The organism is Candidatus Baltobacteraceae bacterium, assembly GCA_036488875.1.
Taxonomy (GTDB): Bacteria; Vulcanimicrobiota; Vulcanimicrobiia; order Vulcanimicrobiales; family Vulcanimicrobiaceae; genus JAFAHZ01.
Genome location: DASXGW010000010.1, coordinates 1 through 57,671, shown reverse-complemented (window position 1 = coordinate 57,671; position 57,671 = coordinate 1). Strand labels below are relative to the sequence as shown.

The following is a 57,671-nucleotide window of genomic DNA, read 5'->3' as shown; positions in this document are numbered from 1 at the left end:
CGAGATTCAAGAATCGATCATGAAGGTGCGCATGGTGCCGATCGGACAGGTCTTCGACCGGTTCCCGCGCCTCGTGCGCGACGTAGCCAAAGCGCGCGGAAAAGAAGTACAGCTCGTAATTTCGGGTGCGGAGACCGATCTGGACAAGACGATCGTCGACGAAGTCGGTGAGCCGCTCATGCACTTGCTGCGCAACAGCGTCGACCACGGCATCGAACCGCCCGACGTCCGTCAACAGCGCGGCAAGCAGCGCGCGGGAACCATCGCGCTCAACGCCTATCACGAAGGCAATCAGATCATCATTGAAGTGACCGACGACGGCGGCGGCATCGATCTCGAAAAGGTTCGCGCGCGCGGCATCAAGCAAGGTTTGATCTCCTCCGAAGATCGTTTGAGCGATCGTGAGCTCATCGAGCTCATTTTTACGCCGGGATTTTCGACCGCCGAAGTCATCTCGGACGTCAGCGGCCGCGGCGTCGGCATGGACGTCGTGAAGAAGAACATCACGAGCCTCAAGGGAATTTTCGACGTCGACAGCGTTGCCGGCCAAGGAACGCGCTTCACGATCAAGCTTCCGTTGACGCTCGCGATCATCCAAGCGCTGCTCATCCGCGTGGTTGACGAGCTCTACGCGATTCCCCTCGACTCCGTCATCGAATCGCAGCGTGTCGAAATGCCCGACGTCCGGACCGTGCACGGCAACGAAGTCATCACGTTGCGCGGACAGGTCGTGCCGCTCGTGCGCGTTGCGGACTTCTTCCAGCTAGGCGGTCAGCGCGACCCCGAAAAAGTCATGATCGTTATCGTCGGCTTGCAGGGCAAGCAAGTGGGCCTCGTCGTCGATTCGTTCGAAGGCGAACAGGAGATCGTGATCAAGCCGCTATCCGACGTCGTCGGAAGGATTCCCGGCATTTCGGGCGCGACGATCCTCGGTAACGGCTCGATCTCGCTCATCATCGACGTTCACTCGCTCGTCAGCGAAGCGCACCTCAGCGGCAAAGCGGCGCGAGCCGAATTCTCCGGAGTATAATCGAACCCATGGCCGACACCAGAGAGCAAACCCAGCAACTATCCGGCGAAGTCGTTCAAGTCGTCTCGTTCCGCCTGGGCGGTGAAGAGTACGGCGTCGACATCGCGCAGGTACAAGAAATCATTCGCATGGTCGAGATCACGCACGTGCCGCGCGCGCCGCGTTTCATGGAAGGCGTGATCAATCTGCGCGGTCAGCTGATTCCGATCATCGACCTGCGCACGCGCTTTGGCATGTCGCGGATCAACCCGACCAAGAGCACCCGGATCGTGGTGACTGAAATCGGCAACAAGCGCGTCGGCATTGTCGTCGACAGCGTCTCCGAAGTGCTCAATATTCCCATCGAAAACGTCGAGGACGCCCCCGAAATGGTGGCCGGCGTCGGCACCGAGTACATCCAAGGGGTCGGCAAGCTGGGCGAGCGTCTCATCATCATGCTCGACCTCACCATGGTCATCTCCACCGAAGAGAAGCAAGCGCTCGAGACCGTCGAGGGAACTCCGTCCTAAACGAACGTCGAACTACGGATGAAGCGGTGGGATGAACGAAACGATCGTTCCGCCGTGACTCTGGATCACGATGACTCCGCCCGGACACGTATACTTTACCGCCCCCGACGCGCTCATTCGGCTGCACGATCTTGGGAGGTTTGCTCGATACCACCGATCGACGGCATCCACGCTATCGTTGGTCGTTTGCTGGTAGGGAACACCTTGGGCCAATGCGTTTGCCGGGATATCGCCCATCCCGAGCGCCGGTGCGCCGTGCGGATAGAGCGGCAGAGTTCCATCGTGGCCGGCCGCGACGGCCAGAAGTAATGCGGCGAGCGCGATATATTTCATGCCGGTCACCGGTCTACGACTTCGACGATGGTTTTGGTGCCGGTTGCATAAATCGACACGCTGCCTCGCGCGTGCTCGACATCTACGGAGAAGTCGCCCGCCGCTAGATGCGGGTGAACGTAGCTCCAGTCCGTTATGTCGGCAGGCCCGCTGGGATCGCTGCTGACCCAGTTGCCCCCCATGTCGCTCGGGATGTGCGACTTGTACCACGCGACTACGGCGGGCGCGGAGTCGGACGTCTGAAACTGGTATATGCCGGGTTCTAATCCCGGCGTTGCGGCGCTCGTTACGTTGCTCGAGTAGAGCGGGACCCGGTACTTGACCCCATCGAGAGCGCCCGACGACGGTGACGTCGCGGACGATTGCGATGTCGCACTCGATGGCGGGGACGAATGCGCGCATGCCGATGCAAGCGCAAGCGCGGCCAGCGCGGCTCCCAGTCGAAGAATCATGGGTGGGTCTCCTTCGGAAACGGGTGATCTCGGGGCAGCGTAACCCGCTGCCGTGCAGCGACCGTGCGAAAGAGCTGGGCTGCTCCGGGTAGCCCCTTAAGGAATTAGTTGACAGCCGGGCTTAAAGGCTGTAGGATACAACTAATTTCTTAGGAGGTATCCCGTTTTGGCTCGGAAACGATCGACAACCCTTACGGAAGCGGAGCTGCGGCTCATGGACGTGCTCTGGCAAAAAGGGCAAGCGACGGTCGCGGAAGTGACGGCCGCGCTGCCGCCCCCGCCGATCGCCTACAACAGCGTTCTGACGACCATGCGCATTCTGGAGCAGAAGGGTTACGTCGCGCACGAAGAGGCCGGCCGGGCGTTCATCTATCGTCCGCTAGTCGAACGGGAAGCCGCGGCTCAAAACGCCGTGGGCCACGTCCTTTCAAGGTTTTTTGACAACAGCGCGGGCGAGCTCGCGCTACGCTTGATCGAGAACGAGAAGCCTTCGCGCGACGAACTAACTCGTCTGAAGGCGCTCATCGAGCAGTACGAGGAGGGCCAATAATGCTTGCCGCTCTCGTCGACACGTTCAACGCGATCGCCTCGCCGATCGCCGCCGTCGTTCTGAACGCCTTGTGGGAAGGGCCGTTGCTGGTGGTGGCCGTCTGGCTGCTGGTTCGCACGTGGCCGCAGATCAACGCGTCGACGCGTTACGCGATCTGGTGCACCACATTGGCGGCGGTCGTGATCGTTCCGATCGCCACGACGCTTCCGTTCTTCACGCTTACGACCCCGAGCACGCCCTCGACGGCAACCGCCTCGACGGCGACTACCTCGTCCTCGCCGAAAACCACGGCGAAGGCGCTGCGGGTGGGGAGGGCGCCCAAGGTGACGCACGCCCTCACCACCCGATTGGAGCCCGCTTCAACGCCGGCGCAAAGCACCGCGCAGCTGGCCGCGCTACCGCCTCGTTTCCGCGTGACGTTCCCCCTCCCCCTCGCCATCGGTGTGTTCGCGCTCTGGGCCGTTCTGGCACTCGTCGCGTTGGTGCGCCTGGCGATCGGTCTGGTGCGGCTCGAGCAACTCAAACGCGACGCCTTACCGCTTCCCTTAGAGTACCGCGACGCGATGGACCGCTGGGCGCGCGCGAATAAAGGCTCGCGCGAAGTGCGCCTGTGCGTGAGCGACGAGACCGACGTTCCGGTTGCGGTCGGCCTGTTCGATGCGATGATCCTGATACCGCGTTCGCTGCTCGAGCTGTTGTCCGCAACGGAAGTCGATCAAATCAGCCTGCACGAGCTCGCGCATCTGCGCCGCGGCGACGACTGGACGAACGGTTTCCAGCGCATCGCGCTGGCGCTGCTGGCCTGGAATCCCGCCGCGCTGTTCGTTTCGCAGCAGCTCGATCTCGAACGCGAAGTAGCGTGCGACGATTGGGTGCTCTCGCTGACCGGAACGGTGCGTCCCTACGCGATGTGCTTGACCAAGATGGCCGAAACGTCGGCGTGGCCGCGCCAGCCGATTCCGGCGCCCGGCGTCTTCGCGACGCGCAAGCATATCTCGCTGCGCATCGAGCGCCTCCTCGGCGCGGGCCGTAACATCGCCACGACGCTGGCGATCGGTCCGGCTGCCATCGCGATCGCGATCGTCGCAACGCTGTCGCTTGCCATCGCGGCGGTCGCGCCGTCGGTTGCAGCACCGTGTCTGCAGGCGTTATCGATTCCGCCGCCGGTCGTGGCGGTTTCGGTGCCGGCTCCGAAGATCCAGAAGATCATCGTCTTCCGCAGCGCTCCGCCGTTGCCGGCCATGCCCGCGACCAACGTTCGCGTTCCCGCGACCAACGTTCGCGTTCCCGCGACCAACGTTCACGTTCCCGCGACTAACGTTCACGTGCCCGAGACCAACGTTCGCGTGCCCGAGATCGACGTTCGCGTTCCGGCCGCCAACGTTCACGTACCGGCGATGAACTTTGCGATTCCGCACGTCGACGTGGACTCGATCGTGAAAAGCACGCTCAAGGGCATGCCCTTGCATCGCATGGTTGCGCAGAGCGCGCTTGGGGAGTGCAGCGGGTGCGATTACTCCGGCGCCAACTGGGCCGGCAAGGACGTGCGCAACCGGAACTTCACGGGCGTCGATTTGAGCAACTCGAATCTGCAGGGAGCCGACTTCTCGTCGAGTCACCTCAGCGGCGTCGATTTCACTCACGCGAACCTTCGCGGTGCCAAGTTCCACGACGCGCAGCTCGTGGGGTGCGATTTCTCCGGTGCCAATCTGGTCGATACCGACTTCAGCGGTGCCAAGCTCTCGGGTTGCCAGTTCACCGGAGCGCAGATGACCTCGTCGGAAATCCGTGCCATCCTCAACACCTGCACCGGATGCGACTTCAGCAAGGCCAACCTAAGCGGCATCGACCTTTCCGGCGTAAGAACGAGCGGCATCGATTTTAGTGGTGCGAACCTGAGCGGCGCAAACTTGAGCGGCTCGGAGTTCGTCGGCGACGACTTCAGCGGCGCCAAATTCGACGGCGCTCGGCTCGACGGAACGACGTTCAACGGTTGCGACCTCAGCGGCGTCGATCTGAGCCGGGTCGATCTCTCGAAAACGAAAATGATCGGTACGGATTTTTCGGTTCGCCGAAGCCCGGAACCTTAGACCCCGCTACTCGGTACCTTAACTGCCTGAAATTGGAGCCTCGCGCAGAGGCTTGGTTCCCCGCGTCCCTCTCGATCGCCAAAAGGAGCCTAACGTGATCTCCATCCTCGCCGTAGTCCTCGCTCTGGTTACGGGTTTGCCGTCGAACTGCGTGGGATGTTCGTTTGCGAACCGCGATCTGCGCGGCGCGGATCTCTCGAACACGAAATACGTCGGCGCGAGCTTCGCCCATACCGATCTTCGTAACGCGAGCTTCCGCGACGCCGATCTGGCCGGCGCGAGCTTCCACGACGCCGATCTGCGAGGCGCGGACTTTAGCGGCGCGCATCTCGCAGGGATCAGCCTGCGTAACGCGCGCATTGCGGGCGCGCGTTTCGAAACGGCCGAGCTCGCGGGCGTCGACTTACGCGAGGTTCTCGACGGCGCCTCCGACGCAGACGTCCGCGGACTGCTGCACGCATGCGCGGGGTGCGATATGAGCGACGCAAATCTTTCCGGTCGCAATCTCGACGGGATTGGGATCCCCGGCGGCAATCTGCGCGGCGCGCGTGCAAGCGGCGCTCGGTTGGAAGGCGCCGATCTCGAAGGCGTCAACTTCCGCGGCGCCGACCTTCGTAATGCCGACCTGCGCAACGCGCGGCTGTGCAACTACAATACCGACGTCGTCGGCGGCGTTACGGTAAATCGCCAAGTGGGTTGCGCTTCGTTTGAGAGTGCCGACGTGCACGGCGCCGACCTGCGCGGCGCTCTGCTCTGCGAGCATAAGCAGTGCACGCCGGTCGATGCCGCAACCCTACGCGCGCACGCGCACTCCGATTTAGCGGGAGCCATTCTTCCGTGAAGCGATCGATCGCTCTAGCCGCGCTGCTGGCTGCGTATACGGCAAGCGGCGCGCTGGCGGCCACGTATCCGCAAATCGCCGTCACCGAGCTCGCTGCCCCGGCGACTGCCGGAGGCGGTTCGTCGCAGTGGGATAAGGCCACGAACGTCAAGCTGACGTGGGACGTCGGGCACGCGCAGCCGGCGCGAGACGCCACCGACGTTCTCGTGACGACCGACGGCAAGTTTCTCTACGTCCGGTTCGAGGCCAAGCAGTCCGAGCCGATCGTCGACAATCAGCACAGCAACGACACGGTTACCGGCGGCGCCAACATCGGCGGCGGCATCGCCTGGAGCGACGACGCCGTCTGGGTCGACCTCTGGCCGACCGGCGCCGCAGGGTTTCAGTACCAGTTCGAATCGAACCCGATCGGCGCGCACAACGAGTACTCCAGCGAGAACACCGCGTTTTCGCCGCAGTGGGAGACGCACGGCACGCGCACGGCCGGCGGTTACACCGTGACGATGGCGATTCCGATGAGGGTCGTTCACGGCGCTAAAGTGGGAACGTGGCGGATGCAGTTCGTGCGCTACGTTCGGTCCAGCGGCGAGCTCAACGTGTGGTCGTACGATTCGGCTCAGACCAATCCGGACGATCCAATGCGCGCGGGTTACGTAAACGTGCCCATCGTCGCGCGCGCGCCGCTTCCCAAGCCTCGCGTCGGTATCTACGGCTTGGGTTCGATAGCGAGTTCGTCGGCGGGCGGATCGACGTCGCGCGTCGGTGCCGATTGGTCGGTGCCGGTGGCGCAGACGGCCGCCTTCTTTGGAACGTTCCACCCGGATTACTCCGACGTGGAGATCGATCAGCAGTCGATTTCTCCGACCGTCTTTCCTCGCGTCTTTAGCGAAGTACGGCCGTTCTTCACGCAATCGGCACCCTACTATAACCAGTTCAACTGCAACGTCTGCAACGGTTTTCGCACGACGCTGTACACGCCGGCGATTCCGACGCCGGCGCAGGGCTACGCCTTCGAAGGGCGTCAGGGCGAGTTTGGACTCGCAGCCTTCGATGCGATCGGCGACGGACGAACCGACGCCGCCAGCGCGCTCAACTATACGTCCCCGAACACGCAGTGGAACGGGGCGCTCCAGCACGTCGTGGCGGACGTTCCCGGAGTCGTCGACGTCACCAACCAAGTCGGTGTGAATTGGTTCAACGGCAAGTACTATAGCGCGTACGTAAACTATGCCAACGAAACCGGAACCTTGGTAACCAATCCGGGTCAGGCGACCTGGTGGGACGCGGGTACCGGCTGGGGCAATCAGCACTTCGCGCTCTTTGGATCGATGCGCAGCGTCGGTTCGCAGTTCAATCCCGTCGACGGCTTCGACTCGCATCCCGGCATCGCGGGATACGCGCTGTACAGCGCGCGCGTCTGGACGTTAGCACCCCAAGACTTTCTCTCGTCGGTCGGCGTTTCGGGATTCATGGATCGTTACCAAGGTCCGCAGTACGGTATCGCGCAGAGCGACAATCAAGCGCTGATCGACATCCTGACGAAAAATACCATCGATCTGCAGCTATTTTCCGGATCGGACTACTGGCGATTCGGAACGCTCTTAGAGCCGCTATCGCAAAATGCGGGATTCTCGCTGACCTTTCACAGCGGCATGCAGAACAACATGAATAACTTCCCGACCCACGGATCGTCGGCGACGCCGACCCAGATTCAATACTATACCGGAAACTACGGGCTCAACGGGCGCCTCGACACGTGGTTCCGCAACTCGACGATTCGGGTCGGAAGCCGCGGCGCACTGACGTTCACGCTCGACAATACCGCTCAGTATTTCTCGCACGGCAGCGACAACCGGCAATGGTTCGAGGGCGTCTCGTACTCGTATCAAGTGTCGTCGGATTCCTCGTTCGCCGTGGGCGTTCGCCGCGTCGTCGGCTATCCGCCGGATCCCAACGGCGGCGGTAACTGCATGGGAACCTGCTCCAACGTATCGATAGCCTATCACCTCCGTTTGCGTAACGAAGAGCTGTACGTCGCGTACGGCAATCCAAATACGCTCGTAACCGTCCCCCAAGCTCTCGTAAAAGTGATCTTCTACGCCGGTGCCGAGAAGGGAACGTGATTGACGTCGCGCTGTGTCACCGCGCTGGCATCGTGAAACACCGCCATCGAACCCTCGTACATGTCGCGATCGATCGAAAGACATGTGCCAACTAAACGACACTCATCGACAAAGGAGATCGTACCATCGTGAAACGTTCCATTCTCGCTCTTGCCGGCGCATTGAGTATAACGATGAGCGCAGCACCGGCGTTTGCAGCGACCTCACTCGACGTTCCAATAGTTGCCTCAGCACCGTCGCTCGATCCGCACGCGCCGTCGGCATTTGGTAAGGCCGGCAGCGCAACGCTCGCGTTCGACTCGTCCGGCGGTCGCGTCGCCGAGCCCGCTGACGTTCACGTCGTGCGCGATAACTCGGCGCTCTACGTGCGCTTCGACGTTCCGCAAAGCGAACAACTCGTCGGTCTGCCCGGCGGCGATTCGGTCGCCATCGACCTTTGGCCCGGCGGAAGCACGGGCCAGCGATATCACCTGGGCGTCGGTCTCGACGGCAAACACACCGACGACAGCACCGCCAATACTGCCGGGTGGGACACCGCGGCCGCATCGTACAGCGGCGGCTATACGGTGACGATGAAGATTCCGCTCGACGTGCTCGGATCGTCGTCACGCGTACAGTTCTCGCGGTGGCTCTCGTCGACCGGCGAACTGCAACTTTGGTCGCACGACGGCGGCCAGACGGCCGACGACTTGGCTCAGGCCGGCACGCTCTCGCTCGCCAGCGCGGTTGGCAAAAACTAACCAAAGCTCAGGCGTAACAAGCAGGCCTCCACAGCCGTTGGGGGAGTAGAATGGCAGGGATGTACAAGGCTCTCCCCGCGGTGCTGATCGTAGCGCTCGCCACGATCGCTCCCGCTTCCCCGACGGCCGCGGCGGCGGCTCCCACTCCCGCGCCCGCTGCTACGCGGACGCCTCCTCCGCAGATCTATCACATCATTACTCGGCCGTTGTGCAGCGAACTGCACAAGCACATAGCCCCGGCCTTGAGCATGATGCTGCAAAGCGATCGCACCATTGGCAAGAGCCCCGACCTCTTCAAGCGTTATAATCAAGCCGGCCTCTACGGCGTCGACAACAGCACGAGCGCGAACGCCGGTTACAATCCAGGGTCTCCCTCGACCGGTGGTGCTGCCCAGACTCTCCTCAACCCGTCGCAAAACATGGCGTTGCTCGGAATGGAAAACTTGATCGGTCCGATCGCCAACAACGCGATCGCCATTGAGAAGATTCTCGATTCTCCGGAGCTGACGCACGGCTCGGGAACTCCCGAAGACGACGCGCATCTTGCCGACATTCGCGCGAAACTGCTCAAAGCGCTGGCGACTCAGCAGGCCTCGCTCGATATCATCAGCGGCTTCGTCGATACGCAACAGATGGCCGATCTCCAGCACTCGGGCCAAGAGTACATCGAGTCGGTCAATCAGCACAGCGATTTCACGAGTTCGCACCAGTACGGGACTCCGTCGCCAAACCCACTGTACGGTAATCCGAATCAAGCCGGACTTCCGCAAAATCCCTATAGCATCGATCTCGCGAACGTTCCGGGTTTGACGCTGGGCTACAATCCGGTCACGCGCCTGCTCGAGGGATTGAACTGGACGATCGGCGAGACGCAAAAGCGCGAAAACGATGCGGCGAAATCGGTGCTCGATAGCGCCGCGCTGTGCTCCAACTCGCCGGTGAGCACCAAAAAGACGAACTAGCGGCGCCGCCCTTGACTATCGAACATATGTTCGATACCATGGTTTCCCATGGCGATGCCGAGTCAGCTTTCCCCCTCCCGCCATACCGCCTTTGCCGCCCTAAAAGCGGACCTCGATAACGCTGCGTTCGCCGCCCCCCGCCCTCGGGTCGAGTCGTTAATTCCCTCGGCCGTTCCGGCCCTCGACCGGGTCTTGGGCGGCGGTTTCCCCAGGGGCTCGCTCGTCACGCTCGAAGGGCCGGCAGGCCGTTGGAGCATTGCCGCCAGCCTCGTGGCCTCGGTGACCCGCCGGTCCGCTGCCGCAATCGTCGACGACGGCGCGTTATACCCGCCGGACTTGGCGCGCTCGGGCGCGCGATTGGAACGCGTCCTCATCGTTCCCGCGCAGTCGCCGCTGAGCGTCGCGCGAGCGGCCGACGTCCTGATTCGCTCCAAGGCGTGCCGTTTGGTACTCGTGCCCGTTCCCGAGTTGCGCGCTGCGGTTTGGATGCGTTTGGCCGGACTGGCACATCGCACCGGCATCTTGCTCGTTGCCGTTGCGCCCCCGCACGCTGCAGCTGCGCGACTCGCGCCGCTTGCGGCGGCTGCCGCCGTGCGGCTCTACTGTACCCGCGGCCGGCTGGAGATCGTAGGAAAGCGCGGCGTGTGGTGCACGATTGCCGGCTACGACGTTTGCGCCGAGGTTCGCAAACATCGAACCGCGGCTTTCGAAAAGCGGGCGGTGGCACGTGCTGCTGTGTGTTAGCGCCAGTGCGGAGCTCCCGTCGTGGGAAGAGCTGCTCGACGCGCTCGATGCCGTCTCGCCGCTGATCGACGACGCGCGCCCCGGGTTGGCGTTTGTCGATATGCACGGCAGTCCGGGAACTCCGGTCGAATGGATGCGGCGTACGCGCGAAGCGATCGCGCCGTTCGTTCTCGACGCACGGCTGGGAATCGGAAGCAATAAAACGTGCGCGCGTGCCGCGGCATCCGTTGGCAACGGCACGATTTGCCCCGCCGGCGAAGAGCGCGGCTTTCTCGCGCCGCTTTCGCTCGAGCTGCTGGACATCGACCCCAAAATAGTGCAGCGTTTGCGTCTTTTGGGAATCGAGCGGATCGGCGATCTCGCGCGAATGCCTCACGGACCGTTCGTTCGCCGTTTCGGACCGGAAGCGGCGAGATGGCACGCTTGCGCGTGCGGCCGGGATCCGGCACCATTGGTTCCTCGCGCCCACTCCGTTGCGATCGAAGCGACGATGTTCGGCGAGGGAAGAGCCGACGACGAGGCCCAGGTGATCTTTGCGCTGCGCGTGCTGCTCTCTCGAATTTGCTCGGATTTAGAACGGTGCGGAAAGCGCGCCGGTTCGCTGCAGCTCGACGTCGAGCTCGAAGACGCGGCTACCCGGTGCTTCGACGTGCTGCTGGCATCGCCGACGATTCGAGAACGCGACATGCTCGACGTCGTGCGCGCAAAGCTCGACGGGGTACGTTTCGAGGCGCCCATCGTCGGGCTGCGCTTACGCGCGGTGCGGCTCGAAGAAGGCGGCGAGAAGGTTGCGCTCTTCGCCGACGGCGATTTCGATCCGCAAGCGATCGCCGTGGCGATTTCCCGATTGGAAGCGATGCTCGGCGAGCCGGTACGGCGAGCTCGCACGCGCAGCGCGCACGTGCTCGAAGAGCGCTTCGCCTACGACCCATACGTCGCGCCCAAGCGCGAGCCGATGAACGACAAGCGTTCGCAGCTTGCGTGCGAAACGCTGGTTCCGCAGTTGCGATTACTAGCCGTTACCGAAATCGACGTTCGCGTGCGCAACGGCGAACCCGCCGCCGTTGGATTGGATGCCAAGCCGCCGCGCGCCGTCGTCGAGTGCTCGGGCCCGTGGCGGGTTGAGATCGGGTGGTTCTCCGATGCGTACGTCGTTCGCGACGAGTACGACGTATTATTGGACGACGGCGAACTCTATCGCATTTATCGCCAGGGAACGCAGTGGTATCTGCGAGGCAACTACGATTGAGCCCGCTTACGCAGAGTTACACTGCTGGTCCAACTTTAGCTTCCTAGAAGGCGGATCGCACCCCGAAGAACTCGTCGATCGTGCCGCCGCTTTAGGTTTGGCAGCCGTCGCGCTGACCGATCGCGACGGTTTGTACGGTGCCGTACGATTCGCGTCGCGCGCGCGCATGCGCGGCATCGGCGCCATCGTGGGAAGCGAGCTCACGGTTACCGGCGGCGCGCGCATCGTGCTGCTGGTCGAAGACGAACGCGGCTACGCCAACCTTTGCGAGCTCGTTTCGATCGCCCAGCTTCGCGGCAGCAAGGGCAACGCACGCTTGGAACTCGCCGACTTGACCGGACGAAGCGACGGTTTGATCGCGCTCTCTCAAACGGTGGATGAAGAAGAAGTGCGGCGATCGATCGCGATTTTCGGCGATCGTTTCCATCTCGAGCTGCAGCAGCACCTGACGATTGCCGAAGCGCAGCGGAACGAACGGCTGGTGCGTCTTGGGCGCGAGCTGCACGTACCGCTCGTGGCGACCAACGGTGTGGCGTACGCGTATAAAGACGACGCCGCCGTCGCCGACGTGCTGACTTGCGTGAAACTCGGCACGACGCTCGAGCGCGCCCGCGCCGACCACCATCTGCGTCCCAATGCCGAATACCATTTGAAGTCGCCCGATACGATGCGGCGCCTTTTCGAGCCGTATCCCGAAGCGATCGAACGAACGATCGCCATCGCGCAGCGCTGTCGTTTCAGGCTCGAACGTTTGGTGGGACAGTTTCCGCTCTTCGCCGTTCCCGACGGCTACACGCGCCAGTCGTATCTGCGGGAGCTCGTCTATCGCGGCGCTGCCGAACGCTACGCCACGCCTTTTTCGTCCGACGTTGAGCGCCAGCTCGATTACGAGCTCGGCATCATCGCCAAAATGGATCTCGCCGGATATTTTTTGATCGTCTGGGATATCGTGCGTAAAGCTGAGGATCTGGGCGTGCTGTGCCAGGGCCGCGGCTCGGCGGCAAACTCGGCGGTCTGTTACGCGCTGGGAATTACCGCCGTCGATCCGATCGGCATGAAGCTGCTCTTCGAACGCTTCATGTCGGAAGAACGTAAGGAAATTCCCGATATCGATATCGATTTCGCGCATCAGGACCGCGAAAAGGTCATTCAGTATATTTACGAGCGCTACGGCCGCGCCAACGCGGCAATGGCTGCCGAAGTGATCACTTATCGAACGCGCTCGGCACTGCGCGACGTCGCCAAAGCGCTCGGCTTGAGCGTAGAGGAAGTCGACGTGCTGGCGCGCGAGCTCGACGCGCGCGAGTCGCTCGAAGAAGCTGCGGCGACGTTGCAGCCGCGCATCGGCGAGAATCTGGCGTGGCTTTGCAAGCGTATCGACGGTTTCCCCCGCCACATGGGCATCCACTCCGGCGGCATGGTGATCACGCGCGATCCGTTGATCCGCGTCGCTCCGGTCGAATGGGCGACGATGCGCGACCGCACGATCGTTCAATGGGATAAAGACGACCTTCAAGAGCTCGGTCTGATCAAGATCGATCTCCTCGGCCTGGGCATGCTCTCACTGCTGCGCGAAGCGTTCGGCATCCACGAGCGGGTTCACCAGAAACCGTTAGCCCTGCACACGATCCCTCCGGACGACAAACCCACTTACGCGATGATTCAGAAGGCCGACACGATCGGCGTCTTTCAGATCGAATCGCGCGCGCAGCAATCGATGCTGCCACGAATGAAACCGGAATGTTTCTACGACATCGTGATGCAGGTGGCGATCATTCGGCCAGGTCCCATTCAGGGCCAGATGATCCACCCGTTCTTGCGGCGCCGGGCCGGGCTCGAACCGGTGACGTATCCGCATCCCAAACTCAAGAACGTGCTGGAACGAACGCTGGGCGTTCCGCTCTTTCAGGAACAGGGAATGCGCATGGCGATCGAGGCGGCCGGCTTTACGCCGGGAGAGGCCGACCAGCTGCGCCGCGCGATGGGGCACAAGCGCTCGCACGAACGCATGAACGAGATCTATCCGCGCCTGGTCGAGGGCATGGTCAATAACGGCATCGATCGCGCGGCCGCCGAGCAGCTCTTCCACATGCTCGAAGGATTTGCCGATTACGGATTCCCCGAATCGCACGCCGCGAGCTTTGCGCTGCTGGCGTACGCGTCGGCGTACGTGAAATGCCACCATCCGGCAATCTTTGCGGCGGCGATTCTCAACGTGCAGCCGATGGGGTTTTATTCGACCGAAGTGCTCGTCAACGACGCGCGGCGGCACGGCGTTGCGGTCAAGCCGGTCGAGGTTAATGCCAGCGAGTATTGGTCGCACGTCGACGGCGAAGGTGCACTGCGTTTGGGATTCCATCTGGTGCGCGGATTAGGAGACGTGCAGCGTACGCGTTTGGAGGCGGCGCTTGCCGGCGGTGCGTTTCGCGACATTCTCGACTTCGCGCAGCGCACGCAGCTCGAGAAAGAGGCGATCGAGAATCTTGCCGTCGCCGGTGCGTTCGTTCCCTGGTTTGCGTCGCGCCGCGACGCTATGTGGGCGCTGCGTGCTCTCGACGAGCGTGAGGCCCGCGGCGAACTCGGCAAACTAATGGACGTCGACGAACCGCCGGTGCGATTTGCGCCGGTTACCGCGAAGCAAGCGACCGCGTTCGATCTTTGGTCGACCGGCGTGACGCCCAACGAGCACGCGATCGCGCACTTTCGTGCGCAGCTCGACGCGCGCCGCGTCATTCCGGCCGCGCGGTTGAGCGATCAGCCGCGCAATCTCGTCTGCCGCGTCGGCGGCATGGTGATCACGCGTCAACGGCCGGGAACCGCTAAAGGCTTCGTCTTTTTAACGCTCGAGGACGAGACCGGTATCGTCAACGTGATCGTGCGTCCCGACGTCTACGAAAAGTATCGCCGCGTCATTCGCACGTCGCCGGTACTCGTGATCGAAGGGAAGCTTCAAAAGGAGGGCGGCTGCATCGATCTGCTCGCTCAGCGCTTTTGGAGTTTCGACTCGGAGGGCATCACTCGCGGCGTCGCCTCGCACAACTTTCACTAAGACAGCTCAGAGTGAAACTTTCCCTATGACATCCCCTCGCGCGTACCATAGCGTGTTACCGGGTCCGGCCGCCAGCGCAGCGGGCAGAGCGAGCGAAGCATTGGGCGCAGCGCACGTCCGGGCAAATTGCACGAATGCAACGTCTCCGCGAGTCGTCGAACGCCCGAGCACGCATGGAACGTCGAAAAGGCCTGCCGAAGGATACCATAGCGCGCCGTCGGGACCAAGCGTAACCGTTGGGCTGAACGGCGGGATCTGGTCAGAAAGCGCGATGTTGAGATTAGGCGGAAACTCGTGAAACAAACCCGCCGGGGTTATACGCTCGAAAAACCTCTTGCTGGATAGCGTGCTCGTAGCTACCGTGTAGAAAGCCCCCGCTGCCCACGTGAGCGTCGCTACCGTCGCGTCACAGCACGGCTTTATCGTACCGGGCAGCCACAACATCGTGGAGGCGCCACTCGCCGTCATCTTGGCGATGAACGGAACCGGCGAAGCGCCGGGAAAGCGAACCGCCGATCCGTCGAACCAGAAATTCCCGTCCGGCCCCACGATGAGATCGTCTAAGCCGACTTGCTGAAGCGACCCCAAGGGAAAATCGGCGACTACACCGGACGGCGTCACGCGGCGCAGCAGGCCTGTGGTCGTTGAGGCGGGCATCCAGAAGTTGCCGTCGGGACCGAGCACCAGCGGTCCCGAACTCCAATCGGTAAGCGGATACTCCGTAAGACTGCCGTCCGAATTTATACGCGCCAGGGCTTGACTGCTGTTGGAAGTTTGGTCGTTGACGAGCGCCCAAAAGTTGCCGTCCGGGCCTCTTACAATATCGAAGGGGTACGCAGACAGTTTCGTTTCCGAGATCGATCCGTCGGCAGTAATATGCCCGATGCCTTGATTTTCGAGAAACGTCATGGAACCGTCGGCGTTGGGAATGATGCGTCCAAAGCCGGCATTGGTCGCGGTGCCGTCGTGCGAAGGCAGCTCGTACTCCTCGTCGTGCACGAAAGGCAGCATCATTTGTCGCCGCGCTCGCGGAATCGCCAACCCGACTTCCGGATTGACGAAGGACTTGCCGTCATAGTTGAGGACCACCTGGGTTGCCGGCGACGTCACCTTCGTCGTGGACAGCGAGGTGGCTCCGGTTTTATCGGTATCCACGAGTGGAATCGGAGTCGTGAATCCTTGCGGACCGATGACGGTCTCGGTCTCGGCCCCTCGTTTTTCTTGATAATACGCGGTCACGTCGATGGGGATTCGAAGGGGAGCTCCCATGATCGGATTGCTGAACTTGACCGTTGCCGACGTCCATTGATTGACGATAATGAACTTGAGGCCATTGCCGTAGTTGGGGCCGACTGTGTCCGAGCGTCGGAACGTCACTAGTCCTTTACTATCGAGAAACGATATGTCGTAGGTGACGTCGTCACGAGCGAGCTTGACGTAGAAGCCGCAAAGAAGCCCCTGTTCCCACTTGTGACACGTACTGTTTCCCCGCACCAGTTTGATAATCGATCGATAGTCGCGTTTGCCTTGTTTGAGCGAGACGCGTATCGTCTTTACGATTTTAGGGTCCGGGGACGGCACGCGAAAGCTGACGCCCATGGTCTTTAAATCTGGAGTTTTCGTTGCAACGGCTCCGCTCGTGCGTGGAACGAATGACGTGGGACCGCTGCCGCCACAGCCGGTTGAGATTGCAACGGTAGAGAAACAGAAGACAAGCATTTTTACGGAGCGTGACATAGGTTAGAGCTCCTTCGGATCGACGGCGATGATGCTTCCGCCGGCCCTATGCGCGGCGCGGTAGGTATTCGCGAGATAAAGACGATCCGCGAGCGCATCGAAAACGACGCTCGTCGGCTCGTCAATGCCCAAAACGTACGTGGGATATTCGTTGACCGTGCCGCGCTTCGTAAAGGCAATGAGCCCGCTGCCGCCATGCTCCGAACCGTCCGCGCCCTCGTCGGCGGCGTACAGCTCACCTTTGCCGTCGATGGCATAATCCACGATGTTGGGACCCTTGAGCACGGGCGACCACGCGGCTGCAGGGTAAGGGATGTCGATGCGGTCGGTGATTTGGCCCGACGTCGTGAACTTCAGCAGCGTTTTGCTGCCGTAAGGATACGGTGCCCAGAATTTTCCATCCGGCCCTACCGCGAAGCTAAAGTAACCGTTGTACTGATTGAAACAGCACAGCGCGTACGTTTTCAAACCCGTAGCGGTCAGCGTACCGACGTAAACGTGCCTTCCGTAAGGTGCCGTGACGGGCTTCAACAGAAACCACAGATTGCCGTCGGAGCCCCAAGTAAGATTGGTGATGTTGCTGGGCGCGGTTGCTAATATTTTGAGGGCGCCGTTCATGCCGAAACTGGCGATCTCTCCGCCCTTATACCAAGTCAGCGCCAAAACGAGGTCGTCGCTTTTGCCCGCAACCATCGCGTTAACTTCGTAAGCGGCCGACGGGAATGGAAACGCCGTGAAGGTGCCGTCGGGAGCAACTCTGTCCATGCCGCCTGGGCCATATTGGCTAGCGTAGGGTATCCACACATTGCCGTCGGGCCCACGCACCGTTTGAAGGAGGGGCGCCGAGCGAGTCGGATCCGGATCGCTAAAAATTGTGGTTTCGCCGTTGAGCGCGATGCGCGCTACGTCGACTCCGGTAAAAAGACGGAGTGGGCCCCAGAGGTTCCCGTCACTCCCGAGGCGCAGCCACGCGGGGACGATTTGCAATGAAGCCGTGCTCAATCCAATGTCTTTCGGCAAGTTCGTCCAGAGCGCAAGAACTTGGATTCGGCTTTTAAAGCGGATACGTATTTTGAAGTTATCGCCGTGCCCGTCCCACGAAACGTGGGGCGTTACCGTCGTGTCCCAAATCGCGTTACAGCTCAGACGGACGTGGCCGAGCCGATCTTCGAGCGTAACGAGGATCGGCGCTTTGAGGGGTCCCGAAAACCGGCGCCCCGAGCGATCTTCTGAAGTGAGCTCGAGCGGAAAAGTCGACGGGTTGCCGATGATAAACCTGCCCGTAAACGCCGCCTCGAACGAACCAAGGCGAGTGCCGCCGGTTACCGGCTTGGAGCAGTCGCGTTCGGAGAATGGCATTTTGTCCTGAGCGGAACCGAGTGCCGCCGTCGGCAAACCGTTCGACGGAGAACAGCCGGAAAGAAAAAACGCGAGAGCTAAGGCGGAGTAAAGTCCGTCAGCAGGAGTTCGCATCCACAATAATCCTTGTTAGGGAAGAACGCGCCAATGGCGGCCCCTGTTTTTCCCGTCGGTCGGCTGCTTCCTGGCGACAGCCGGCGGCGGCTAGTACGATAGTCCCGATTCAGATTTTCTTCACCCAGCGGCGTTAGCTTCGGGGTATGAAGAAGCTCATCAAGCGAGCGGCCTTCCTGGAACGAGCGGCCCTGCTGCCGGTCCTCGCGGTCGTCCTGGATCGCGCGGCCGAAGCGCAAGGCGCGAAATCGTCCAAGGATGCCATGCACTATCAGACGTCGCCCAACAACGGCATGCAGTGCTCGGGATGCAAATTCTTCACGCCAGGCAACGACCCCAACGGCGACGGTTCGTGTGCGATCGTCGACGGCAACATCTCTCCGCACGGCTACTGCATCGCGTACTCTGCGAAATCGTAGCCAATAAATAGTAGCCAATAAAAAGTAGCCGCTACGCTCGGCACTGAGTGCAAAACGCACTTATGTGGCAATGGACTACAGGTGCAAACGGCGCTAGACGGGGGTCTCCTCTTTACGTAGTCTTGACTAGATCCCAAGACCCATACATTCGTTGCTTTGGCTTTGAGGAGACACATGCGAAGACTATCGCGCGTAGCGGCGGCCTTGCTCGGCCTGTCGTTAACGCTTTCAGCGTGTAGCGGTGGGCAGAACAACGGCTCGCTGCTTCCCGCGCCGGGATCCGGCGCGGGCGATCAAGGTTCGCTGTCGAGCGTTCCGATGAAATCGGATCTGTCGACGGCCCCCATGAAATCCGATCTGTCGGCATCGCCGATGATGACGGTTCCCCGCACTTTCGGAAAGTTAGCTTTTACCGACGCGGGTCGCCGCAATGGTAAAGCAGCGGTGAGCGTCGTGCTCACGCTGCGCTACAACCACCAGCAAGAACTCGACCGTTTCGTCGCGGAGCTCGGACAAGGACGGCATCACGCGTTGACGCCGGCGCAGTTCAACGAGCGTTTTGCGCCGACGCGCGAACAAGAAGCAACCGTCGTGCGCGAGCTGCGTCACGCCGGTTTCACGATCACCCATCGTTTTTCGAATCGTACCATCGTCGATGCGAAGGCTCCGGCCGCCGTCGTCGAGCGTTTTTTTCATACCGAAATCCACAACGTTCGCCAAGGTAAGTACGGCGAGCGCTTCACGAACGTCCGGCCCGGCATCGTCCCCAACTCGATCGCGTCGATCGTGCGCGACGTATCGCTGTCGAACGTCGTCGTCGCGCGTACGGGCGTCGAACAAAGCGGCGGCGTAACGCATCCGTTCCCGGATGCCTCGAAGATCCCGGCGGTCAAGCCGGCGGGTTCGGCGAGCCAAGAGTCGCCGTTTGCGATGCTGCATCCGATGGCCGGCTGCACCGGTCAGCTGCTGCTCAACCCCGGTTTTGAATCGGGCAACGTCAACTGGACGGCGAGCTCCGGCGTGATCACCAACGACTACTACCTGTCGTATCAAGGTAACTGGGAAGCGTGGCTGGACGGCTACAGCTCGCCGGAAACCGACACGCTCGCGCAGACCGCGTCGATTCCGGCCGGCTGCACCGCCACCTTGACGTACTACCTGTGGGTGTACACCGGTGACGGCACGACCACCACGAAAGACACGCTTAATCTTACGGTCAACGGAGCGACCTTGCAGTCGTTCAGCAACCGCACGAACACGGGCGGCGGCTACGTCAAAGAAACCGTCAATCTGTCTTCGTACGCCGGCGGCAGCGCGGCCATCAAGTGGACGTCGAACCAAACCGGAACGCGTGCGACCGACTTCTTCATCGATTCGACCGCACTAACGCTCAGCGGCGGCACCAGCACGCCGACACCGCCGCCCACGCCGACACCGGCGCCGACGGCAACGCCGACTGCGTCGCCGACGCATTCGCCGACGCCGTCGCCGACGGCAACTCCGACCGGCTCGCCGACGCATTCGCCGACTCCGTCGCCGACGGCAACGCCGACCGCGGTTCCGACCGCTACGCCGACGCCGAGCGGCGCCTGTAGCGGCACCAAACTCAGCGGCCCGTTGACCAACTCGTCCGGAACGCTCGCGACGGGCGTCGCCGATCCGTTCGACTTCCCGGTACAGCACGGGTGCAACGGTTCGGGTTACACCGCTGCGATCGCCATCGACGATCCGGTGACGTCCAGCTACACCAACGCCTATCTCTCGGCTGCCGGCGTCACGCACACCGGCACGATCACCAATGAGGCCGTTGACGGCGGCGGCAGCGGCGACGAGGCCGAGGTCGACCTCGACGTGCAAACGATCGCAGGTTTGGCGCCGGCGGCGAACATCATCGTCTACGACATGGGTTCGCTTACGGATCAAGCGATCGAAGATACGTATAACCAAGTCCTGAGCGACGGTAAAGCGGCTGCCGTGAACTCGTCGTTCGGCGGCTGCGAATCGCAAGATACGCCGTTTGCCGATTCGACCAACTCGATCGCGCAGCAAGGTGCTGCCGAAGGCGTCGAATTCTCGGCGTCGTCGGGCGACACCGGCAGCAACGAGTGCGGAAGCAGCAAGGGCGTCAGCGCTCCGGCCGGCGGTCCGTACTTCCTGTCGGTCGGCGGCGTGAACTTCACCGAACAATCGACGCCGCTAACCTCGGTAACGATGGGCAGCGCGTCGGGTGACTCGGGCGGCGGCGGCGTCTCGACCGTGTTCGCCGAGCCGAGCTACCAGAGCGGTGTCACGGGCATGATCACGACGGGCCGCAATCAACCCGACATCTCGCTTCCGTTCGACCCGGTTGCGGTCTACACGGGCGGATCGTGGGGCGAGTATCTCGGAACGTCGTGGTCGTCGCCCGCTTCAGTAGCGCTCGTACTCGAGGCCGATCAGTATCACGGAGCCAAGCTCGGCTTCCTCAACTCGACGATCTACAGTCTGTTCACTGCGCACGGCTACGGGACGTACTTCATCCCGTGCACGTCGGGCAGCAACGGAGCGTACTCGTGCACGTCGAGTCACTACAACCAGGCTGCGGGCATCGGCTCGCCACTTGGTTGGGCACTCGCTCAGGCACTCTGATGCGCTGAGTCTTCGGACTCGTAATCAGAGCACTCACATCACCCTCGCTTGGGTGCAAGCGGGGGTGATGTGTTTATTTCCAGACTTTCTCAGCCAGGCGCAGGAAGTTTTCTCCTAAGACGCAGCGGACGGTGTCGTCGCTATGGCCGCGTTGCGAAAGTAGTTCGGCCACTTCGCGCAGTTGCCAAGGGCGGGCACAGGTCACGCCGTCGACGGCGTAGCCGCGCTCGGGCGGCCAGAAGTGCGGATTGGCGCGAACCACCGCATCGACGTCTTCGCTCCCAACCGGAAACACGTAATCGAGTCCGATACCGACGTGCTGCGGGCCGGCCAATGCGATCGTGTACTCGACGTGATCGGCGAAGCTGCTCGACGACGCGGCCGGATCGCCGAGGAAGAGGCTGATCCCGTTGATCCCGATCACGCCGCCGTTACGAGCGCAGGCCACGATCTGTTCGTCGCGGATGTTGCGTTCGTGATCGCATAATGCGCGAGCGTTCGAGTGAGAGAAGATCACGGGTTGTTTGGAGTACTCGATCGCTTCCATGCTGGTGCGATAGCTGCAGTGGCTGACGTCGACGAACATTCCCAGCCGGTTCATCTCGTCGATGATACCGCGCCCGAAATCCGTTAGTCCCGAATCGTCGTCGTGGCATCCGCCCCCCGCCGCGTTGTTCCGGTTATAGGCGAATAGCATTTGCCGAACCCCGAGCAGGTAGTAGACTTCCACCATGTCGATGCGGCCGTCGAGCGCGTTGGTGCCTTCTAAGTCGAAGGCCACGGCCAGTTTATTCTCGGCTTTCGCGCGCCGTACGTCGTCGGCTGACGCGGCGAGCGCGTAGTCGCCGGGATGCGATAATATCCACCGCCGAAAGGCGGCGATCGTCTTCATGGCGTTGTGCCACGGCAGCGCGTCGAAGCCGACGTTGATGGAGAGATAGTCGACGCCCGCATCGCGCCACTGTTGCAGGTTCGACAGATCCGCCGCGGGATCGGGAGAAAAACCGGCGTGCGTGTCCCAAACGAGCATTACGACCTCCGATCGTAGATCGACTTTAAGAGTGGCGTGAGATAGGTTCCCGCCGGCAAGACGTAATCGCGCTGCGGCAGCGGAATCGGCAGATCGTGCGGATACGGCGGGTAGGCCATCGCGTCGTTGCTTGCGGGATAGCAGACCGGCCAGGGTATGACGCCGTCCTCGCTGCCGCCCGAGGTGAACTGGGCGATATACCGCACGTAGTAGCAGCTCATATCGCTCCGGCGCCAGTGACGCAGCGGAAGAAGCAGCGCCTCTACCTGTTCCCGGTGGCTGTGCCCGGGCACGTCGAAGTACGTTCGCCGATACGTTGAAGCCGGCGGCTCGTGCGGTGCCGCGATGCTCAGCGGGTTGTTTTGCTCGTGAAGCCGGGCTACTTCCTGAGAGAAGGCCTGCTGCTGGCGCTGGAGCCGGCTTTCGAGTGAGGGCTCCGCGGTTTTCTCCGGACGCTTCTCGGGCTGGGGCGGTGCCGTTGGGGCGGCTCGAGCGATCTCTCGGCGCGGAGCCGCCGGTCGAACCGGCTGCGGCCGAACCTGGGGCCGCGGCGGAACCGGCCGCGGTTGGGGCGGCATCGGTTGCGGCTGCGGCCGGGTGGGCATGCTGCGCCGCTGGGGCACGGTACGATGCTCGATCCGAACCGCCGTCGAGCTGATCACCCATTCGCGCTTCGGCGGCTGCTGCGAGAGCCGCACGCTGTGGGCCCATGAAGAAAAGGCCACGGGGATCAGGAGCGCGTGGATGAGGATCGATGCGAGAAAGGCCCACAGCAGATTCCTAGCACCGCGCTCTTTGTCGCGCTCCTCTGAGATCATAATAACTACCGTGGGTATTCTACATCGCCGGGTAAAGCTAGACCCGTCCGAGAAAGCACGTCTATCGCCTCGAGGAGGAACCAGGTGCAACCGTCCGACCACAACGTCAATCACGCTGAACGCGGCGATCGCGAAGATCGCCGGGTCGCCCGAGCCTTTTTGTGGATCGGTATCGGGATCGGCACCGTTGCCGTCGGTGCCGCGGTCGCTTACGCGATCGTGCAAGCTGTAGCTCGTGCGAATCGTCCGCCGGACGATCCGACGAGCCAGCGCATTCAGCAGCTAATCGACGAAGCGAATTCGCTGCTCAAGACGCTTGACGAGCAGAGACACAGCGCCTAAACGAACCTCTTCGCTTCGCCCCGGAGCGGAGCTCGAGGTTACCTTCACCGATCTGCTTTCAAACGGGCAAGCCGTCGGTCGCGCCGGCGGGATGGCCGTTTTCTGTTTCGGTCCGCTTCCGCGCGAGACCGCACGCGTCGCGATCGCGACGGTGAAACAAAAGTATGCCGTCGCCGATCTCATCCGGTTGATTTCGGGCTCGCCGTACCGCGTGCAGCCGTTTTGTTCGGTGTTCGGCGTGTGCGGTGGCTGCCAAGTGCAGCACCTCAGCTACCCCGCACAGTTGGCGTGGAAACGCGACGTCGTACAAAACGCGCTCCAGCGCATCGGCGGATTCGCAGACGTCGCGGTGCGGGACACGATCGGCATGAACGCGCCGCGCAACTATCGCAACAAGATGTCGCTGGTCGTCGAGCACCGCTCGCAGCTTCCGTCGATCGGCTTTTACAAGCAGCGCTCGCACGAGGTCGTTCCGATCGACGCGTGCCCGATCGTGATGCCGCAGCTCAGCGACTACGTCGGTCGTCTCAACGCCGGCCGTCTGGACGAAGAAATCGCAGGCGCGCTCGAACCCGCGCGTCACGTCGTAGCGCGTGCCGCGCGCGCGACCGGACAAGCCGTGTTTACCGTCACGACCGATCGCGCATCCGACGCCGTCGAACGCGGCGCCACGGCGCTGCAAGCGCGTCTCCCCGGTGTCGTCGGCGTCACCAACTCGTACGACCTCACCAGCGAGAACGCCATCCTGGGGCGCCGGCAGCGGGTATTGGCCGGAACGCCCGAGATCGAAGAGACGATCCACGGAATCCGTTACCGTGTTTCCGCCGCGTCGTTCTTTCAAGTCAACGTGGAGATCGTCGGCCGCATCTTCGAGTTCATGAAACCAGGTTTGACTGTACCTCGCCGTGTGGTCGATCTCTATTGCGGAGCCGGCACGTTCGCGCTCTTTTTTGCCAAACACGGCTGCGACGTTTTCGGCGTCGAGGAGAATGCGAGCGCCGTCGCGGAGGCCGTCGAGAATGCCGAGCTCAACGGGCTGCAGGACCGCGTGCGAGTCTGTAGCGGACGCGTCGAGGAGGTTCTCCGCCGCTCCGAAGGGCGTGACGTGATGCGCCGCGCGCAAATCGTCTTCTTGGACCCGCCGCGCAAAGGCTCGGACGAGGCGACGCTCGGTGCGGTTGCTGCAGCGGGCGTTCCAAACATCTGGTACCTGTCGTGCGATCCGGCGACCTTGGCCCGGGATTTAAAGTTCCTAACGGCCAAAGGGTATCGCTTCGGCGTCGTGCAGCCGTTCGACATGTTCCCGCAGACGGGGCACGTCGAGACCCTGGTCACGCTCTACAACGAGGCCGGGGCGGCGCGGATAACCGTCGAGGACGCTTTCGAAGGGGCTCCTCCGCCGGCAGCGTGGCCTGCCGACGACCGATTCGCATACGACCGCCCGGAGTATCCTGATTTTGTCATCCGAAAAGATTGACGTCCGCTACGTTGCAAAACTCGCGCGCATCGCGTTGACCGACGAAGAGGTCGACCGGTTCGGCGCGCAGCTCGCCGATTTGCTCGAGCACGTCAACCGGCTCGGCGAACTCGACACGAACGCCGTGCCGGCAACCGCTCAAGTCGTGGAGTCGCGTAACGTCGAGCGCGAGGACACCGTGCAGCCGTGTCTCGACCGCGAGACGGTACTCGCAGGTGCGCCGCAACGCCAAGGCGCGTTCTTCCGCGTGCCGCGGATCATCGCGGAGCAGTGACGATGTCGACCGAGATCGTCGAGCGTTCCGCCGCGCAGATCGCGCGCGAGGTCAACGGGGGTTCGCTCTCCGCGCGCGAAGCAGCCGGCGCCGCGTTGGCACAGATCGATCGCGTCGAGAGCCGTGTCGGCGCGTTCCTGACGCCGCTGCACGGCGACGCTCGCGCGCAGGCCGATCTCGTCGACGCGCGCGTGCGCGCCGGCGAACGTCTGCCGCTGGCCGGCGTCAGTCTCGCCGTCAAGGACAACATGTGCTTGACCGGTACGCGCACGACGTGCGGCAGCAAGATTCTCGAACGATGGATCGCTCCGTACACCGCGACGGCGGTGCAGCGGCTCGTCAATGCCGGCGCGATCGTCGTCGGCAAGGCTAATATGGACGAGTTCGCGATGGGCAGTTCGTGCGAGAACTCCGCGCTCGGCGTCACGCGCAACCCGTACGATCTCGACCGCGTTCCGGGCGGATCGAGCGGCGGTTCGGCTGCCGCGGTAGGGGCATACGAAGCGGCCATCGCACTCGGCAGCGACACCGGCGGATCGATTCGCGAGCCGGGTGCGTTCTGTAACCTGATCGGATTCAAGCCGACGTACGGCCGCGTGTCGCGGTACGGTCTCATCGCCTTTGCCTCGAGTCTGGATCAGATCGGCCCGCTTACGCGTACCGTGGAAGACGCGGCGCTCGTCTACGACGCCATAGCCGGTCACGATCCCATGGATTCCACGTCGATCGATCGCCCGGTGGAGCCAACGGCCAACGGCTTGCTCGAATCGTTGAGCGGTCTGAAGATCGGCATCGTGCGGCAGTTCGACACGCGCGAGCTCGGCGACGATATCGACGAAGTCTACGACCGCGCGTATCACGACCTGGAAGCGCTCGGCGCCGAGCTGCACGACGTCTCGCTGCCGACCGCCGACTACGGCTTGGCGACGTACTATCTGATTGCGCCGGCGGAGTGCTCGTCGAATCTAGCGCGCTTCGACGGCGTGCGTTACGGGCTGCGCGTCGAGGCCCAGGACGTGCAGGCGATGTACGAGCAGACGCGAGCGGCCGGGTTCGGTCCGGAAGTCAAGCGCCGGATCTTGATCGGTACGTACGCGCTGTCGAGCGGCTACTACGACGCGTATTACGTCAGGGCGCAGAAGGCACGTACGCTCGTCGCCCGCGACTTCGAAAAGGCGTTCGAAGACGTCGACCTCATCGCGTGTCCCGCGGCCAGCTCGCCGGCGTTCGCGTTCAACGCCAAGAGCGATCCGTACAGCATGTACATGATGGACTACTACACGATCCCGATGTCGCTCGCCGGTCTCCCGGCGCTTTCGGTTCCGTGCGGATGGGTGACGCCGCCCGGCGGAACGCGTCCGTTGCCGATGGGTTTGCAGTTGTGCGCGCCGATTTTTAGCGAGAAGCTGCTGCTCGGTGCCGCGCACGCCTACGAGCGGGCGACGCAGCACGCGCTCAAGCACAAACCGCAGGTAAGCGAGGTGTAAAGGCGTGAGTCAGACGTTGCTAGAGCGCAAATACCAGGCCGTTATTGGGATCGAGTGTCACGTCGAGCTCAAGACGGCGACGAAGATGTTCTGCGGCTGCGCCAACGAGTTCGGCGGGGAGCCGAACACGAAGGTTTGCCCGGTCTGTCTCGGGATGCCGGGTTCGCTTCCCGTCGCTAACGGCGTTGCGATCGAGCACGTCATTCGCTCGGGGCTGGCATTCGGCGCGCAGATTCCCGCCTTCTCGAAGTTCGACCGGAAGAACTACTTCTATCCGGACATGCCCAAAGACTATCAGATTTCCCAGTACGACATGCCGCTGACGTTGGGCGGCGAGGTGAAGTTCTGGCGCGAGGACGGCACGATGAACGCTTGCCGTCTCGTGCGCATTCACCTCGAAGAGGATACCGGAAAATCGACGCATGCCGGTTCGGGCGACGGCCGCATCGCCGGCAGTGCGTATTCGCTCGTCGATTTCAACCGTGCGGGCGTGCCCCTCATGGAGTGCGTTTCGGAGCCCGAGATTTACGGCGCGCAAGACGCGGTCGCGTATCTCGAAGCGCTGCGCCGCACGCTGCTCGCACTGGGCGTAAGCGACGTCAAAATGGAAGAAGGCTCGCTGCGCTGCGATGCCAACGTATCGATTCGTCCCGTCGGATCGAGCGAGCTCGGCACCAAGACCGAGATCAAGAACATGAACTCGTTTCGCTCGGTTCATCGCGCGATCGAAAGCGAGATCGCGCGTCAGATCGAGATCGTCGAATCGGGCGGCCGCATCGTTCAGGAGACGCGCGGCTGGGACGAAGTCAACGGCGTAACCCATTCTATGCGCAGCAAAGAGCTCGCGCACGATTATCGGTACTTTCCCGATCCCGACCTGGTACCGATGGAAATCGTCCCCGAGACGGTGGAGAAGATTCGCGCGTCACTCCCGGAACTGCCCTGGAAACGTTTCGAGCGTTACACCGCGGAGTACGGACTCGAACCCAAGCAGGCGACGCAGCTCATCGACAACGTGCCGCTTGCGGAGTACTTCGAGCGCGTCGTCACCGCGAGCAATCATCCTCAGCAGGCCAAGAACTTCGTTCTCGGCGAGCTCTCGCGTTTGGCGAACGAAACGCAAACGCCGGTCGCCGAGTCGAAAGTATCGCCCGAACACCTCGCCGAGCTCATCGTGCTCGTCGAAGGGAAGTCGATTAATTCGAAGATCGCCAAAGAGCTGCTCGCGCGCATGTGGGAAGGCGCCGGCTCGCCGAAGTCGATCGTCCAGGCGGAAGGGCTCGCGCAGACCAGCGATCCGGCGGCCATCGAGAAATTCGTTGACGACGTGATCGCGGCAAACGAAAAAGTCGTGGCCGATTATAAAGCGGGCAAGACCAACGTCGGCGGATTCCTCGTCGGCCAAGTGATGAAAGCGTCGCGCGGTAAAGCCGATCCGGCGCTCGTCAATGAGCTCTTACGAAGAAAGCTCGGGTAGTTTAACCGACCGGCGTACCCTCGACGCGCTCGATTTTGCGAGCGTGCGCGAGCGGGTCGTCGCCGCGACGCGAACCCAGCGAGGGCGCGGGTTTGCCGAGGCGCTCGCGCCGTTCGAGAGTTTCCAAGCGGTACGCGAGGCGCAAGCGCAAACCGCCGCGACGCGCGAGCTCGTCGCCGGTGCCGATCTGCACGTCATGCCGGCGATCGATACGGCCGAACTCACGCAAGGCGCCGCCCTCGGACGTACGTTGGCGCCGAGCGATCTTCGCGGCATCGGCGATGCGATCGCCGCGGCTGCCGCCGCGCATGTAGCCGTGCGCGAAAGCACCGAACTCGCCGCCGTCGTGGCGGGGTACGCGCCGCTTCGCGATCTGCAGCGCGCGATTCTCGACGCGATCGACGAACGCGGTGCGATCCTCGACCGTGCCTCGCCGGCGCTCGCGCGCATTCGCAAGTCCATCGTGCAGGCGCAAAACGAAGCGCGCGAACGCGTCGGCGCGATTCTCAAATCCGCGAAGTACGCCAAGGCCATTCAAGACAGCGTCGTGACGATTCGCGAAGGCCGCTTCGTCGTTCCGGTCAAGGCGGAGTTTTCCGGCATGCTGCCCGGTATCGTGCACGACACGAGTTCGAGCGGTCAGACGCTGTTCGTCGAGCCGCTGGCCGCGCTCGAGACGAACAATCGCGTGCGAACCCTGCGCATCGAAGAAGAACGCGAAGTTCAACGGATCCTCGAAGATCTTTCGAACCGTACCGGCGCGGCGTCGGGCGCGATCGAGACGAACGTCGAGATGCTCGCCGCCGTCGATTTGCTCGTTGCCAAGGCGCGCGTCGCGCAATCGATGGATGCGTCGGCCCCGGTGCTCAGCGACGATCCCACGATCGTCGTCGTGCGAGGAAGACATCCGCTCTTGGGCGACCGAGCCGTACCGCAATCGCTCTCGCTCGACGGATCGACGCGGCTGCTGGTCATCAGCGGACCCAACATGGGCGGCAAGAGCGTCGCGCTCAAGATGGTCGGACTGCTGGTCATCATGACGTATTGCGGCATGCAGGTGCCGGCCTCGCAGGGCAGCGAGATCGGGCGGTTCGAGTGCCTGATCGCCGATATCGGCGACGAGCAGTCGATCGCGGCCAACGCCTCGACGTTCTCGGCCCATCTGCAGCGAATGCGTGAAATGCTCGAGCGCGCCGGCGGACGCACGCTCGTAATGATCGACGAAATCGGCGGAGGAACGGAGCCGACCGCCGGAGCCGCGCTCGCGGTCGCGATGCTCGAGCGGCTGCTGGAACGCGGCGCGCGCGGAATCGTGACCACGCACGCAACGGAGCTCAAGTTGTTCGCGCACGCGACGCCGGGTGTCGCCAATGCGAGCGTGCGGTTCGATCCGCAATCGTTTCGTCCGACGTTCCATCTCGACGTGGGCGCGCCGGGTCAATCGCTGGCGTTTCCCTTAGCGAGCGCATTGGGTATCGGCGACGCGATCGTCGAACGCGCGCAGCGCTTACTCGATACGCGCGAGCGCGACTACGAATCCGCGCTGGCCGAGCTATCGACGCAAAACGCGGCGCTGCAAGCGGAGCGCGAGCGGCTGGAGAGCGAGCGCGAAGCCGAGCGGCGGGAGCGCGAACGGTTGCGGCGCGATCGCGAGGAGTTCGACGTGCAGCGCCGCGCCTTCGCGGAGAAGGCCGACGAGCGCGTTGCGCAGGCATTACGGGAGTTTGTGCGCGAGCTCGAGCGTCGCGCCGAGGAATCGGGCGGGCGCGGACGCGCGAAGGTGACCCCGTCGCAGTCGACCCTGCTCGCACAGACGCTCGATGCGATCCATCGCGATCTCGGTATCGAGCCGGAAGCCGGCCCCGAGGGCGACGCCGGAAGCTTTGCACCCGGTGACCGCGTGCGGGTCGGCTCGTTGGGCCAAAGCGGCAGCGTCGCCGAGGATTACGGCGACACGCTGCTGGTGGCGATTGGGCCGATGAAAACGGTCGTCAAAAAGAGCGACGTAAGACGCGAAGGAGGAGGAGCTCGGCCGAAACCCGAGCGAGCGGCGGGGGCACAGGCGGCCCGCATGGAAGCGGCAAGTCGAGCGCTCGCCGAATTAGACGTGCGTGGAAAACGCTTCGTGGAGGCCGAGCCTCTCGTGGAGCGGTGGATCGACGAAGCCGTGTTGGCCGGGAACTCGCCGCTGCGATTGATCCATGGAAAGGGAACCGGGATGCTCGGGCGAGGCTTGCAGGAGTATTTGCGCGCGCATCCGTCGGTAAAGAGCGTTCGTTACGGTAACGAAAACGAGGGATCCCATGGAGTCACGATCGTCGACCTTTCGTAAGCTCCTTACGTGAAAGTCATCGAGGGCAATCCGGAACGCGAACGCTTATACCAAGCGCGGACCGGCATTGCAGATTGGCGCTTCTGGGGACCGTATCTCAGCGACCGCCAATGGGGCACGGTGCGCGAAGATTACAGCGCCGGACAGACCGCCTGGGAATCCTTTCCGTTCGATCAAGCGCGCTTGCGCGCGTATCGATGGGGCGAAGACGGCATCGCCGGAGTCTCCGACGACCGCCAGTATCTCTGCTTTGCGTTTGCGTTTTGGAACGGCGCCGATCCGTTTTTGAAAGAGCGCTATTTCGGCCTCACGAACGCCGAGGGCAATCACGGCGAAGACGTCAAGGAATACTACTTCTACCTCGACAATTTGCCGACGCACGCCTACATGAAGGCGCTCTACAAATATCCGCAAGCGGAGTTCCCCTACGCGCGCCTGCGCGCCGAAAACGCGCGCCGGACCCGCAAGGAGCCCGAGTTCGAGTTGATCGACACCGGCATTTTCGATCGCGACGAATATTTCGACATCTTCATGGAATACGCGAAGGCGGCGCCCGACGACATGCTCATCCGTTTGACGGTGGTCAACCGGGGATCGGCGCCGGCGGAGCTGCACGCGTTGCCGACGTGGTGGTTTAGAAATATGTGGGCCTGGGTCGGCGGGAGCCATCCGAAGAAGCCTTCGATTTTACTGGACGACGGGCGCGACGAAATGCTGGTCTTTCGCGCCCTCGATAAGAAGCTCGGTAACCGGTACCTCTACTGCGAAGCCGGCGCCACGCCGCTGTTTACGGAGAACGATACCAACTTCGAGGCCCTTTGGGGCGTGCCGAACGCAACGCCGTTCACAAAAGACGGGTTCGACGCTTACGTCGTTCACGGCGATCAGGGGGCAGTCAATCCGGAGCGAACGGGGACGAAGGCTGCGGCATATTATCGTCTCGTGCTCGGGCCCGGCGAAAAGCGCGTGCTGCGTATGCGCATGTGCAATGCCGTTGACGCCGATCCGCTCGGTGCTGGGTTCGACGGCGTCTTTGACGAGCGCGTTGCCGAAGCCGATCGCTTTTACGCGGGACTCGGAACGCCGTCGACGTCGCGCGAACTGCTCGCGGTGCAGCGTCAAGCGTTTGCCGGAATGCTATGGTCGAAACAACTCTACCGCTACTCGGTCTTCGAGTGGCTCAGCGGCGATCCGGCCGGCCCCGCACCGCCGGATTCGCGCTGGCACGGCCGCAATCACGAATGGATTCATCTCTACAACCACGACGTGATCTCGATGCCCGACAAGTGGGAGTACCCGTGGTACGCGTCGTGGGATCTCGGCTTTCACGCGATAACTCTGGCATTAATCGATCCCGACTTTGCCAAAAATCAGCTCGAGCTGCTGACCATGGAATGGTACATGCATCCCAACGGGCAGATTCCGGCTTACGAGTGGGCCTTTAGCGACGTCAATCCGCCGGTGCTGGCGATGGCGGCGCTGCGCGTCTATAACGTCGAGCGGCGTCTCTACGGAGCGGGCGACCGCGACTTTCTCAAACGCATGTTCAAGAAGCTCGCGTTGAACTTTACGTGGTGGGTCAATCGTAAGGACGCCGAAGGCAACAACGTATTCCAAGGCGGATTCCTGGGACTCGACAACATCGGGGCGGTCGATCGCGGAGCGTTGCCGCCCGGCTATCGCCTCGACCAATCCGACGGAACGAGCTGGATGGCGATGTTCTGCGCCTCCATGATGGAAATGGCCGGCGAGCTCGCCGAGCAAGACGCGACGTATCTGGACATGTTCGCGAAGTTCTTGACGCACTTCATCTACATTTACTCGGCGATCCATTCGTACGGGGGCGGCCTGTGGTGCGAAGAAGACGGGTTCTACTACGATTACATGCAGTTCCCGAACGGCGAACGCGAGCCGATGCGGATCCGGTCGGTCGTGGGGTTGATCCCGCTCTTTGCGATTATCGTCGGCGAACGCGATGGTACCGGACCGCTGCTTCGCGTGAGGGACCGTTTGATTTGGACGCTCGACCGGCGTCCCGACTTAGCCGACTTCGCGAAGACGTTCGAAGTCGTTGGACCGCAGAACCGGCAGATGGCGGCCGTCGTCGACTCCAAGCGTTTAGAAAGCATCCTCGCGCGGCTGCTCGACGAGGACGAGTTTCTGAGCCCCTACGGCATCCGCGCGCTCTCCAAGATTCATCGCGAGCAGCCCTTCGGGCTTTCGGCCGACGGTATGGCGTTTCGCGTGGGTTACGAGCCCGCCGAATCGGAAACGGAACTGTTTGGAAGCAACTCCAACTGGCGCGGTCCGATTTGGTTTCCCATCAACTTCCTGATCATCCGTTCGTTGCGAATGTATCACCAGTATCTGGGCAAGGAGTTCACCGTCGAGTTCCCGACTCGTTCGGGCCGGCGGATATCGCTGGACGAAGTAGCCGACGAGCTGAGACGGCGCTTGGTCTCTATTTTTACGAAGGATGCCGGCGGCCGGCGTCCCTTCGCGGGTGCCCACCGAAAGCTGCAAGAGGATCCGCATTGGCGGGAGTATGCACTCTTCTACGAGTATTTCAACGGCGACACGGGCGCCGGATTAGGCGCGTCGCACCAGACCGGATGGACCGGTCTCGTTGCCAATCTCATCGCGGAAATGGAGTCTCCGGAACTGAAAGCGCCGCCGCATCCTCTCGCTCATGACCGCAACGCCTGAGGAGCTGCTCGACGGTTTCGAACACGTCGAAACGGTGGAAGATTTCCGCGCGCGACTCGCGCTCGGACGCCCATTGCGTGTCAAGCTCGGCATCGATCCGACGAGCCCCGACCTCCATCTGGGTTTCATGGTCGTGCTGCACAAGCTGCAGCGCTTCGCCGAGGCCGGTCACCAGGTGACGCTCATTATCGGCGATGGGACCGCTCGTATCGGCGATCCAAGCGGGAAGAACGTTACGCGTCCGCAGCTTTCCGCCGAAGAAATCGAAGCAAACATGGAGACGTACCGGGCGCAAGCGGGCAAGGTGCTCGATCTCGAACGCATCTCGATTCGCTACAACTCCGAGTGGCTCGACCGCCTGTCGCTGGGCGATCTCATCAAGCTGCTGTCGAAGACGACCGTCGCGCAGATGCTCGAGCGCAACGACTTCCACAACCGCTACTCGGCCGGCACGCCGATCGCGCTGCACGAATTTCTGTATCCCGTCGCGCAGGCGTACGACTCGATCGCGATCGAGGCCGACGTCGAGCTCGGCGGCAGCGACCAGCTTTTCAATCTCTTACTCGGCCGGCACTATCAGCGCGAGTCGGGACAAATGCCGCAAATCTGTGCGACGGTCCCGCTGCTCGTCGGGCTCGACGGTCAGAAGAAGATGAGCAAGTCGCTGGGCAACTACGTCGGCATCACCGAGCCGGCTACCGAGCAGTTCGGCAAGCTGATGAAGATCGGCGACGAGCTGATTCCGACGTACGCTCGGCTAGCCGCGTTTCGATCCAAGGCCGAGTGCGATCGTCTTGCGGCCGCGTTGCAATCGGGCGACGTCAAAGCGATGGATGCCAAGAAGGACGTGGCCTCCGACATCGTCGCGCGCTACCATGGTGCGCAAGCCGCGCGCGAGGCGTGCGAGCATTTCGAGCGCACCGTTCAGCGCAAAGAGCTGCCCTCGGGCGAGCTTCGGGAGTTGGCGGCCGGCGACGCCGTTCGCATCGTCGATCTGCTCGTCCAAGCCGGTTTCGCCGAAAGCCGTCGCGCCGCCGAGCGACTAATCTCGGGGAACGGCGTCAAGGTCGATGGTATAGTCGTGAACGACCCCAAGGCGGTCTGGACCGCCTCCGAGCCGGCCGTGCTTTCGGTGGGCTCGCGCAAGTTCGTCCGCATTCGTCGGGAGAAAGACTAACGATGGCGCAATCGTCCGCGATAACGTACACCTCGTCCACAAAGCCGATAGAAGGCAAAGCGTTCGTGTGTAAACGCTGCCGGCGCGAGTACAACTATCCCGCGCCCGGCGAACGGCCGATTCGTTGCGAGTGCGGTTGGTGGTATCTCAACGAAGGGGGCCGGATTCGCGAGAGCTATTGGCAGCGAATCGAGCCTTACCGCGAACCTGAGAACGTAGAAAAGATCTTCCGCTAGAGCCGTCCTGCCAATGCGAGTATTTCTTCGCGTGTGAACGTGTACGGCTTTTTGCAGAACTCGCAGACGGCTTCGGTTTCATCGCGCGCGGACGCCATCTCGCGAAGCTCGTGGGCGCCAAGTCCCAACAGCATCGACTCCACCTTTTGCGACGTGCACAGACACGCGAAGCGTACGTCGACCTCGCGCTGAGCCCGTAAGTCAACGTCGCCTCCGAGCGAGTGGAGCAGCTCCGCCGCATCCGCGCCTTCGGCAATGAGCTTGGTCAGCGGCGGCATAGCGAGTGCGCGCTCCTCGAGTGCCTTCACGGCGCGTTCGTCGGCGCCGGGGAGCACTTGTGCGAGAACTCCGCCCGCCGCGATGACGCCGCCGGGATTCGCAAGCACGCCGAGCGCCACAACGCTGGGAATCTGCTGCGACTGCGCGAGATACACCGCGAGATCTTCGGCAACTTCGCCCGTCTCGAGCGGCACGACCCCCACGTAGGGGTGGCCGACTTCGAAGGAGCGCGCGACCTGCAGCGAGCCCCGTCCGACGGCTCCGCCCACGTCGAACTTTCCCCGGGCGTCGATCGGCAGGTCGACGTGGGGGCGGCGGGTGTAGGCGCGAGCTCCCACAGTGTTTTCGTCGAGGAGCCACGCGTCGGCGGTCAGCGACTCCAGCGGACCGTCGCCGGTGATCTGCAGCGATATGCGCTCCCGCCCTTTGAGAGCGGCACCGAAGAGCACCGCGCCGGTCGCCAGCCGTCCAACGGCAGCCGCGGCTGTCGGCCAGAGGCCGTGACGTGCCTGGATCTCACGAACGAGGCCGGTCGTAATCGTTGCAACGATTGAGATGCCGGTATCCTGCGCGGTGGCGCTAAGCAAAAGGTCTGGCATGGGATGACAATTCGCCCTGGGTCCAAAAGTCGCTTGCATGCGCGTACTGGTATTGCACGGCCCAAATCTGAATTTGCTGGGCACACGCGAACCCGAGCTTTACGGATCGCAAACGCTCGGCGACGTGAACGACACGATCGCGGCCGGCGCCGCCGAACTCGCGGTTCACGTCGTGTGCGAGCAGTACAACGGCGAAGGGCAGATCGTCGACGCCCTTCACGGCGCGCGAACTGGTTACGATGCCGTCGTCATCAATCCCGGCGCATACGCGCATTACTCGTATGCGATCGCCGACGCTATCGCAGCAATACGCATTCCCGTTATCGAGGTTCATCTTTCGAACGTCGCCGGACGTGAAGAGTTTCGCCGAAAGTCCGTCACCGCGGTCGCTTGCCGCGGCGTCATAAGTGGGCTGGGGGCCCTTTCCTACGTGCTGGCGCTGCGCGCTCTTGTGGAACTGCAGGAAAAGTAGCGATTTCTCGGATATCCCCACCCAGGCGGTTCAAACTGCCGCCAGGGGACGTGTACCTTGACAAAGGCGGATCTCATCGACGCCGTTGCGGGTGGGGCGGAACTCTCCAAACGACAAGCGACGCACGTCGTCGAGCTCGTCCTGGACGAGATCAAGAAGGCACTGCAAAACGGTGACCGCGTCGCGTTGACGCCGTTCGGCAGCTTCGTCGTACGCTCGCGCAGTGCGCGCGAAGGACGCAACCCAAAGACAGGAGAGAAGCTCGAAATTCCCGCCCGCACCGTCCCGGCCTTTGTCGCAGGCAGGTCTCTGAAGGAGGCCGTCGCAAAGAAAGGCGCGCGCAAGTAAGACGCAGCGGGCCGTAGCGAAGCTTGGTTATCGCGCTAGTCTGGGGGACTAGAGATCGCTGGTTCGAATCCAGTCGGCCCGATTTTTCCTCTGGCGTCGTCGCGTGGGATCTCGTGTACCGTAGTACACTTCGATCCCCCGCTCCTAGCCAGAGAAAAAATCGGCTCATGCGGCGCTGGACGAAACGATGGAAGAAAACGGGGACGGCGCCTTATTGGGTGCTTATTTTTTCGTTGGCGTTGTTGAGTAAGTAAATCTTGTCGGCGTGGCGCATCCCCAGTGCCTTCTGGTCGTAGATGACTCCGACGTACTGTCCGGCCTTGACGTCCTTCATTTGATACGTCGTCTTACCGTTCGCCGAGAAGACTTGGTCGAACTTCGGAAGGATTTCGAAACTTAGCGTCTGCTTCGTCTTCGGATCCTGCACCTTGATATTGCTGCTGGAAACGTGGACCGTGATGCCGTAGAACGTATTGGCCGCCAACACCAGTTGCGGGGTTAGAACCATTACGGCGGCCGCCAGCACGGCTAGGAGTGTCTTCGGAAAGAACGCTTTCATGGCGCCGTTTTACCCCGGGAGCGGGCGGGCCATGCGTCGGTAGCGCCGAAAGAGCCGCCCTCATGGAGACGCTTTTTGACGCCATTCCACCCGAAGCGACGCTCTTCGCTGACGGCGGGTCGCGAGGGAATCCCGGTCCCGCAGCAAGCGGGGCCGTGCTCCTCGATGCCGGCGGCGCTCTCCTGGAAGAAGTCGGCGAGTACCTCGGTATTGCCACCAACAACGTCGCGGAGTGGACGGCGCTTCTCTTGGGGCTCCAAGCGGCCGCGAACCGCGGCATTCGCCGCCTGGCCGTGCGCCTCGATTCCGAACTGGTCGTGCGTCAAATGCTGGGCGAGTATCGCGTGAAACACGCCGACCTGCAACCGCTGCATCGTCGCGCCCTTGCACTGCTCCGGCGGTTCGAGCACGTCGACGTGCGCCACGTGCCGCGCAAGCAAAACGCCGCGGCCGACAAGCTCGTCAACCGCGTGCTCGACGCTCAAGCCCCGTCGCCGGCGAAATAACGTTCGTGCGCCGCCTGCCGATCGTCGAGATCGTCGTCGTTATCTTCGTCATAGTCGTCGCCATAATCGGCTGGCAGGTCGACAGCTACCGCTACCATCTGCAATATGGAACTCACGCGAAGGCCGCGCCGAGCGAGCTGTACGCCCACTTGACGATTCAGTACGCAAAGCCGCCGATTTACGAAGAATCGTACGACATGAAAGATATTGAGGGCGTCTCGAGCTTCCAATACCGGATTCGCAGCTACAACTGCCGCGAAATCACGATTAAAGCGCCGGCCTCTAAAGTCACCGACGTCAGCTTTTTCTTCGGGAAGCTCGATCAGGACGGCATTTGGCAGCTCACCAATAAAGCGCCGCTTCCGAACGCGCCAGCAACCTATACGGTGAACGTCAAGCAGCTCGCCGACTACAAGCAGGGCGAGCGCACCGTAACGTTCACGGATCCGCATTATTGGGCGACGACGGCCGGACGCCAGTTCCATCTCGATCTCTCGAAGCAAAATCCGAGCGACCTGCTGAAGATGCAGAGCACCGCGCTCGCCGACCCGCGTTACGAGCAGATCGTCGCGGACTTTCGTCAGTTCGGACCGGACGAGTTTCGCTCGAACGTTGCAGCCGCTCAGACTCGCGCGCGTACGGCAAAGTGTCCGTCGTAGGATGACGATGAGGGTCGCGACGGCCGCGACGTTTTGTCTGACGATCGCGGCATTCATTGCGTTTGCTGCGTACGAAGCTGCGGAGAGCCCCGGCAGCCAAATCTTCGGCAAAACGCTGGTGAGCGGCCCTCGCGACGAACGGGTCGTCGCGCTGACGTACGACGACGGACCGAATCCTCCGTACACAAACGCCATCGTCGACGTCTTGCACCGGGAACACGTGCGCGCGACGTTCTTCGTGGTCGGTCAGGCGGTGCAGGCGTATCCAGCCGTCGTTCGTCGTGAGGTGCGCGACGGTAATGCCATCGGAAATCACACGTGGGCGCACGAGCACCTGGTGCTCGACGATTCCGCCTCCTTGAGCGAAACGCTGGAGAAGACGGATCGCGCGATTTTTGGAGCGACGGGAACGCACACGAAAATCATGCGACCGCCCTACGGTGGACGCGACTGGCTCGTGCTCGGCGAAGTGCGCAAGCTCGGCTACACGCCGGTGATGTGGTCGGTTCCGCTGGCCAAAGACTGGGAGTACCCGCCCGCGAGCGTCATCGCTCAGCGCGTTCTCCGCTACGTTAGCGACGGTTCGATCATCGTGCTCCACGACGGAAATCGCGGCATCGTTTGCGCGCGCTCGCACCAACCCGCGCACACGTGCGATCGCAGCGCGGACGTTGAGGCGACCCTCCTCATCGTCGAATCGCTCAAACGCGAAGGCTATCGCTTCGTAACCATCCCCGAACTTCTCGAGCGCGGAAGCGCCGAAGCTACGCGTACAAGCGGTCGCGTAAGCGAATAAACCCGCCGGGATGACGTCCGGCGGGATCGTGGTGCGTCCAATGCACGACCGGTGGTTTGCCGCGGTCGTGCACCATCTCGCCGCACACTTCGACACGGTCGCCCACGCGAACGGGGCAGCGCGGCGCGATGTCGACGTTATCGACGACCTCAACGGGGCCGGCGGCCGTGGAAGCTTCGAACGCTTCGTGCGTAGAACGCGACCGCGCGCCGTAGAAGAAGCGCGGCGTCGAAGCGACAGTTGCTTGAAAATCGACCCGCGCGGGAGCAGTCGAACGGTATGCTGCGGTCAAGTCGTTCATACTGGGCGGTCTATCACGCGTTCGAATGCCGCCGACAAGAGGCTAGACGGGATTGCGCGAAGTGAGCGGCGTCGCATGAGAGCCCTGAGAACGGAGCGCCTTCTCCTCGAGCCCGTCACGTCATCGAATGCCGAGGCGCTCTGGAACGTGCTCCAGGCCCCGCATCTGCGGGAATACCAGGACCTGCCGGACCTGTCGCTCGAGCAGTTCGTGGCCGCAGTTTCCGAACGCCCGCAGTCGCTCTCTCCCGGAGCGACCGGCCGCTTCGAATGGCTCGTCTACGGCACCGGAGGCAACGGGGCAATCGGCTGGATATCCCTTCGCATCGCCGAGCGGACGCGCTCGACGGCCGAGATCGGTTACAGCATCGTTCGCGATTATCGCGGGCGCGGACTGGCTACCGAAGCCGTGTCGGTGCTCATCGATGAGGGTTTTCGAAGCGTCGGTTTGCAACGGGTTCGGGCGTACTGCGTTCCCGACAATCTGTCGTCGCGCCGGGTGTTGGCCAACAACGGCTTCGAGGACGACGGCGTTTTGCCGCACGGCGCGACCTTGGCCGGACAGCCGGTCGACGTTATTGCCTTCACGCTCGAGCGCGCGCGCTGGGAGGCGCGCGCTACGTCGAACCGCTCGGCCACCGGATCGTAACGCCGGCGTCGGCAAATCCCGCGTATCGCTGCGGCAGCCGTTCGCGCAGATAGGCAAGCAAGGGTTCGCGAACCACCGGAATCACGATACGCGACGCGACCTCTTCGAGCGAAACCCACGCTACCCCCACGACGTGGTCGTCCGGCACGGCGCCGCGCAACGGGAGCGCATCGGCGCCGTCCAACTCAACGACGAACGCCGCGTTGACGAAGTGCACGCCGTCGGAACGGTCGTAGCTTTCGCTCACGTACGCGAGCTCTCGAATCGTCGCACGATAGCCCGTCTCTTCGAAACATTCGCGGATCGCCGTTTCGGGGAGCAACTCACCTTCTTGTTGCCGTCCGCCGGGAAGGTTCCACAGCGGTTGGGGATGGTTTGCGTACTGTGACGCGACCAACAGCACGCATTCGTTTCGAACGCACAGCGCCGTCGCAAGGTGAACGTGCTTCACGCCGCACCGCCGTAGATCGCCCGCAATCGCGCGACGTGATCGAGTAGGCGATACCTGCGGGCTGCCTCGAACGCGCCGGCCGACGCGGCGCGCCATCGTGTTTCGTCGAGCATCTCGACGATCGCGCACGCGAGGCCGTCCTCGTCGCCGCGCGGAACCAAAACGCCGGTTTTGGCATCGAGCCATTGGTCGATGCCGCCGCTATCATAGGCGACCACCGGACGCCCGCGCGCAAATGCCTCGATGCCGACGAGACCAAAGGGTTCGCCCCACGTCGACGGCATCGCGACCATGGTCGCGTTATCGTATGCAGCCCGCAGGGCGGCCGCGTCGAGTCTACCCAGCGCGTCCAACGCAACGCCGAGCGCGCGCGCTTCGTCGAGCGTTGCCGCCAGATCGGGACCTTCGCCCGCGATCGCGACGCGCGGACGCTTGGCCGCATCGATAGCGGCGACCGCGCGTACCAACGAACGCGCGCCCTTTGACGGCATGACTCTTCCGGCGAACAACACGACGTCGGCGCTGGGGCGCGGTGCCGGTGCTGCGGCATAAGCGGTGTCTTCAAGCGGCGGAGCGATCGAGGACACACGGTCGACCGGTACGCCGTTGCGGCACGCAATCGCTCCCATGTATTCGGAGAACACGATGGTCGTATCGGCCGCGCGAACCCACGACGCAATACCTTCGCGAATGCCGGTCAATGCGAGCGTACGCGGTCGCGGACCGTACGCACACCCGTGGATCAGCGAATGAAGCCCGCACGCGTACGCGCTCATCGCGACGTTGCAGACGCCGCCGCCCTGCGGATACAGCCGGTCGCCGTTAGGACAGAAGGGCCGATGATCGTGCAGATGATAGATGCTCCGCCGCGCTCGCGCCGCGCGCAGCACGTCCGCATCGAGAACGTTGTGCGCGACCGTGACGTCGGGGGCGAAGTCGCGCGCGATCGACGCGACTTGCTCTGCCGCGGCGGCTGACGGCTGATCGTGTTCGTCGCTCCACGCAACGGCGACTGCTTCGACGCCGTACGCATGGGGTTGCGCGGCGCTGCGCGCGACGACGCGGATCGAATCGCCCGCGGCGGCTAGCGCCGGCAGCGTCGCTCGTAAGTAGCTCTCTGTTCCTCCTTCGTTGTCGACACGCTCGCAGAGCACGAGAATCCTCACGCTTGCGCCACCGCCCGGAAGAGCTCGAGATGCGCGCGCGCGCTTTCGTCCCATGAGAAATTAGTCGCGCGATCGAGCCCCGCTATGCGCAAGCGATCCCTCAGCGCGGCGTCGTCGACGATGCGCCGAAGCGCCATCGACCACGCCGCCGCATCGTCGGGTGCGGCATAGAGCGGCGCCTCTGCGCCGATCTCGGGCAGGCAACTCGATTGCGATGCGATCACCGGCGTCCCGCACGCCATCGCCTCGATCATCGGCATGCCGAACGTTTCGTGATACGACGGGAGCGCGAGCACGATCGCCCCGCGATACAACGCACGCAGCCGCCGGTCGTCGCGCGCGGAGAGGTCGTCGCCGACGTTTCCGACTCCAACGATGCCGGGAAGCTGCGGCGCTTGCGATCCGGCAATCGCCAGCGGCGGCGCGGCATCTTGGGAAGGAAACGCGCGACGATACGCCTCGTAAAGAAGGAAGAAGTTTTTCCTCGGCTCGCCGATCGGATCGCCGACGAACAACAGGTAGCGTCCGGTCTCGAGTCCCCGCGGCAGCGGATCGGCAACCCCGGGCGCAAACGAACTCTCCACCCCGTGGTAAATCACGGCGATGCGCTCCGGCGACAAGTTGAAGACGGAAGAAATTTCGCCGCGTCCGAACTCCGACACCGCAACGAACTGCGTCGCCGTCCGCGCCGAACGCAAAAACGGATCCTGATCGTTCGCGCGCTTGCGCGCGTCGTCGGCAGGGTATCGGAACGGAACCGCGTCGTGGATCGTCGCGACGCTGGGAAGATTCGAGCGGAAGAAGGTGCCGTTGGCGGGGTGCCAGATCACGTCGTCGCGTCGGCTCGCGCGCGACGAAACCCGAAAGTCCTTCGATCCCAGCGCGGTCGCGAGCGCTCGGCGCCGGCGGAACGCAAACGGTCCCTGCACCAGCAGTGTCAGCGCCACGTCGTCGCGCGCCACGAGGCGCCGGAGAATCGCGCGCGCGTAACGCCCGATGCCGCGCGTGTCGTCGGCGACGACGCGCGCGTCCACAGCGAGCCGTAACATCGCGGCGGAGTTCGCGTAGGCGGCGGAAAGTCCGCCCCGCGCCCCGAACCGCGACCCGATGTCCAACGTAAACGGCGTCGCGGCGCACCTCATTCTGGGCCCGCGCGAAGAGCCGTTTTTGGCCCCAATGCTCGCCTCTATCGAAGGCGCCGCGACGCTATTGATCGTCAACGACAACGGCGGCGACCCGTCGCCGCACGCCGCCGCGCTCGCGAACAGCGCTTTTGGACGGGAGAACCGGCTGGTCGTCGATCGCACGCCGTTTAACGGCTTCGCCGGCGCGCGCAACGCCTGCATGCGTATCCACGCGGAGCGCGACGCCGGCGATTGGATTGCGTTTATCGATGCCGACGAAGTGCACGGCAGCGCCGTACGGCAGGTCGCGGGAAACCTCCACCGCGTTCCGCCGGCTTACGACTTCGTGGACGGCTACACGTGGCATTTCTTTCAGTCGTTCGACTACTACACGTCGATCGAGCGCCGGATGATGTTCTTTCGCTACAAACCCGGCATTAGTTGGGAAGGCGCCGTCCACGAGCGGCTGCTCGGCTTGCACGGAAAACGCATCGCGCTTCCCTACGTTTACGCGCATTACGGACACACGTTGCAGCCGCGCCGTCACGCCGAAAAAGGACGCCATTATTCGTCGCTCGGCGCGCCCGGCGGCGTCCTGCGCGAAGACCAGCTCGACGATTTCGACGTGGCGGAGTACTTCGCGCCGGAGTATCCGCGTTTGCTCGAGTTCCGCGCGCAGCATCCGTCCGCCGCGCGCGCGACGATTGCGGCGCTCGGGCCCCAGCTGCGCGAATATCACGACCTCACGGCACGCATCGTCCGCGCCCAATCGGCGCGCGTCAAAGCGCGCAACGTCGTTCGCCAGGCTAACTACGAACTGCGCTGGCGTGGCCGAAAGCTCGATAAAATCGCTCGAATGCTTCTCCAGCGGTAGGCATCGGGGTCTATGGGGCCCACCGAAGATAAGCTCGGATCGGCGGCGAAATAGGCCGGCTATGAGGCGCTGGTTTTTCCTTTTGCCGCTCGCCTTGCTGGCGGCGTGTTCGAGCGGCTTGCATTCTGCACTTCCCAACGCTCCGGTAGCCGGCGCACCGATGGGCGCGCTCGGGCCGCGTCTCAAGTTAAGCGTCACCCATCGCGGCCGGCCGCACTACTTTTACAACCGCTCGCTGTTTGCGGCGATTAACCGCGCGCATCCAGATTCCGCACCCTACGCCGGTCCGCTGCTCTACGGCGGCGGTGCCGTGCAAACCGTTCCCGAGTCGTACCTCATCTTTTGGGGCTGGAGCGGCTCGACCGACGCGACCGCCGATCCCGACTATCTGGCGCCGTACATGGTCAGCTTTTTCAAAGCGATTCCAGCAAGCAGCTGGCTCGCTACGACCACCCAGTACTCCCAGGATTTAGGCTCGCTCGAATACATTACCAACCCGGCTGGACAGTACGCCGGTGCGACCTACGATCCCAGCACCGTGCCAAGCACGTACACCGAGGCCGACGTATATAACGAAGCGATAAAGTTCGCCGGCACGGTCGGCTATAACGCTAACGTCAACTACATCGTCGTCACGCCCCACGGTCACTCGATCAGCGGGTTCAATAGTTCCAGCGGCTTCTGCGCGTACCACAGCGCGGTGAGCACGACGCATGGCCAGTTGTCGTTTACCGTTTTTCCGTACATTCCCGACGCCGGCTATTACTGTGGGGCAGGTTCGGTAAACTCGCATTCCAGCAACGCCGGTATCCTCGACGGTGTCAGCATCGTCGGTGGCCACGAAGAAGCCGAAACGATCACCGATCCCGACGCAGCGACCGGCTGGCTCGATTCCAACGGTCAAGAGATCGGGGACAAGTGCGCGTGGTACCATCTACAGAACACGAGCTTTGGTGGAACGACGCTCGGCACGAGCATGTTCCCGACGCAGCCGCTATGGAGCAATGCCGCCGCGTCTGCGTCAGGGTGCGTCCAGAGCTACGGCGGTTCGTCGCCGACCCCGACGCCTAGTCCGCCGCCCTCGACGAACGCTATCGCCAATCCCGGCTTCGAAACGAGTCACCTCAAGCCGTGGAGCACTTGCCGCTCGGCGGGGAAAATGCCGCTCGCATTCACGACCACCCAAAAGCCGCATACCGGCAGCTACGATGCGTACGCGGGCACGGTCGCTAATCAAAAGGAACCTGCGGGTTTAACGGCCGTTTGCCAGCGGGTAACGATACCGGCCGGCGGTCGGCTCACCGTATGGTTGCGCGGCATTTCCGATGACAAGCGCAACGGCGTCTTTCAGTTCGTTCGCTTGTACACTTCGTCCGGAGGCCTCGCTAAGACGCTCTTTACGTTCAATGCGAACAATAAGACGTGGTTCGAGCAAACAGTCGATCTCTCTGCTTATGCGGGCCGTCAATATTACCTAGCGTTCGGCATCCAAGGAAAGAAGAACGCGCACGGCCGCGTTATCGGTCTCTTCGTCGACGACGTAACGCTCGCTCCCTAATTCTCGTCGAATCGCCGTAAGCGAGTAGCCCGTCCCTCTTGCGGCCGGAGCGTACTCCGGCGACGTGAAACTAACGACGCGTGGTAGGCACCCGGAAAACCGTGCGTTGGTCGTGTATCCTCGCGCTTGCGCTGTTAGCGGCCTGCGCCGGCGCAACGCAGTCGTCGTTGAACGCGATACCGCCGAGCGTTCCCGCGCCCAACGGCGTCCTTGGACCGCAGCGGCGTTTACACGTGTCGGCAATCGGACGACGTCATGTGTTTCGTCCGCGAATCGGTCGCAAGCACCGATCGCTGCATGGCGCCCCGACTTCCCAAAGCCCACTATTCTACAACGGCGGCGCGGTGCAGACGGCGCCGGTTGCATATCTCATTTTTTGGGGGTTTGACGGCGCGACCGACACGACACACGACCCGTACGGTCTAGCATCGTATCTCACCGGCTACGTGCAGTCGATCCCCGCCAGCAGTTGGCTCGAAACCGTCACGCAGTATTACCAAACCGCCGCCGGCGCGAACGTCTACATTCCAAACGGCACTTCGCTCTTTGGGGGCGCCACGTACGATCCCGTTCCGCCCGCAGCTAAAACCTTTACCGACGCGCAAGCGGCGCAAGAAGCGGTCAAGATTGCGCAGAGCGTCGGCTATAATGCCAACGCGAACTACATCGTGGTTACGCCGCATACGTACACGATTGACGGCTTCGGTACGAACTTCTGCGGATATCATAGCTCGGTGACTACCGACAGCGGGCCGCTATCGTATACCGTGCTGCCGTACATGCCGGATGCGCAATATAGCTGCGGGGAAGGTTCGGTCGACGTCCCTGGAACGCTCGACGGCGTAACGATCGTCGGCGGCCACGAAGTGGCGGAAACCCAAACCGATCCGGTCGTCGGCACCGGGTGGCTCGACGAGAACGGTAATGAAATCGCCGATAAATGCCAGTGGACGGATTTGCAGAATACGCGCTTTGCCAAAAGCCGCTCGTATCCGACGCAGCCGCTTTGGAGCAACGCGTCGTCGAGTTGCGTGCAGAGCTACGCTGCGCCGTCGCCCTCGCCCGCCGTCTCACCGACACCGGTGGCATCGCCGACGCCGGTCGCATCGGCGACGCCGGTCGTTAGTCCCAGTCCCAGTGCCAGCCCGACACCGCTTCGCTCGAATGTTTTGCGCAACGCGAACTTCGACAGCGGCCGGCTGCGGCCGTGGCGCACGTGCCGCTCGAACGCACGGATGCCTGACGCGGCGGTAACGACCCAGCGTCCGCACAGCGGAAGTTACGACGCGTATGCCGGCACGGTTCCCGATCGCTCGGAACCCGACGGCATGACCGCGATTTGCCAGCTCGTCACGATCCCGGCCGCCGCCCACTTGACGGTTTGGATGCGCGGCGTCACCGACGACCATCGCAACGGCGTCTTCCAGTTCGTGCGGCTGTATAACGCTTCTGACACGGTCGTAAAGACGCTGTTCCGAGCCGACGACGACGAGCAGCAGTGGCACGAGCGCAACTTCGATCTCGCCGCCTTCGCCAACGGCCGATACTATCTCGCCTTCGGCATCGAAGAAAGAGCGGACGCTCGCGGCCGCCACGTCGGCCAATACGTCGACGACGTCACGCTGTCACCGTGAAAACGTTCGTCAGTACCGCACGGTTGGTCCGGGCGATCCATCCGACCAACTCCCCACCTGTATCATGAAAATCGTCTGCGGTTCGGGCACGAGGTGATGTCCCGAGTCAAACACGACGGGTGATCCTGGAAGATCCGCTCCCCAACTAGCGCCATCGTCGGCACTGTCGGCCTTAGGTACGTGGAACATAATGTGCGGATACCACGAACCGACGCCGTCGCCGAGATATTGCTGTTTTGAAAGCATGTACGACATCGATCCGGGCTCAGGGGTGGGCAGCGTCATCGCCTTAACTCGAGCGAGCATCTGGGCGCGGCTTAGGCCCCCCAATGCCAGCTTTGTCTTAATGAACGTGTACTGAAGGACCGTCCGCGACGCCGCCGCGTTATAGCAGATCGGCGCGCGGAGCCGCGGATTCCAGAAATCCTTCTGATCGAACGGCGGCGTCCACCCACGCTCCACGATGCACGTGAATCCATTGCTCCCTTTAACCGCCATCTCGTATCCGCGCGCGGTGAGCACCACGACGCTCGCGTCGCGCGCGATCGAGGGCGGAGCCGCACTGCGCGCCAAACGGATCTCCGCGTTCCTATCCATCATGTACCGCGCGAGCGGCGCCATTGCCGGGTAAGGAGCGGCTGCGGGACTCGCGACAATCGGCACCAGCAGTGCCGCCAGCAGCGTGAACAAGCAGGCATAAAAACGGGGTTTGCAGCTCATGCGGTACCTCCAAGCGGTCGTCCGGGATGTAGTGTGATTCACGCCCTACAGCGCCTTCAACAGCGCTTTGACTGCGGTTCTTGCGACCGGCATGGAAGTCGCAGCAAATCCAAACATGAGTCCGTTGAACGCCGAAAGGCCGTGCGAATAACTCGATAGCGGTGGTACGACGACTCCCCGCTCCAGCGCTCGGGCCGATACGTCGCGGTCAGACAGATGCTCCGGAACGTCGGCGATGAAGTGCAGGCCCGCTCCGCAGTCGTGTACCCGTAACCCCGTGCTCCCTAAGGCGAAGCTGAGAAAGCGCCGGCGCTCGTCATAAATCTTTCGCATTCTCGCGACGTGGCGAGCGAAATGACCGCGTTCCATGAAAGCCGCAAGAGCGGCCTGCAAAAAAGGGCTTACGTATCCCGCCCTAGCTTGATGCGCAGCCTCGAGAGTCGCGCACAGACGACGGGGAGCGATGAGGTAGGCGATGCGAATCGATGGTGAAAGCACGTTGCTGAACGTCCCTACATACAGCACGCGGCGACCTTCATCGAGGCTTTGAAGCGTGGGCTGCGGCCGGCATCGGTAGTCAAATTCGTTGTCGTAATCGTCTTCGACGATCCACGCGCCAAACTCTGCGGCCCAGTCGAGCAACGCAAATCGTCGCTCCAGCGATAATGCGGCACCGGTTGGATACTGATGCGACGGCGTTACGTAGGCCAGGGCCGCCCGCCGCCGCGCAAAAGATGCGACGTCGATGCCCTCCTCGTCGACGAGCGCGGGCACGATTTGCGCGCCGGCGCCCAGGAGCGCGCAGCGAAGTTTCGGATGTCCTGGATCCTCGATTACGACGCTGTCATGTGGCTGCAACAGCGCGCGTCCGATGAGTGAAATCGCATATTCAGTGCTCGGAACGATCAGCACCTGATCGGGCGAACAGTCGATTCCACGCGTTTGCCGCAGGCGCTGCACGATGGCGGTCCTCAATCCATCGTTGGCCCAGGTACGTGGATCGTCGCGTAGATCCTCAGACCACTCGAGCGTACTGAGGCTACGCCTGACCAGGTCAACCGGAAAGAGATCGAGGTCGGGAATGCCTGGGCGGAATGGAACGGCGCCGCTCTCCGGAACCGCGTCGGGCTCGCCGGCGACGAACGTTCCGGAACCGCGCACGGTTACGACGTGCCCTTCGGCTTGCAGTTGACTCAAAGCATTCAAAGCCGTGTTGCGCGAAATGCCGTAGCACGCCTGAAGCTCGCGACTAGAAGAGATGCGTTCGCCCGGCTGGAGTTTTCCAGAGAGAATGGCATCGCGAAAGGCCGACGTCAGCTGTCGATGCAGTGGAGTCTCGGACTTGAGATCCAGAACGATGCCTCTGTAGCTTTTAACCATTCAAGTTTTTATAAGCTTTTAAATTCTGCTTGTTTTTATGAAGTGAACGTCACAATATTCATCCATAACTGGTTCTTTCCGAATGTCACCTTGCGTTCGTAAAATAAGTTCAAACGCGTCGATTGGAGGGTGTCCATTGAAGTTCCAGCATTTCGAGGACCTAGCGCTCGGGGTACCATACCTGTGACTGCGGCAACGGTTCAACCGGCTTGGGTCTATGCGTTCGGGCCGTTTAGACTCGATCCGTCGCGCGGCATCCTCGCATATGGGACCGAGGTCGTACCGCTGCCGTCGCGTCTGTTCGAGCTGCTGCTCGCGCTCGTTCGGGCAAATGGATGTATCGTATCGCGTGAGGCGCTCTATGCTCTCATTTGGCCCGAAGGCGGCGTCGCAGATAGTAACCTTTCGCAGCACATCTATCTGCTTCGCCGGGCGCTGTGTGAGCGGGCCAGCGATCGTCTCTATATCGCGACGGTCCACGACCGCGGTTTTCGATTCGTAGCGCCTGTCCGCATCGAAGATGCGGTGCAGACCGCGGGTGCGGTTTCCGAACGAAACGAGCCGCCCGAAGATGCAGTCACTCCCAGCTTATCCGTAATCCACGATTACAGCCGCGCCGTTCGTTCGCTGGAATACGCCACGGCGAGCCATCTAAGCGTGGCGACCCAGTATTTTGAATCGGCGGTACGAAGGGACCCCAACCACGTTCTTAGTTTCGTAGGCTTGGCTCAAGCCCACTTACTACTTGCTCAGTATGGCTACTCAGCCGGACAAAACGAGTTTCCGAAGGCAAAGGATGCCATCGTTAAAGCCCTCCAGCTCGATCCAAGATGCGCCGCCGCGCATGCCGTCCTTTCGAACATCATCCTGTTTTGCGACTGGAACTGGCGAGACGCAAAACGCGAGCTCGACATCGCGGTGCAGCTCGACCCGAAGCACGCAATGGTGCGGTCCAGTGCCGTGTGGCTCTTTGCGTGGATCGGTCAGCACCGGCGAGCGCAGGCTGAGATCGAACGAGCCGTGATGGTCGAACCGTTGTCGCCGCGGCTCCAGTTGCTGCTCGGCAAGACGCTGATCGACGGCGAGGACTACCAGGGTGCGATCGACCATCTCTCCGATCTGATCGAAACGCACCCCGATCACGCATCGATGGCGCGGCGTTACCGTGCAGAAGCGCTGCTTCTGCTTGGCCGGCCGACCGACGCCATTCTCGACCTGTCGCTTCTCCCGGACGACAGAGCCGAGGACCTTGCGTTTCGACTGCCGTTGTTAGCCGTCGCTCACGCCAAGAACGGCGACGTAGAAAAAGCGCAAGAAATCTACGGCGTCTTAGTTTCCATGAAGAAAACCGACTACGTTTCCTCCGGCAATCTGGTCCCGGTCGCGCTCGCCATCGACCAACGCGGCCAGGCTCTCGAGCACTTCGAGAAGGCATTAAAGCGGCGCGAACCGTCCTTGCCCCTTCTTCGATTCTCTCCTTGGCTCGCGAAGATACGGCAATCCGATCTCTACAAGTCCCTTTTGACGGATATCGAATAAGGGGCGAATTGGGAAGCCGAGTATACGGCCAGTATTGCGGTTTCGCGCGTGCGGTCGAGCTGGTAGGCGAGCGGTGGACGCTTATGGTGCTGCGCGACCTGTTCGTCTCGCCGAAGCGCTTTAGCGACCTTCAGCGCGGGCTGCCGGGGATTCCCTCAAACATCCTCACGAAACGATTGAAGGAGCTAGAGGCCGAGGGGATCGTGCAACGGCGCGCTCTTGTGCGGCCCACCGGCGTCGTGTATGAGTTGACGAAAACGGGCGCCGCACTAGAACCTGCCGTCGTGGAGCTAGGCCGTTGGGGAGCTAAGCTCCTCGGGCACCCAAAAAGCGGCGAGATCATCACGGTCGATGCTCTCGTCATTGCGCTTCGATCGACGTTTCAAGCAAAGGCCGCAAAAGGGATAACCGTCGCCTACGAATTGCGCGTCGGCGAGGCCGTCTTGCACGCACGTATCGTGCGCGGCCGGCTGGTCGTAGAACCCGGAACGCTCGCCGATGCGGATCTGACGATGGAGATTGGACCGGCGCTGCGCGACTTGTTGGCCGGAGAGCTCTTGCCCCACGAAGCTGTGAGGAAAGGCTTCGTGAGGATTCGCGGCAACCGCGCGCACCTCGATCGGTTCGTCGAACTCTTCCGCATCTAGCCAACAATACAAAGATAAACGATTCATAAATACACGTATTCGTACGTGCTATTTAACGTTTATTTATTGCAGGGTTCGGCACGAGCGCTCGTTTAACGACTTGCCGTTGCGAACGGTGTATCGTTCGCAGCTGTGCCTTCAGCAATCACTACCTCAGGAGGTAATGAATGATCCGAAGATCCTTCAGGCACGGCGTCACCGCAGTGGTGCTTCTCGTCGCAATGCTTAGCCAGGGAACATGGGCACTGGCAGGCGTGACGGGTGGTCTCACTGGTGTGGCAGTCGATGCCGACAATTCGGCACCCGTTGCAGGCGCGACGGTGACGGCGAACTCGCCGTCCCAAAGCGCAACTGTAACGTCGGATGCCTCCGGCCACTTCTCGTTTCTGACGTTATCGCCGGATACGTATACGGTGACCGTTTCCAAAGGCGGTTACGCAACCGTCAGCGCTCCAGGCCAAATCGTTTTCGCCGACACGGTGCAGACGGTTACGGTGCGCCTGGCAAAAACGCTCAAGACCATCGCTCACGTGACCTCGACGGGCGCAGGCGCGCTCGTCAAATCCGGTACTACGAACGACGTATACTCGGTTAACTCCGCAGCTATTAACGCTTCGCAAGGGCTGGGCGGCGGTGGAAGCCTCAACTCGGCGTACTCGGCGATCGCGTCGGTTCCCGGTGCGTACGTACCGTCGAACCAAATGGGATACTACCAGACCGTCGTGATTCGCGGTGGTGACTACGACCAGGTTGGCTACGAGTTTGACGGCGTTCCCATCAACCGCTCGTTCGACAACTATCCGTCGAGCTCGGCCTCGTCTCTCGGTAACGCCGAGGTTCAGGTCTACACCGGCTCCGCATCGGCCAACGCCGAGAGCCAAGGTCTCGCCGGCTACATCAACCAGGTCATCAAGTCCGGAACGTATCCGGGCTATGCCGACGGTGAGCTCGGTGTCGGCACGCCCACGTTCTACCACAAGGCTCAAATCGAGACTGGTGGAGCGACCCCCGACCGTAATCTGTCTTGGTACGTCGGCGTTGCCGGTTACAACCAAGACTTCAACTACGTGACCCAAGACAACAACCAGAGCGTCGACAACTTTGCCGGCGAGCCAATGTCGGTCATTGGGAACCCTGGCTATGCCGGTGGCGCTTACTACCCGTTGGGAGCGTTCAACTACGCCGATTTGTCGAACTTACAGGTTCGCGATACGGTCGCAAACGTGCACATCGGGATCCCGCATCACAACGATGCGGGTCGCGACGACGTCCAACTTCTGTGGGACAGTGAAACGATTCACAACTTGTTCTACAGCACGACCAACGACATCGTTTCGGGAGCGTGTCCGGTTGGCGGCGCGGCTTGCGCCGAGCAAATCCAAATCGAAGGCCAAGCTACCCCGCCGCTATACACCGATGCCCTGCACTACACGGGCCCGGCGTCGAACATCGGCTCGACGTTCAGTGCATCCGGTCTCAACTCGCTTGCTGGGGACGTCAAGACCTACTACTTCCCGAGCAGCACGAATCGCACCGCGCCGGGTCAACCGATCCCGGATACGGCAAGCGACTCGATCTGGAACGATCAAGAGATCGTCAAGCTGCAGTACACGAAGAACATCGGTTCGACGTCGTTTCTGCGGCTGTACGGCTACACGTACTACAGCGACTGGCTCCAAAACGCTCCGCAGTCGACGTATGCCGACTTCGTCGCCTGCTGTTCGCCGAACTACCAGCTGACCTCACACACGCGCGGCATCAGCTTGCAGTACCAGAACCAGTTCAACACACAGAACTTGCTTGGCTTCGAGGCATCGTTCACGACGTCGAGTACGGTTCGTGACAACAACGCGTTCTACGGCGTCGGCAGCGGCGCGGCCGTGGTCGTCAATGCGGCAGATCCGCTCGACGGCTACTGCTTCACGCCGGGTTCCACCGGCAAGCAAAAGCCGGTGGCCTGCACCGGTCCGAACGGGAACTACCAGAACACGGTCTCGTTCGGCACCATTCAGAGCGGCGCAGCTCCGGCACTCCCGGGCAGTTGCGTCGATCCGAATGTGGCGTCGACGAAGTGTACGTACCTCATGGCCGAAAACGGTCTGAGCCGCACGTACAACGCAGTGACGCCGCGGTTCTTCTCGTCGTCGTTGACCGACGAATTCCGTCCGAGCGACCGTTGGTTGCTCAACCTCGGGCTTCGTCTCGACGACTTCACCTACATCGGCCAGAACACCGATACCGGCTTGTACGCCGGCGAAGGCCCGAATGCTCGTCAGTTCTGGGTGAACTCCTACAACCTGAACACCTGCTTCAACACGGTCACCGGCACACCGTATCAACGAACCACTCCGGGCGCACCGTGCGGAGACCAACCCAATACGACGAACCCGGGCATTCCGTCGTACTTCTCCAACTCGCAGGGCGCGTTCACGTTTCCGATCTGGCAGCCGCGCGTGAGCGGCACCTACACCATCAATCCGGACAACGTTCTGCGCTTCTCGATGGGGCGGTACACGCAAGGTCCCGTGACGGCGTTCCAACAGTACAACCGCGCGCAGGACAACGTTGCGTCCTACGACTGCAACACGTTCTGTAAGTTCGGTCGCTTCGCACCGATCGGTTCGATTCTGCCCGCGAACTCGCTCAACTACGACTTCTCGTGGGAGAGCCACCTCAAGGGCACGGACTGGTCGTTCAAGCTGACGCCGTTCTTGCGTCAAACGCAGGATCAGAACCAGGAGTTCTTCCTGGATCAGAAGACCGGGTTCGTTTCCGGTCTCGACGTCGGCGGCCAGCGCAGCCAAGGCGTGGAGTTCCAAATTTCGAAGGGCGATTTCTCGCGTAACGGCCTTTCGGGACAGCTCTCCTTCGCCTACACCAACTCGTACATCAAGTACGGTACGCTTGCGTCCGGCTTGTACGGTACGAGCGTGTTGACGACGATCAACCAAGCCATCTCGTCGTACAACGCCTATACGGCGGCGTGCGCGCCTGGCGGGAAGTTCGTCGGCAAGCTGGGTCCCAACCACGTCCCGTTCTGCGGTGTGACGAGCTCGGGTGCCGCTGCGGCTCCGTGCTACACGCCGTTCAACCGGGCAACCGGAACCGGCGGCGCCGCGGTGTACAAATGTACCCCCGGTGACGTTGGAAACCCGTACTGGACCAATCCGCAGACGCTGTGGTCGTTGGATGCCAACTATCCGACCTACAGCCTCTTCCCAGGCGCAATGCAGTCCGCGAACGCGGCCTTTGGCGCTCCATACGTAGCGACGATGCTGCTGAACTATAAGCACGACAAGTTCGCCGTTACTCCGTCCTTGCAGTTTGAAGGCGGAATGCGGTATGGTGCTCCGCTGGTCAACCCGGGTATCGACCCGGCCGGCTGCTGGCACACCCTTGCGGGTGTCAGCGGTGCAAACGGAGGCGGTCGTTACGACGCAGCCGGATGCGGCCAGTTGGGCGCGATTCCCGACACGTACACGAATCAGTTCGACGCGTTGGGATCGTTCATTCAACCCAACAACATCGCCCTGAACCTCCAGCTGAGCTATGACGTTAGCCCGCGCATCAATCTAACCGGTGTGCTGGCCAACATCGTTAACACCTGCTGGGGCGGATCGGTCGAGCCCTGGACTTACAACAACGGTTCAATCTGCTCGTACAACCTCGGTGGCTTCGCCGGCGAGATTCTCCCTGTTGGGAACGTGTACAACCCGAGTCACTTCGGTCGCTCGCAGATTCAGCAGTTCGTGAAGTACCCGTACGGACCGATCTTCAGTTCGTACAACCAAAACGGTAACGGGACGACGGGCAACTCGACGTCGAGCCCGTTCAACTTCTTCGTGACGGCGACGGTCAAGATCTAATCTCGACCTGAACCCCTAACGAATAAGGGAAAGGAAAGGCCCCCGCAACCGCGGGGGCCTTTTCTACTCAACGCGACGATCGAGATGCTAGATCTTGATCTGCGCGTTTACGTAGACGTTCCACGGGGTGACGAGGCCGCCGATGGCGCCGTTGTTCCCTGTGCTCGGCGTGTAGCTTTGCGTCCAGGGAGTAACGACTCCGCCGTTGGCTTTGGCATCCGTGATGCCCTTACCGTTGTAGAAGTTGGCCGGATAGGTGGTGGTATTGAGGAGACCGCCGGCCGGCGTGTAACCGCACGTCCACGGCGAGGGCTGATAAGCCGCCGTCCACGGCTCCGGCGTTCCACCGAAGCACGAACGGAACAGATTCGTTCCGGTCGCCGTCAGCTTGATCTTCGGACTCACGTCGTAGGTCAGTTGAAGGTTTCCGGTGAGAATCGCCGGTGCTTCATACGAGCCGATGGCCGAGAAGTGCCCGGTCTGCGGGTTGGGGATGTAGAGGTATCCGAGCGGTCCGAGACTCCCCGCGGTCAGGGAGAGCACATCGCATTGATGCGGATTGGCGGTTGCGATCCCGTCGTGAAGCGAACTGAACTCGCAAGCACGCGGGTCGTAGCCGTTGATGTCCAACGGGCTGCCGTACCAAGCACCGGCCTGGAACTGCACGCTCGGAGTGATCGCCCATTTGCTGTGACGGTAGTTGAGCAGCAGCGTAGCCGTTGCCGGCGAGATGTAGCTGTTCACGGCACCGTTGAGATTCGGGGCAATCGCCGTTACGTAGGGGTTATACCAGCCGTTGGGGTCGAGCAGACCTTGTTCGGGCTGGTTATAGTACGGGTTGCTGATCACGCTGAACGTGTGATTTGGATGCGCGGTGCAAGCCACCCCAACGCCTCCCTTATAACAGGGGGCGCCGCCGCCGGCCTTCGTGAGTGCGTTGTACTGCGCAATCGCCTCGTTGAGCTGGATCGTTTGGTTCGGAATGGTACCGCCGGTGCTCAGACCCACGTTTTGGAACATAACCTTCGAGTTCGTATACGTGAAGCTGAACAAGCCCGAAAGGCCCGGACGGTTGAAATCACCCTTGGTGAACTGGAACTCGACACCGTAGTCGCGGTTCGCGCCGACCGGAACCTGACTCGCGAAATTCGCCCCGATGAACGACGTCTGCTGCCAGTCGTTCACCCACGTGTAGTAGGGCGTGAGCTTCAAGCTCATGTCGGTGCCGGTGATGTGGCGTTCGTACGACAAGTCGTACTGCGCCGACGTGATACCCGGGATCGGATGGAACGGCGAGTAGAAGCCCAGGTTCATCGTGTTGTTCCACACCGAGCGGTCGTCACCGGAGGCGCTCAGATACTGCACCGATGCGGAGATCGGCGGCGCGGCGTAACGGCCGGCCGAGAAGCGCCACACGGTGTCCGGGGATTCGGTGAAGGTTGCGGAAACGCGCGGTTGCCAGTAGTCGAGTGAGTACGACCCGGGCGACGACGCCGTGAAGTTCGGCGCGGATACGCCGTCCTGCGTCACACCGTTGGGATGGACCCAACCTTTAGCAGGCAGACCGGTCAGTTTGCTAACGCCCTGGTTGCAGTCCCCGAGAATATACTCCGCGGGGGCCGGCACCGGTTGACCGGCTTGCAACGGTGTCGTGAAGACTGCGTTGTTCGCAGCCTGCACGCACGTGTAGTTCGCGGTCATATTGGCGTAGAACGCGTCCGCTCCACCCGTGGGATTGGGAAGCCCGTAGGTGAAGTTGTCGTACCGCAGCGACGCGTTGATCATGATCTTGTCGTTCGGACGGAACTGGTCGCTGAGCGACGCGTTTGAGAACTGCGGCTTGACGGTATTGAGCGAACCGGTGACGTCGCTATTCCATAGCGTGTCCCACGTTGCGTTGCCGTTCGCAAAGCCCGTCGGACCGGCGATGGCATTGCTTACCCAGCCGCAGGGTTCGGGGAATCCGCCGGCGGGATTGTCGCACGTCGACCCGTTCCCCCCGACGCCGGTCTGACCCGGCGTGAAGACGCGCGTCGGATGGACCGAGGCTCCAAGCGCGACGTCGTAGTACGTGCTGCTCAAGCACGGCTGTGCTTTACCGCTATGCGCGTCGTAGCACTTGCCGCCGGCCATGTAGCCGATCGGCGTCGTGCCTGCGCCGGCGATCGCCGACGAGTTGTTGAAGCGGATCACGCCGGCTTGGGTGTAGTTGTAGTCGGCCGTGAGTAGGTTTTGGTCGTTGATCTGATCGTTGAAGTCGAGCGCCCCGCCGACGCTGTGGGTCATGAGGTCGTACTGAGCTGACGGCAGCGACGCCGTCAATTCACCGGTTGCGCCGAAGATCGGACCGTTCTGGAGCCAATCCGAGTAGAACGTGTACCCGTAGGCGCGCAGAAATGCCGAGTTGCTCAGCGCGTAGGTGTATTGCAGTTTTGCGATACCGGTGTCGTTTTCGTACGTCTGCAGCGAGTTGTCGTACGGATCGATCGGTCCGCCGAACGCGTGCGCCGGAGTACTCGGCGCTTTGTAGATCGACGGCGTGATGAAGTTCGATGCGCTGCTCGCGATCGGCGTACCGAACGGCAGGTTGTAGACCACTTGGTCTGCGTACGGCAAATACGCTCCGAGCGCCGGGCGTACTGACGGCACGCACCCGGGGCTGGTGAGTCCCGCCCATCCGGCAACCGTTACGGTCTGGCCACAGGTGGGTGGCGCGTACTTTGCGCCGGCATAGGTGTAGAAGAACTGGTTGACCGTTCCGCCGAGATTTGCCAACGAGCTATCGGAGTCGTTACCCAGGGCTGATGCGCTCCATAAGACCTGAATGTCGTCGCGCATACCGTTCTTCTTTGGAATGCCGAAGTGCAGGTTGATGACGTCCTCGCGGTCGGTGACCATCGACGTGCTGGCGCCGTTGCCGCTGTAGAACCCCCAGCAGCCTTGCGGCGGCGTCGTGGCGTTGAAGGCCGGCGCGTTCGCCGGACAGCTCGTCTTGACGCCTTGACACGTGAACGTCGAACAGCCGGCGTAAGACAAGCCGCCGCCGCTGCCGCCGCCCGAGAAGATGTTGTTGGGAGTTTCGAACGGAGCGCCGTTGTCTTGGGTCAGGAAGCGGTAGGCCTGATTGTAACCGCTAAAGCCGGCGTACCAGCTGAAGTTACGATCGGGCGTCGCGCCGCCGACTTCGACTTGCGCTTGGTGATAGAACACCGGCGTACCGATGCCGAGTGTCGCGGAAGCGTATCCCGGATAGGTACCCG

General features: G+C 62.2%; 49 protein-coding genes and 1 tRNA gene (1 of these 50 running past the window's edge). 35 read left to right on the top strand and 15 right to left on the bottom strand.

All coding sequences use genetic code 11. From position 1 onward, the window contains the following. Positions 1-1,030, top strand: partial view of a chemotaxis protein CheA gene (locus VGG89_12290; GenBank protein HEY1977323.1) — the 3' portion only. Its footprint begins 962 nt before the window's first position; only the last 1,030 of its 1,992 coding nucleotides appear in the window; its start codon lies off the left edge, out of view; its stop codon occupies positions 1,028-1,030. Between the two features lie 8 nt (positions 1,031-1,038). After that, positions 1,039-1,539 (top strand): chemotaxis protein CheW, encoded by a 501-nt coding sequence (locus VGG89_12285; protein ID HEY1977322.1) that lies wholly within the window; start codon positions 1,039-1,041, stop codon positions 1,537-1,539. Between the two features lie 12 nt (positions 1,540-1,551). On the opposite strand, the gene VGG89_12280 is transcribed toward VGG89_12285, so the two are convergent. Together VGG89_12280 and VGG89_12275 are read right to left on the bottom strand one after the other, a co-directional pair. Beyond that, on the bottom strand, positions 1,552-1,872 hold the full coding sequence (locus VGG89_12280; protein ID HEY1977321.1) for a hypothetical protein: 321 nt from the start codon (positions 1,870-1,872) through the stop codon (positions 1,552-1,554). Between the two features lie 5 nt (positions 1,873-1,877). Then, complete coding sequence (locus tag VGG89_12275; protein ID HEY1977320.1) at positions 1,878-2,324, bottom strand: hypothetical protein; 447 nt, start codon at positions 2,322-2,324, stop codon at positions 1,878-1,880. A gap of 166 nt (positions 2,325-2,490) precedes the next feature. Here VGG89_12275 and VGG89_12270 point away from each other — a divergent pair, with 166 nt between their 5' ends. The 9 genes from VGG89_12270 (at position 2,491) to VGG89_12230 (ending at position 14,672) form a co-directional block, all read left to right on the top strand. Beyond that, on the top strand, positions 2,491-2,874 hold the full coding sequence (locus VGG89_12270; protein HEY1977319.1) for a BlaI/MecI/CopY family transcriptional regulator: 384 nt from the start codon (positions 2,491-2,493) through the stop codon (positions 2,872-2,874). After that, positions 2,874-4,964, top strand: a complete 2,091-nt coding sequence (locus VGG89_12265) for a pentapeptide repeat-containing protein (protein ID HEY1977318.1) — start codon at positions 2,874-2,876, stop codon at positions 4,962-4,964. The genes VGG89_12270 and VGG89_12265 overlap by 1 nt, the downstream gene beginning before the upstream one ends. Before the next feature lie 94 nt (positions 4,965-5,058). Next, positions 5,059-5,805 carry a pentapeptide repeat-containing protein gene (locus tag VGG89_12260; GenBank protein HEY1977317.1) on the top strand — a complete coding sequence of 249 codons (747 nt, stop codon included), beginning with the start codon at positions 5,059-5,061 and terminating at the stop codon, positions 5,803-5,805. Then, the gene (locus tag VGG89_12255) at positions 5,802-7,928 is read left to right on the top strand and encodes a hypothetical protein (GenBank protein ID HEY1977316.1); all 2,127 of its coding nucleotides are present in this window, start codon (positions 5,802-5,804) and stop codon (positions 7,926-7,928) included. Before VGG89_12260 ends, VGG89_12255 begins: the two co-directional genes overlap by 4 nt. A gap of 128 nt (positions 7,929-8,056) precedes the next feature. Then, a complete protein-coding gene (locus VGG89_12250) occupies positions 8,057-8,668 on the top strand; it encodes a hypothetical protein (GenBank protein ID HEY1977315.1) in 612 nt (203 codons plus the stop codon). A 59-nt stretch (positions 8,669-8,727) separates the two neighbouring features. Further along, on the top strand, positions 8,728-9,630 hold the full coding sequence (locus tag VGG89_12245; GenBank protein HEY1977314.1) for a hypothetical protein: 903 nt from the start codon (positions 8,728-8,730) through the stop codon (positions 9,628-9,630). A gap of 270 nt (positions 9,631-9,900) precedes the next feature. Continuing rightward, positions 9,901-10,374: a hypothetical protein gene (locus VGG89_12240; GenBank protein HEY1977313.1), complete on the top strand. Its 474-nt coding sequence runs from the start codon at positions 9,901-9,903 to the stop codon at positions 10,372-10,374. Next, positions 10,358-11,623: a hypothetical protein gene (locus VGG89_12235; GenBank protein ID HEY1977312.1), complete on the top strand. Its 1,266-nt coding sequence runs from the start codon at positions 10,358-10,360 to the stop codon at positions 11,621-11,623. The genes VGG89_12240 and VGG89_12235 overlap by 17 nt, the downstream gene beginning before the upstream one ends. Then, positions 11,517-14,672 carry an error-prone DNA polymerase gene (locus VGG89_12230; protein ID HEY1977311.1) on the top strand — a complete coding sequence of 1,052 codons (3,156 nt, stop codon included), beginning with the start codon at positions 11,517-11,519 and terminating at the stop codon, positions 14,670-14,672. The genes VGG89_12235 and VGG89_12230 overlap by 107 nt, the downstream gene beginning before the upstream one ends. Positions 14,673-14,678: 6 nt before the next feature. On the opposite strand, the gene VGG89_12225 is transcribed toward VGG89_12230, so the two are convergent. Both VGG89_12225 and VGG89_12220 read right to left on the bottom strand, forming a co-directional pair. After that, positions 14,679-16,409: a hypothetical protein gene (locus tag VGG89_12225; protein HEY1977310.1), complete on the bottom strand. Its 1,731-nt coding sequence runs from the start codon at positions 16,407-16,409 to the stop codon at positions 14,679-14,681. A 3-nt stretch (positions 16,410-16,412) separates the two neighbouring features. Then, positions 16,413-17,882, bottom strand: coding sequence for a hypothetical protein (locus VGG89_12220; protein ID HEY1977309.1), 1,470 nt, complete (start codon positions 17,880-17,882; stop codon positions 16,413-16,415). 146 nt (positions 17,883-18,028) lie between these two features. On the opposite strand from VGG89_12220, the gene VGG89_12215 reads away from it, so the two are divergent. Then, positions 18,029-18,301, top strand: coding sequence for a high-potential iron-sulfur protein (locus tag VGG89_12215; protein HEY1977308.1), 273 nt, complete (start codon positions 18,029-18,031; stop codon positions 18,299-18,301). A gap of 174 nt (positions 18,302-18,475) precedes the next feature. Continuing rightward, positions 18,476-20,929 carry a protease pro-enzyme activation domain-containing protein gene (locus VGG89_12210; GenBank protein ID HEY1977307.1) on the top strand — a complete coding sequence of 818 codons (2,454 nt, stop codon included), beginning with the start codon at positions 18,476-18,478 and terminating at the stop codon, positions 20,927-20,929. 73 nt (positions 20,930-21,002) lie between these two features. Here VGG89_12210 and VGG89_12205 read toward each other — a convergent pair whose 3' ends face one another. Both VGG89_12205 and VGG89_12200 read right to left on the bottom strand, forming a co-directional pair. Continuing rightward, entirely contained in the window at positions 21,003-21,959 is a 957-nt protein-coding gene (locus VGG89_12205; protein HEY1977306.1) for a membrane dipeptidase, read from the bottom strand. Beyond that, positions 21,959-22,777 carry a hypothetical protein gene (locus tag VGG89_12200; protein HEY1977305.1) on the bottom strand — a complete coding sequence of 273 codons (819 nt, stop codon included), beginning with the start codon at positions 22,775-22,777 and terminating at the stop codon, positions 21,959-21,961. Before VGG89_12200 ends, VGG89_12205 begins: the two co-directional genes overlap by 1 nt. 84 nt (positions 22,778-22,861) lie before the next feature. Here VGG89_12200 and VGG89_12195 point away from each other — a divergent pair, with 84 nt between their 5' ends. Genes VGG89_12195 through VGG89_12155 form a run of 9 tightly spaced genes read left to right on the top strand, consistent with a single transcriptional unit; the run spans position 22,862 to position 34,285 of the window. Continuing rightward, on the top strand, positions 22,862-23,119 hold the full coding sequence (locus VGG89_12195) for a hypothetical protein (protein ID HEY1977304.1): 258 nt from the start codon (positions 22,862-22,864) through the stop codon (positions 23,117-23,119). Further along, positions 23,094-24,596, top strand: coding sequence for a 23S rRNA (uracil(1939)-C(5))-methyltransferase RlmD (gene rlmD / locus VGG89_12190; GenBank protein ID HEY1977303.1), 1,503 nt, complete (start codon positions 23,094-23,096; stop codon positions 24,594-24,596). Before VGG89_12195 ends, rlmD begins: the two co-directional genes overlap by 26 nt. Then, complete coding sequence (gene gatC, locus VGG89_12185) at positions 24,577-24,870, top strand: Asp-tRNA(Asn)/Glu-tRNA(Gln) amidotransferase subunit GatC (GenBank protein ID HEY1977302.1); 294 nt, start codon at positions 24,577-24,579, stop codon at positions 24,868-24,870. The genes rlmD and gatC overlap by 20 nt, the downstream gene beginning before the upstream one ends. 2 nt (positions 24,871-24,872) lie before the next feature. Then, complete coding sequence (gene gatA / locus VGG89_12180; GenBank protein HEY1977301.1) at positions 24,873-26,357, top strand: Asp-tRNA(Asn)/Glu-tRNA(Gln) amidotransferase subunit GatA; 1,485 nt, start codon at positions 24,873-24,875, stop codon at positions 26,355-26,357. A gap of 4 nt (positions 26,358-26,361) precedes the next feature. After that, positions 26,362-27,834 (top strand): Asp-tRNA(Asn)/Glu-tRNA(Gln) amidotransferase subunit GatB, encoded by a 1,473-nt coding sequence (gene gatB, locus VGG89_12175; protein HEY1977300.1) that lies wholly within the window; start codon positions 26,362-26,364, stop codon positions 27,832-27,834. Next, positions 27,806-30,166, top strand: a complete 2,361-nt coding sequence (locus VGG89_12170; protein ID HEY1977299.1) for an endonuclease MutS2 — start codon at positions 27,806-27,808, stop codon at positions 30,164-30,166. Before gatB ends, VGG89_12170 begins: the two co-directional genes overlap by 29 nt. A 9-nt stretch (positions 30,167-30,175) precedes the next feature. After that, positions 30,176-32,872, top strand: a complete 2,697-nt coding sequence (locus VGG89_12165; protein HEY1977298.1) for a hypothetical protein — start codon at positions 30,176-30,178, stop codon at positions 32,870-32,872. Next, the gene (gene tyrS, locus VGG89_12160) at positions 32,856-34,049 is read left to right on the top strand and encodes a tyrosine--tRNA ligase (protein ID HEY1977297.1); all 1,194 of its coding nucleotides are present in this window, start codon (positions 32,856-32,858) and stop codon (positions 34,047-34,049) included. The genes VGG89_12165 and tyrS overlap by 17 nt, the downstream gene beginning before the upstream one ends. A 2-nt stretch (positions 34,050-34,051) precedes the next feature. Beyond that, positions 34,052-34,285 (top strand): hypothetical protein, encoded by a 234-nt coding sequence (locus tag VGG89_12155; protein ID HEY1977296.1) that lies wholly within the window; start codon positions 34,052-34,054, stop codon positions 34,283-34,285. On the opposite strand, the gene hslO is transcribed toward VGG89_12155, so the two are convergent. After that, positions 34,282-35,163: an Hsp33 family molecular chaperone HslO gene (hslO, locus tag VGG89_12150; GenBank protein ID HEY1977295.1), complete on the bottom strand. Its 882-nt coding sequence runs from the start codon at positions 35,161-35,163 to the stop codon at positions 34,282-34,284. The two genes, VGG89_12155 and hslO, sit on opposite strands and share 4 nt — an antisense overlap. A gap of 37 nt (positions 35,164-35,200) precedes the next feature. On the opposite strand from hslO, the gene aroQ reads away from it, so the two are divergent. The 3 genes from aroQ to VGG89_12135 all read left to right on the top strand — a co-directional run bounded on the left by aroQ (position 35,201) and on the right by VGG89_12135 (position 36,065). Further along, the gene (gene aroQ / locus VGG89_12145; GenBank protein HEY1977294.1) at positions 35,201-35,635 is read left to right on the top strand and encodes a type II 3-dehydroquinate dehydratase; all 435 of its coding nucleotides are present in this window, start codon (positions 35,201-35,203) and stop codon (positions 35,633-35,635) included. A 57-nt stretch (positions 35,636-35,692) separates the two neighbouring features. Next, the gene (locus tag VGG89_12140) at positions 35,693-35,983 is read left to right on the top strand and encodes an HU family DNA-binding protein (GenBank protein HEY1977293.1); all 291 of its coding nucleotides are present in this window, start codon (positions 35,693-35,695) and stop codon (positions 35,981-35,983) included. A gap of 7 nt (positions 35,984-35,990) precedes the next feature. Continuing rightward, positions 35,991-36,065 (top strand) — tRNA-Pro (locus VGG89_12135). A gap of 129 nt (positions 36,066-36,194) precedes the next feature. Here VGG89_12135 and VGG89_12130 read toward each other — a convergent pair. After that, the gene (locus VGG89_12130; GenBank protein HEY1977292.1) at positions 36,195-36,542 is read right to left on the bottom strand and encodes a hypothetical protein; all 348 of its coding nucleotides are present in this window, start codon (positions 36,540-36,542) and stop codon (positions 36,195-36,197) included. Positions 36,543-36,604: 62 nt separating this feature from the next. On the opposite strand from VGG89_12130, the gene VGG89_12125 reads away from it, so the two are divergent. From VGG89_12125 to VGG89_12115, 3 genes are read left to right on the top strand one after another with little or no spacing between them, the layout of a single operon-like run. After that, a complete protein-coding gene (locus tag VGG89_12125; protein HEY1977291.1) occupies positions 36,605-37,048 on the top strand; it encodes a ribonuclease HI family protein in 444 nt (147 codons plus the stop codon). Positions 37,049-37,053: 5 nt separating this feature from the next. Beyond that, complete coding sequence (locus VGG89_12120; protein HEY1977290.1) at positions 37,054-37,707, top strand: hypothetical protein; 654 nt, start codon at positions 37,054-37,056, stop codon at positions 37,705-37,707. A gap of 1 nt (position 37,708) precedes the next feature. Beyond that, positions 37,709-38,503, top strand: a complete 795-nt coding sequence (locus VGG89_12115; GenBank protein ID HEY1977289.1) for a polysaccharide deacetylase family protein — start codon at positions 37,709-37,711, stop codon at positions 38,501-38,503. Here VGG89_12115 and VGG89_12110 read toward each other — a convergent pair. Beyond that, on the bottom strand, positions 38,472-38,804 hold the full coding sequence (locus tag VGG89_12110) for a DUF3465 domain-containing protein (GenBank protein HEY1977288.1): 333 nt from the start codon (positions 38,802-38,804) through the stop codon (positions 38,472-38,474). The genes VGG89_12115 and VGG89_12110 overlap by 32 nt on opposite strands. Positions 38,805-38,879: 75 nt before the next feature. On the opposite strand from VGG89_12110, the gene VGG89_12105 reads away from it, so the two are divergent. Beyond that, positions 38,880-39,452 carry a GNAT family N-acetyltransferase gene (locus VGG89_12105; protein HEY1977287.1) on the top strand — a complete coding sequence of 191 codons (573 nt, stop codon included), beginning with the start codon at positions 38,880-38,882 and terminating at the stop codon, positions 39,450-39,452. On the opposite strand, the gene VGG89_12100 is transcribed toward VGG89_12105, so the two are convergent. The 3 genes from VGG89_12100 to VGG89_12090 are packed head-to-tail and all read right to left on the bottom strand — an operon-like array spanning position 39,421 to position 42,118. Continuing rightward, complete coding sequence (locus tag VGG89_12100; GenBank protein ID HEY1977286.1) at positions 39,421-39,903, bottom strand: NUDIX hydrolase; 483 nt, start codon at positions 39,901-39,903, stop codon at positions 39,421-39,423. The genes VGG89_12105 and VGG89_12100 overlap by 32 nt on opposite strands. Continuing rightward, positions 39,900-41,069: a glycosyltransferase family 4 protein gene (locus VGG89_12095; GenBank protein HEY1977285.1), complete on the bottom strand. Its 1,170-nt coding sequence runs from the start codon at positions 41,067-41,069 to the stop codon at positions 39,900-39,902. Before VGG89_12095 ends, VGG89_12100 begins: the two co-directional genes overlap by 4 nt. Next, a complete protein-coding gene (locus VGG89_12090; protein HEY1977284.1) occupies positions 41,066-42,118 on the bottom strand; it encodes a glycosyltransferase family 1 protein in 1,053 nt (350 codons plus the stop codon). The genes VGG89_12095 and VGG89_12090 overlap by 4 nt, the downstream gene beginning before the upstream one ends. A 58-nt stretch (positions 42,119-42,176) precedes the next feature. Here VGG89_12090 and VGG89_12085 point away from each other — a divergent pair, with 58 nt between their 5' ends. The 3 genes from VGG89_12085 to VGG89_12075 all read left to right on the top strand — a co-directional run bounded on the left by VGG89_12085 (position 42,177) and on the right by VGG89_12075 (position 46,259). After that, positions 42,177-43,067 carry a glycosyltransferase family 2 protein gene (locus VGG89_12085; protein ID HEY1977283.1) on the top strand — a complete coding sequence of 297 codons (891 nt, stop codon included), beginning with the start codon at positions 42,177-42,179 and terminating at the stop codon, positions 43,065-43,067. A 61-nt stretch (positions 43,068-43,128) separates the two neighbouring features. Then, a complete protein-coding gene (locus tag VGG89_12080) occupies positions 43,129-44,625 on the top strand; it encodes a hypothetical protein (GenBank protein ID HEY1977282.1) in 1,497 nt (498 codons plus the stop codon). Positions 44,626-44,705: 80 nt separating this feature from the next. Beyond that, positions 44,706-46,259 carry a hypothetical protein gene (locus tag VGG89_12075; GenBank protein ID HEY1977281.1) on the top strand — a complete coding sequence of 518 codons (1,554 nt, stop codon included), beginning with the start codon at positions 44,706-44,708 and terminating at the stop codon, positions 46,257-46,259. Positions 46,260-46,268: 9 nt separating this feature from the next. On the opposite strand, the gene VGG89_12070 is transcribed toward VGG89_12075, so the two are convergent. Further along, entirely contained in the window at positions 46,269-46,979 is a 711-nt protein-coding gene (locus VGG89_12070) for a hypothetical protein (protein ID HEY1977280.1), read from the bottom strand. A 45-nt stretch (positions 46,980-47,024) separates the two neighbouring features. Beyond that, positions 47,025-48,359: a PLP-dependent aminotransferase family protein gene (locus VGG89_12065; GenBank protein HEY1977279.1), complete on the bottom strand. Its 1,335-nt coding sequence runs from the start codon at positions 48,357-48,359 to the stop codon at positions 47,025-47,027. A gap of 183 nt (positions 48,360-48,542) precedes the next feature. On the opposite strand from VGG89_12065, the gene VGG89_12060 reads away from it, so the two are divergent. The 3 genes from VGG89_12060 to VGG89_12050 all read left to right on the top strand — a co-directional run bounded on the left by VGG89_12060 (position 48,543) and on the right by VGG89_12050 (position 54,411). Then, positions 48,543-49,898: a winged helix-turn-helix domain-containing protein gene (locus VGG89_12060; protein ID HEY1977278.1), complete on the top strand. Its 1,356-nt coding sequence runs from the start codon at positions 48,543-48,545 to the stop codon at positions 49,896-49,898. Between the two features lie 8 nt (positions 49,899-49,906). Next, on the top strand, positions 49,907-50,545 hold the full coding sequence (locus VGG89_12055; GenBank protein ID HEY1977277.1) for a helix-turn-helix domain-containing protein: 639 nt from the start codon (positions 49,907-49,909) through the stop codon (positions 50,543-50,545). Between the two features lie 167 nt (positions 50,546-50,712). Then, on the top strand, positions 50,713-54,411 hold the full coding sequence (locus tag VGG89_12050; GenBank protein ID HEY1977276.1) for a carboxypeptidase regulatory-like domain-containing protein: 3,699 nt from the start codon (positions 50,713-50,715) through the stop codon (positions 54,409-54,411). Positions 54,412-54,498: 87 nt separating this feature from the next. On the opposite strand, the gene VGG89_12045 is transcribed toward VGG89_12050, so the two are convergent. Beyond that, positions 54,499-57,671: TonB-dependent receptor (locus VGG89_12045; protein HEY1977275.1), on the bottom strand; the 3,173-nt coding region annotated here is incomplete at its 5' end.

Bases quoted from the DNA above. Each gene is read 5' to 3' on its own strand.
- aroQ (HEY1977294.1), top strand. From the start codon at position 35,201: ATGCGCGTACTGGTATTGCACGGCCCAAATCTGAATTTGCTGGGCACA.
- VGG89_12090 (HEY1977284.1), bottom strand. From the start codon at position 42,118: ATGTTACGGCTCGCTGTGGACGCGCGCGTCGTCGCCGACGACACGCGC.
- tyrS (HEY1977297.1), top strand. From the start codon at position 32,856: ATGACCGCAACGCCTGAGGAGCTGCTCGACGGTTTCGAACACGTCGAA.
- VGG89_12200 (HEY1977305.1), bottom strand. From the start codon at position 22,777: ATGATCTCAGAGGAGCGCGACAAAGAGCGCGGTGCTAGGAATCTGCTG.
- VGG89_12115 (HEY1977289.1), top strand. From the start codon at position 37,709: ATGACGATGAGGGTCGCGACGGCCGCGACGTTTTGTCTGACGATCGCG.
- VGG89_12210 (HEY1977307.1), top strand. From the start codon at position 18,476: ATGCGAAGACTATCGCGCGTAGCGGCGGCCTTGCTCGGCCTGTCGTTA.
- VGG89_12215 (HEY1977308.1), top strand. From the start codon at position 18,029: ATGAAGAAGCTCATCAAGCGAGCGGCCTTCCTGGAACGAGCGGCCCTG.
- VGG89_12275 (HEY1977320.1), bottom strand. From the start codon at position 2,324: ATGATTCTTCGACTGGGAGCCGCGCTGGCCGCGCTTGCGCTTGCATCG.
- VGG89_12085 (HEY1977283.1), top strand. From the start codon at position 42,177: ATGTCCAACGTAAACGGCGTCGCGGCGCACCTCATTCTGGGCCCGCGC.
- hslO (HEY1977295.1), bottom strand. From the start codon at position 35,163: ATGCCAGACCTTTTGCTTAGCGCCACCGCGCAGGATACCGGCATCTCA.
- VGG89_12130 (HEY1977292.1), bottom strand. From the start codon at position 36,542: ATGAAAGCGTTCTTTCCGAAGACACTCCTAGCCGTGCTGGCGGCCGCC.
- VGG89_12245 (HEY1977314.1), top strand. From the start codon at position 8,728: ATGTACAAGGCTCTCCCCGCGGTGCTGATCGTAGCGCTCGCCACGATC.
- VGG89_12155 (HEY1977296.1), top strand. From the start codon at position 34,052: ATGGCGCAATCGTCCGCGATAACGTACACCTCGTCCACAAAGCCGATA.
- VGG89_12280 (HEY1977321.1), bottom strand. From the start codon at position 1,872: ATGAAATATATCGCGCTCGCCGCATTACTTCTGGCCGTCGCGGCCGGC.
- gatA (HEY1977301.1), top strand. From the start codon at position 24,873: ATGTCGACCGAGATCGTCGAGCGTTCCGCCGCGCAGATCGCGCGCGAG.
- VGG89_12125 (HEY1977291.1), top strand. From the start codon at position 36,605: ATGGAGACGCTTTTTGACGCCATTCCACCCGAAGCGACGCTCTTCGCT.
- VGG89_12070 (HEY1977280.1), bottom strand. From the start codon at position 46,979: ATGAGCTGCAAACCCCGTTTTTATGCCTGCTTGTTCACGCTGCTGGCG.
- VGG89_12205 (HEY1977306.1), bottom strand. From the start codon at position 21,959: ATGCTCGTTTGGGACACGCACGCCGGTTTTTCTCCCGATCCCGCGGCG.
- VGG89_12170 (HEY1977299.1), top strand. From the start codon at position 27,806: ATGAGCTCTTACGAAGAAAGCTCGGGTAGTTTAACCGACCGGCGTACC.
- VGG89_12230 (HEY1977311.1), top strand. From the start codon at position 11,517: ATGCGTACGTCGTTCGCGACGAGTACGACGTATTATTGGACGACGGCG.
- VGG89_12080 (HEY1977282.1), top strand. From the start codon at position 43,129: ATGAGGCGCTGGTTTTTCCTTTTGCCGCTCGCCTTGCTGGCGGCGTGT.
- VGG89_12105 (HEY1977287.1), top strand. From the start codon at position 38,880: ATGAGAGCCCTGAGAACGGAGCGCCTTCTCCTCGAGCCCGTCACGTCA.
- VGG89_12285 (HEY1977322.1), top strand. From the start codon at position 1,039: ATGGCCGACACCAGAGAGCAAACCCAGCAACTATCCGGCGAAGTCGTT.
- VGG89_12225 (HEY1977310.1), bottom strand. From the start codon at position 16,409: ATGTCACGCTCCGTAAAAATGCTTGTCTTCTGTTTCTCTACCGTTGCA.
- VGG89_12065 (HEY1977279.1), bottom strand. From the start codon at position 48,359: ATGGTTAAAAGCTACAGAGGCATCGTTCTGGATCTCAAGTCCGAGACT.
- VGG89_12220 (HEY1977309.1), bottom strand. From the start codon at position 17,882: ATGCGAACTCCTGCTGACGGACTTTACTCCGCCTTAGCTCTCGCGTTT.
- VGG89_12050 (HEY1977276.1), top strand. From the start codon at position 50,713: ATGATCCGAAGATCCTTCAGGCACGGCGTCACCGCAGTGGTGCTTCTC.
- VGG89_12265 (HEY1977318.1), top strand. From the start codon at position 2,874: ATGCTTGCCGCTCTCGTCGACACGTTCAACGCGATCGCCTCGCCGATC.
- VGG89_12110 (HEY1977288.1), bottom strand. From the start codon at position 38,804: ATGAACGACTTGACCGCAGCATACCGTTCGACTGCTCCCGCGCGGGTC.